Annotated in this window: 48 protein-coding genes, 8 tRNA genes, 3 rRNA genes and 2 pseudogenes (2 of these 61 only partly in view); 48 read left to right on the forward strand and 13 right to left on the reverse strand. The window is 31.9% G+C overall.

Annotated elements, in window-relative coordinates; translation table 11 throughout:
* A protein-coding gene (gene mqnE, locus CPIN18021_RS02420; RefSeq protein ID WP_078424340.1) for an aminofutalosine synthase MqnE crosses the window boundary here: on the reverse strand, positions 1 to 330 show its beginning. It extends 732 nt beyond the left edge of the window; only the first 330 of its 1062 coding nucleotides appear in the window; its start codon is at positions 328 to 330; its stop codon lies beyond the left edge, outside the window.
* Between the two features lie 124 nt (positions 331 to 454).
* Between mqnE and CPIN18021_RS02425 the strand changes: the two genes are divergently transcribed.
* The 19 genes from CPIN18021_RS02425 (at position 455) to CPIN18021_RS02515 (ending at position 23451) form a co-directional block, all read left to right on the forward strand.
* Positions 455 to 2878, forward strand: coding sequence for an HD domain-containing protein (locus tag CPIN18021_RS02425; protein ID WP_226995993.1), 2424 nt, complete (start codon positions 455 to 457; stop codon positions 2876 to 2878).
* A gap of 3 nt (positions 2879 to 2881) precedes the next feature.
* Positions 2882 to 4690, forward strand: a complete 1809-nt coding sequence (gene glmS / locus CPIN18021_RS02430) for a glutamine--fructose-6-phosphate transaminase (isomerizing) (protein ID WP_078424341.1) — start codon at positions 2882 to 2884, stop codon at positions 4688 to 4690.
* Between the two features lie 9 nt (positions 4691 to 4699).
* Positions 4700 to 5644: a peptide-methionine (R)-S-oxide reductase MsrB gene (gene msrB / locus CPIN18021_RS02435; protein ID WP_078423010.1), complete on the forward strand. Its 945-nt coding sequence runs from the start codon at positions 4700 to 4702 to the stop codon at positions 5642 to 5644.
* Between the two features lie 508 nt (positions 5645 to 6152).
* The gene (gene fixA / locus CPIN18021_RS02440) at positions 6153 to 6923 is read left to right on the forward strand and encodes a putative electron transfer flavoprotein FixA (RefSeq protein ID WP_078423011.1); all 771 of its coding nucleotides are present in this window, start codon (positions 6153 to 6155) and stop codon (positions 6921 to 6923) included.
* A gap of 12 nt (positions 6924 to 6935) precedes the next feature.
* Positions 6936 to 7865 (forward strand): FAD-binding protein, encoded by a 930-nt coding sequence (locus tag CPIN18021_RS02445; protein WP_078424342.1) that lies wholly within the window; start codon positions 6936 to 6938, stop codon positions 7863 to 7865.
* Positions 7866 to 7875: 10 nt separating this feature from the next.
* The gene (locus tag CPIN18021_RS02450) at positions 7876 to 8664 is read left to right on the forward strand and encodes an enoyl-CoA hydratase/isomerase family protein (RefSeq protein ID WP_078424343.1); all 789 of its coding nucleotides are present in this window, start codon (positions 7876 to 7878) and stop codon (positions 8662 to 8664) included.
* A 201-nt stretch (positions 8665 to 8865) separates the two neighbouring features.
* Positions 8866 to 10467, forward strand: coding sequence for a sodium:solute symporter family protein (locus tag CPIN18021_RS02455; protein WP_078424344.1), 1602 nt, complete (start codon positions 8866 to 8868; stop codon positions 10465 to 10467).
* Positions 10464 to 11444 carry an acetyl esterase gene (aes, locus tag CPIN18021_RS02460; RefSeq protein ID WP_078423015.1) on the forward strand — a complete coding sequence of 327 codons (981 nt, stop codon included), beginning with the start codon at positions 10464 to 10466 and terminating at the stop codon, positions 11442 to 11444. Before CPIN18021_RS02455 ends, aes begins: the two co-directional genes overlap by 4 nt.
* A 1-nt stretch (position 11445) precedes the next feature.
* Positions 11446 to 12960, forward strand: coding sequence for an L-carnitine/gamma-butyrobetaine antiporter (gene caiT, locus CPIN18021_RS02465; RefSeq protein WP_078423016.1), 1515 nt, complete (start codon positions 11446 to 11448; stop codon positions 12958 to 12960).
* Positions 12961 to 12979: 19 nt separating this feature from the next.
* The gene (gene caiA / locus CPIN18021_RS02470) at positions 12980 to 14116 is read left to right on the forward strand and encodes a crotonobetainyl-CoA dehydrogenase (protein ID WP_069637721.1); all 1137 of its coding nucleotides are present in this window, start codon (positions 12980 to 12982) and stop codon (positions 14114 to 14116) included.
* Between the two features lie 11 nt (positions 14117 to 14127).
* Positions 14128 to 15339, forward strand: coding sequence for an L-carnitine CoA-transferase (gene caiB, locus CPIN18021_RS02475; RefSeq protein ID WP_078423017.1), 1212 nt, complete (start codon positions 14128 to 14130; stop codon positions 15337 to 15339).
* Positions 15340 to 15347: 8 nt separating this feature from the next.
* Positions 15348 to 16913 (forward strand): AMP-binding protein, encoded by a 1566-nt coding sequence (locus tag CPIN18021_RS02480; protein ID WP_226995994.1) that lies wholly within the window; start codon positions 15348 to 15350, stop codon positions 16911 to 16913.
* A gap of 10 nt (positions 16914 to 16923) precedes the next feature.
* Positions 16924 to 18210, forward strand: a complete 1287-nt coding sequence (locus CPIN18021_RS02485) for an FAD-dependent oxidoreductase (RefSeq protein WP_078423019.1) — start codon at positions 16924 to 16926, stop codon at positions 18208 to 18210.
* Positions 18207 to 18491 carry a ferredoxin family protein gene (locus CPIN18021_RS02490; protein ID WP_069636592.1) on the forward strand — a complete coding sequence of 95 codons (285 nt, stop codon included), beginning with the start codon at positions 18207 to 18209 and terminating at the stop codon, positions 18489 to 18491. Before CPIN18021_RS02485 ends, CPIN18021_RS02490 begins: the two co-directional genes overlap by 4 nt.
* 45 nt (positions 18492 to 18536) lie before the next feature.
* A complete protein-coding gene (locus CPIN18021_RS02495) occupies positions 18537 to 19718 on the forward strand; it encodes an Opr family porin (protein WP_078424868.1) in 1182 nt (393 codons plus the stop codon).
* A gap of 136 nt (positions 19719 to 19854) precedes the next feature.
* Positions 19855 to 20562 carry a TetR/AcrR family transcriptional regulator gene (locus tag CPIN18021_RS02500; RefSeq protein WP_078423021.1) on the forward strand — a complete coding sequence of 236 codons (708 nt, stop codon included), beginning with the start codon at positions 19855 to 19857 and terminating at the stop codon, positions 20560 to 20562.
* A gap of 344 nt (positions 20563 to 20906) precedes the next feature.
* Entirely contained in the window at positions 20907 to 22088 is a 1182-nt protein-coding gene (locus CPIN18021_RS02505) for an Opr family porin (RefSeq protein WP_078424869.1), read from the forward strand.
* Between the two features lie 128 nt (positions 22089 to 22216).
* A complete protein-coding gene (locus tag CPIN18021_RS02510; RefSeq protein WP_078423022.1) occupies positions 22217 to 22573 on the forward strand; it encodes an HIT family protein in 357 nt (118 codons plus the stop codon).
* Positions 22570 to 23451: a cache domain-containing protein gene (locus CPIN18021_RS02515; RefSeq protein WP_078423023.1), complete on the forward strand. Its 882-nt coding sequence runs from the start codon at positions 22570 to 22572 to the stop codon at positions 23449 to 23451. The genes CPIN18021_RS02510 and CPIN18021_RS02515 overlap by 4 nt, the downstream gene beginning before the upstream one ends.
* 54 nt (positions 23452 to 23505) lie before the next feature.
* On the opposite strand, the gene CPIN18021_RS02520 is transcribed toward CPIN18021_RS02515, so the two are convergent.
* Entirely contained in the window at positions 23506 to 24339 is an 834-nt protein-coding gene (locus CPIN18021_RS02520) for a peptidylprolyl isomerase (RefSeq protein WP_078423024.1), read from the reverse strand.
* Between the two features lie 71 nt (positions 24340 to 24410).
* Between CPIN18021_RS02520 and gltX the strand changes: the two genes are divergently transcribed.
* The 8 genes from gltX to CPIN18021_RS02560 all read left to right on the forward strand — a co-directional run bounded on the left by gltX (position 24411) and on the right by CPIN18021_RS02560 (position 33221).
* Positions 24411 to 25787, forward strand: a complete 1377-nt coding sequence (gene gltX / locus CPIN18021_RS02525) for a glutamate--tRNA ligase (protein ID WP_078423025.1) — start codon at positions 24411 to 24413, stop codon at positions 25785 to 25787.
* A 14-nt stretch (positions 25788 to 25801) separates the two neighbouring features.
* Positions 25802 to 27067, forward strand: coding sequence for a malic enzyme-like NAD(P)-binding protein (locus tag CPIN18021_RS02530; protein WP_078424346.1), 1266 nt, complete (start codon positions 25802 to 25804; stop codon positions 27065 to 27067).
* A complete protein-coding gene (gene upp / locus CPIN18021_RS02535) occupies positions 27064 to 27690 on the forward strand; it encodes a uracil phosphoribosyltransferase (RefSeq protein ID WP_078423027.1) in 627 nt (208 codons plus the stop codon). Before CPIN18021_RS02530 ends, upp begins: the two co-directional genes overlap by 4 nt.
* A 162-nt stretch (positions 27691 to 27852) precedes the next feature.
* Entirely contained in the window at positions 27853 to 28890 is a 1038-nt protein-coding gene (obgE, locus tag CPIN18021_RS02540; protein WP_078424347.1) for a GTPase ObgE, read from the forward strand.
* A gap of 1401 nt (positions 28891 to 30291) precedes the next feature.
* Positions 30292 to 31804, forward strand: a 16S ribosomal RNA gene (locus CPIN18021_RS02545).
* Positions 31805 to 31940: 136 nt separating this feature from the next.
* Positions 31941 to 32016: transfer RNA gene (locus CPIN18021_RS02550), tRNA-Ala, on the forward strand.
* A 5-nt stretch (positions 32017 to 32021) separates the two neighbouring features.
* A tRNA-Ile gene (locus tag CPIN18021_RS02555) sits at positions 32022 to 32098 on the forward strand.
* Between the two features lie 286 nt (positions 32099 to 32384).
* Positions 32385 to 33221 carry a DNA ligase gene (locus CPIN18021_RS02560; RefSeq protein ID WP_226995991.1) on the forward strand — a complete coding sequence of 279 codons (837 nt, stop codon included), beginning with the start codon at positions 32385 to 32387 and terminating at the stop codon, positions 33219 to 33221.
* 19 nt (positions 33222 to 33240) lie between these two features.
* Here the strand turns inward: CPIN18021_RS02560 and CPIN18021_RS02565 are convergent, their stop codons facing one another.
* The gene (locus CPIN18021_RS02565; protein WP_078422855.1) at positions 33241 to 34167 is read right to left on the reverse strand and encodes a phospholipase A; all 927 of its coding nucleotides are present in this window, start codon (positions 34165 to 34167) and stop codon (positions 33241 to 33243) included.
* Positions 34160 to 34780 (reverse strand): molybdenum cofactor guanylyltransferase, encoded by a 621-nt coding sequence (gene mobA / locus CPIN18021_RS02570; protein WP_078424205.1) that lies wholly within the window; start codon positions 34778 to 34780, stop codon positions 34160 to 34162. Before mobA ends, CPIN18021_RS02565 begins: the two co-directional genes overlap by 8 nt.
* Before the next feature lie 623 nt (positions 34781 to 35403).
* Between mobA and CPIN18021_RS02575 the strand changes: the two genes are divergently transcribed.
* Positions 35404 to 38309, forward strand: a 23S ribosomal RNA gene (locus CPIN18021_RS02575).
* Between the two features lie 147 nt (positions 38310 to 38456).
* Positions 38457 to 38575: ribosomal RNA gene (gene rrf / locus CPIN18021_RS02580) — 5S ribosomal RNA — on the forward strand.
* 926 nt (positions 38576 to 39501) lie between these two features.
* Here rrf and CPIN18021_RS08855 read toward each other — a convergent pair.
* Positions 39502 to 39651, reverse strand: coding sequence for a hypothetical protein (locus tag CPIN18021_RS08855; protein ID WP_157886659.1), 150 nt, complete (start codon positions 39649 to 39651; stop codon positions 39502 to 39504).
* Between the two features lie 119 nt (positions 39652 to 39770).
* On the opposite strand from CPIN18021_RS08855, the gene CPIN18021_RS09110 reads away from it, so the two are divergent.
* From CPIN18021_RS09110 to ybaK, 8 genes are all read left to right on the forward strand, one after another.
* The gene (locus tag CPIN18021_RS09110) at positions 39771 to 39899 is read left to right on the forward strand and encodes a hypothetical protein (protein ID WP_257617004.1); all 129 of its coding nucleotides are present in this window, start codon (positions 39771 to 39773) and stop codon (positions 39897 to 39899) included.
* 91 nt (positions 39900 to 39990) lie between these two features.
* Complete coding sequence (locus CPIN18021_RS02585; protein ID WP_078423029.1) at positions 39991 to 40176, forward strand: hypothetical protein; 186 nt, start codon at positions 39991 to 39993, stop codon at positions 40174 to 40176.
* Positions 40177 to 40215: 39 nt separating this feature from the next.
* Positions 40216 to 40353 carry a hypothetical protein gene (locus CPIN18021_RS08860; RefSeq protein ID WP_157886660.1) on the forward strand — a complete coding sequence of 46 codons (138 nt, stop codon included), beginning with the start codon at positions 40216 to 40218 and terminating at the stop codon, positions 40351 to 40353.
* Between the two features lie 659 nt (positions 40354 to 41012).
* A complete protein-coding gene (locus CPIN18021_RS02590; protein WP_078424348.1) occupies positions 41013 to 41939 on the forward strand; it encodes a ribose-phosphate pyrophosphokinase in 927 nt (308 codons plus the stop codon).
* A gap of 69 nt (positions 41940 to 42008) precedes the next feature.
* Complete coding sequence (locus CPIN18021_RS02595; RefSeq protein WP_226995933.1) at positions 42009 to 42920, forward strand: radical SAM protein; 912 nt, start codon at positions 42009 to 42011, stop codon at positions 42918 to 42920.
* Positions 42917 to 43747, forward strand: a complete 831-nt coding sequence (locus tag CPIN18021_RS02600) for a pyridoxamine kinase (RefSeq protein ID WP_078423031.1) — start codon at positions 42917 to 42919, stop codon at positions 43745 to 43747. Before CPIN18021_RS02595 ends, CPIN18021_RS02600 begins: the two co-directional genes overlap by 4 nt.
* 77 nt (positions 43748 to 43824) lie before the next feature.
* Positions 43825 to 43899, forward strand: a tRNA-Asn gene (locus CPIN18021_RS02605).
* A 710-nt stretch (positions 43900 to 44609) separates the two neighbouring features.
* Positions 44610 to 45086 (forward strand): Cys-tRNA(Pro) deacylase, encoded by a 477-nt coding sequence (ybaK, locus tag CPIN18021_RS02610; protein WP_078424349.1) that lies wholly within the window; start codon positions 44610 to 44612, stop codon positions 45084 to 45086.
* A gap of 29 nt (positions 45087 to 45115) precedes the next feature.
* Here the strand turns inward: ybaK and ureC are convergent, their stop codons facing one another.
* The 7 genes and pseudogenes from ureC to CPIN18021_RS02650 form a co-directional block, all read right to left on the reverse strand.
* Positions 45116 to 46831: an urease subunit alpha gene (gene ureC, locus CPIN18021_RS02615; RefSeq protein ID WP_078424350.1), complete on the reverse strand. Its 1716-nt coding sequence runs from the start codon at positions 46829 to 46831 to the stop codon at positions 45116 to 45118.
* Positions 46828 to 47526 (reverse strand): annotated as a pseudogene (ureA, locus tag CPIN18021_RS09245) (urease subunit gamma). The gene ureC and the pseudogene ureA overlap by 4 nt, the downstream one beginning before the upstream one ends.
* 18 nt (positions 47527 to 47544) lie before the next feature.
* Complete coding sequence (locus CPIN18021_RS02630) at positions 47545 to 48330, reverse strand: urease accessory protein UreD (protein WP_078423035.1); 786 nt, start codon at positions 48328 to 48330, stop codon at positions 47545 to 47547.
* Positions 48331 to 48335: 5 nt separating this feature from the next.
* A complete protein-coding gene (ureG, locus tag CPIN18021_RS02635) occupies positions 48336 to 48947 on the reverse strand; it encodes an urease accessory protein UreG (RefSeq protein WP_078423036.1) in 612 nt (203 codons plus the stop codon).
* 9 nt (positions 48948 to 48956) lie between these two features.
* The gene (locus CPIN18021_RS02640; RefSeq protein WP_078423037.1) at positions 48957 to 49661 is read right to left on the reverse strand and encodes an urease accessory protein UreF; all 705 of its coding nucleotides are present in this window, start codon (positions 49659 to 49661) and stop codon (positions 48957 to 48959) included.
* Between the two features lie 12 nt (positions 49662 to 49673).
* Positions 49674 to 50171: an urease accessory protein UreE gene (locus CPIN18021_RS02645; RefSeq protein WP_078423038.1), complete on the reverse strand. Its 498-nt coding sequence runs from the start codon at positions 50169 to 50171 to the stop codon at positions 49674 to 49676.
* A gap of 259 nt (positions 50172 to 50430) precedes the next feature.
* Positions 50431 to 50805 (reverse strand): winged helix-turn-helix transcriptional regulator, encoded by a 375-nt coding sequence (locus tag CPIN18021_RS02650; protein WP_078424352.1) that lies wholly within the window; start codon positions 50803 to 50805, stop codon positions 50431 to 50433.
* A 131-nt stretch (positions 50806 to 50936) separates the two neighbouring features.
* On the opposite strand from CPIN18021_RS02650, the gene CPIN18021_RS02655 reads away from it, so the two are divergent.
* The 4 genes and pseudogenes from CPIN18021_RS02655 to CPIN18021_RS02670 all read left to right on the forward strand — a co-directional run bounded on the left by CPIN18021_RS02655 (position 50937) and on the right by CPIN18021_RS02670 (position 53651).
* Positions 50937 to 52070: an iron-containing alcohol dehydrogenase gene (locus CPIN18021_RS02655; protein ID WP_078424353.1), complete on the forward strand. Its 1134-nt coding sequence runs from the start codon at positions 50937 to 50939 to the stop codon at positions 52068 to 52070.
* Positions 52070 to 52483: a DoxX family protein gene (locus tag CPIN18021_RS02660; RefSeq protein WP_078405899.1), complete on the forward strand. Its 414-nt coding sequence runs from the start codon at positions 52070 to 52072 to the stop codon at positions 52481 to 52483. The genes CPIN18021_RS02655 and CPIN18021_RS02660 overlap by 1 nt, the downstream gene beginning before the upstream one ends.
* On the forward strand, positions 52483 to 53112 hold the full coding sequence (locus CPIN18021_RS02665) for an NAD(P)H-dependent oxidoreductase (protein ID WP_078423041.1): 630 nt from the start codon (positions 52483 to 52485) through the stop codon (positions 53110 to 53112). The genes CPIN18021_RS02660 and CPIN18021_RS02665 overlap by 1 nt, the downstream gene beginning before the upstream one ends.
* 54 nt (positions 53113 to 53166) lie before the next feature.
* Positions 53167 to 53651: pseudogene (locus CPIN18021_RS02670) on the forward strand (flavodoxin).
* A 56-nt stretch (positions 53652 to 53707) separates the two neighbouring features.
* Here CPIN18021_RS02670 and CPIN18021_RS02675 read toward each other — a convergent pair.
* Entirely contained in the window at positions 53708 to 54550 is an 843-nt protein-coding gene (locus tag CPIN18021_RS02675; RefSeq protein ID WP_226995934.1) for a biotin synthase, read from the reverse strand.
* Between the two features lie 226 nt (positions 54551 to 54776).
* On the opposite strand from CPIN18021_RS02675, the gene CPIN18021_RS02680 reads away from it, so the two are divergent.
* From CPIN18021_RS02680 to CPIN18021_RS02710, 7 genes are all read left to right on the forward strand, one after another.
* Positions 54777 to 54854, forward strand: a tRNA-Pro gene (locus tag CPIN18021_RS02680).
* 12 nt (positions 54855 to 54866) lie between these two features.
* Positions 54867 to 54943, forward strand: a tRNA-His gene (locus tag CPIN18021_RS02685).
* Between the two features lie 6 nt (positions 54944 to 54949).
* Positions 54950 to 55026: transfer RNA gene (locus CPIN18021_RS02690), tRNA-Arg, on the forward strand.
* A 17-nt stretch (positions 55027 to 55043) separates the two neighbouring features.
* Positions 55044 to 55120: transfer RNA gene (locus tag CPIN18021_RS02695), tRNA-Arg, on the forward strand.
* An 11-nt stretch (positions 55121 to 55131) separates the two neighbouring features.
* A tRNA-Leu gene (locus CPIN18021_RS02700) sits at positions 55132 to 55216 on the forward strand.
* A 190-nt stretch (positions 55217 to 55406) separates the two neighbouring features.
* Positions 55407 to 56909 carry a [Fe-Fe] hydrogenase large subunit C-terminal domain-containing protein gene (locus CPIN18021_RS02705; RefSeq protein ID WP_157888040.1) on the forward strand — a complete coding sequence of 501 codons (1503 nt, stop codon included), beginning with the start codon at positions 55407 to 55409 and terminating at the stop codon, positions 56907 to 56909.
* Between the two features lie 222 nt (positions 56910 to 57131).
* A protein-coding gene (locus CPIN18021_RS02710) for a hypothetical protein (RefSeq protein ID WP_078423042.1) crosses the window boundary here: on the forward strand, positions 57132 to 57671 show its 5' portion. 60 nt of this gene lie beyond the right edge of the window; 540 of the gene's 600 nt are visible here — the first part of the coding sequence; its start codon is at positions 57132 to 57134; the stop codon falls past the right edge of the window.

A 57671-nucleotide genomic window follows, 5' to 3' on the forward strand; every position in this document is an offset into this window, starting at 1 on the left:
ACTTTGGACATTGTGAGCTGATACTATATGCACCTCTTTGACACCATTTTTTACACTATTTCCTACTATTTGTAGAATTTCTTCGTGCGACATTTTGTAAGGATTTGGATTTTTTCTATGTGCTGAAAATGCACAAAATTTACATATATCAGCACATATATTTGTAGGATTTATGTGTCTATTTATGTTAAAAAAAACTTTTTTTCCAAATCTTTTAACTCTTTGCTTAAATGCAAACTTTCCTAGCGTGAAAAGGTCAAGCTCATACAAGCTATATGCCTCGTGCTTGTCTATTCTTTCGCCATTTTCAAGTTTTTTAATAATATTCATTTGAGTAAATTTTTGCTTTCTAATTATTTTAATATTTTAGGATTATAATTAAAAAAAGCTTTATTTTTGCAAATTTTTAGTATTATCTTGTTAAAAAATAAAAAAAGTTAGGGTAGTTTATAGTTTGAAAGATGTAAATAAATTTTATAAATTTTTTAGTAAAAATAGTAGAAATTTTATAAATTTTTTAATAAAAGAGCGTGATGATACATTTAAAAATATCTTTTCGGAAACACTAGCTCAATTTTTTGGTGATTTTTGTCCCGATATAGATAAGCTTCCAATAAGTATAATAGCTACCAATAAATATGCTCAAAATCTTATCTCTGTAAATTCAAAACTAGACATTATGATAGTTTATAAGGATATACAAGGCTATAATACAAAGCATTTATTAAGATCCTTGGATGAAAGATTTCAAGAGTTTGATATAAATATTAAGATTGTAGAGTTATTAAGTTTGTATGATAAATTTAAAGATGATATAAAATCAAAAAGTAAACTTTGTTTGATAAGATACATATGTGGGTCAAAAACTCTTTATAAAAGTGCAAGAGATGAGATAACAAGATTAAAAGAGTATAACAAAGATGCTTTTTTATCGTATCATATTAAAAAGCTTTTGCCTTTTGATAGTGTTCCGTTTTTGGAACAAGAGCCGAATTTAAAAACAAGCTTCGGAGGCGTTGATGATATATACTCTTTAAATTGTATATTAAGCACCATAAGTGGAGAAAATAGCGCAAGAGTGCCATCTATGCTTTTGCTTGATGAGAAGCAAACAAGCCAGTTTAATATATGTGTAGATTTTTTACTATCATTAAAATCAACTTTGAATTTAGTAAATAATGAAGATATTTTTAGTGAAAAAAATATAGATGAAATAACAACATTAATGCAGACAAAATCTAAAAAATCACAAGATACAAATATTAGAATCAGTCAAAAAATTCTAAGTTGCATGAAAAATATAGGTTTATTTACCCGTTTTGTTGCCTCATCAATCACAAATTATAATTTTTCAAATTTCTCATTTTTGCAAAAAAAATTATCTAAAACAAAAGGCGGTTTTTATAATCTAAACTCAACACTTTTTGTCCATAGGCATAAAAAAATAGTGAGTTTAAAAGATCTTTTAAATAACTTTATTTTGGTTGATGATGTTTGTTATAAGATTGATATGAGCGTTATTTTTTATATCAAAAAGGTTGTTAGTGCCGATGATGGAATGCAAAATATAAATACACAAATCAAAAAATTACTATCTAAAAATAACTCACATTGTATACTAAAAGCATTTCTTGATGCAGGGGTTCTTAATGTCCTTATAAAGCCTATGGAAAATATAGCACTACTTCCAAAATACGATGGTTATCATAAATTTAGTGTTGATGAGCATAGCATGTTTACCTTGTATTTTTTGGAAAATATAAAAGATAAATTTATAAAATCTCTTTATGATGATGTATGCTTGCAGGGTAAGATCATGCTTAAGATAGTGGCTTTAATGCATGATGTTGGCAAAGGAAGTGAAGGTGAGCATGAGATAGTTGGCGCAAATATATTTAGAGCATATGCCAACAAGCTGGAGCTTAGTCCAGAAGCTGTAAATATGGGTGTTTTGCTTATAAAATATCATACCTTGATGAATGTTGTCGCAAATACCGAGGATATATATTCTCAAAGAGTTGTTTTTAGCTTCATATCAAAACTTTCAGACAAAAAAAGCTTGAAGCTTCTTTATGTTCTTACTTATTGTGTTGTTAATGCAACGGACGATAGCCTTTATACTCCATATCTATCAAAGCTTTTAAGAAAACTTTATGATTTGTCTTTTGAGAGTTTTGATGATGAGAATTTGCTTGATGAGGCTACTAGAAGAGTAAAAAAAGAGCATAGAATAAAAAGACACGATGAGTTTGCTGTATTAGATGAAAATATTCAAAATAAAATTTTTGAAATTTATTCAAATTTATTATTTGCAAAACATAGTGTTTTAGATATCATAAATATAACAAAAAAGGCATTTTTATGTGATGGTATAGAATTTGATTTGCAAAACACTCAAGGCTTAAGAATTAAAATCATATCTAATAGATTTTTAAATTTGTCAGCTTTGCTTGCTGTTTTTGCCGATTTTGATCTTGCTTATATGGAAATTTTTGAGCTTTTTGATGAAAAATTTTTTATAAGACTTGAGTTTAATAAAAATATAAAAAATAGCGATCTTTTAAATTTTAAAGCAAAGGCATTAAAAGCACTAAACAGCAATGAAAAGCTTGTTTTAACAACACCTATTATATATAAAGATGAGATAAGTTTTGATCTTAATCACTCTGACGAGTATGCTAAATTAAATATAAATGCAAAAGACCAAATAGGTCTTATGGCTTATGTGATGAGTGTTTTTTATGATATGAATTTTAAAATAACAAGTGCAAAAGTTCAAACTATCAAAAACAAAACTAGGAATTTATTTTTGATAAGCAAGAACAATGGTTTGCATTTAAATTATGAAAAAATATTAAATTTATTAATAAGTGAGTAAAAAATGTGTGGAATAGTTGGATATATAGGCGAAAGTGAAAAGAAAAATATAATCTTAAGTGGATTAAAAGAACTTGAATATAGGGGTTATGATAGTGCCGGAATGGCTGTAATGAGTGATGATGAGATACAGTATTTTAAGGCTGCTGGAAAGCTTGAAAACCTAGCCGATAAAACAAAAGATTTTAGTTTAAGCGGTATGGGTGTGGCTATAGGCCATACTAGGTGGGCTACTCACGGCAAACCAACAGAAATAAATGCTCACCCTCATTTAGGAGAGCATTCTTTTGTTGTTCATAATGGAATTATTGAAAACTATAAAGAGCTAAAAGATGAGTTAGAAGCAAAAGGTGTTAAGTTTATCAGTCAAACAGATACGGAAGTAATCGTTCATTTGTTTGAAGAAAATGTCAAACATACTGATGATGTATTTAAGGCATATGAGATGAGTATAGCAAGGCTAAAAGGCGCTTATGCTACCTTGCTTATAACAAAACTAGCCCCAAATAAGATATTTTTTGCAAAAGATGCAGCTCCTCTTGCAATAGCCAAAAATGATAAAGAATTATTTTTTGCATCATCTGATGCAGCGGTTATAGGTGTTGCTAGGGAGGTTGCTTATCTTGATGACAAAAGTTATGGATTTATTGGCGATGGAGATATTGAGGTTTATAAAGATTCAAAACCTATAAAACCTATGTTTATACCACTTCCAAAAGATAAAACCTATGCACAAAAAGAGGGGTATAGGTTTTTTATGGAAAAAGAGATATATGAACAAAGTAGTGTTGTGAGTGATTGTCTTATGGGTAGGGTTAAAAAACAAAAAATAGTCTTAGAGGGTGTTGATGATGGGCTTTTAAAAGGCGTAGATGATGTTGTTTTGTGTGCTTGTGGAACAAGTTATCATGCGGCACTTACGGCTAGTTATTTGTTTGAGAGATTAGCTGGTGTTAGAGCTAAGGTTGAGATAGCTAGTGAGTTTAGATATAGACAAGCAAGACTTCATAAAAATACACTTTTTATTGTTATTAGTCAAAGTGGAGAGACCGCTGATACTTTAGAGGCTTTAAAAATTGCAAAAGAACAAGGACTAAAAACGCTGGCTATTTGTAATGTTGATAATTCATCTATAGTCAGACTTGCTGATATTACACTTTTAACTAGAGCTGGCATTGAAAAAGGTGTTGCTAGCACAAAGGCTTTTGCTACTCAGGTTGTTTTGCTTTGGATGTTTGTTTTACAGATGGCTGAGGCTAAAAATAGCATAGAGCCTAAAGAGCTTGAAAAAGAGATTCAAGCCTTGCTTCATATCCCAACTGTTTTAAATATTGATTCAAAATTGCAAGAAAAAATTTATAGACTTTCTAAACATTATTTACATGGACATGGATTTTTCTTTATAGGTAGGGATATATTTTATCCACTTGCATTAGAGGGTGCTTTAAAACTAAAGGAGATATCTTATCTACATGCAGAGGGTTATCCATCTGGCGAGATGAAGCATGGACCAATAGCCTTGGCTGATGAGAGATTATTTACTATAGCCCTTATGCCAAAAAATACGCTTTATGAAAAGACAAAAAGTAATGTTGAAGAGCTTGCGGCAAGGGATTCTTATATACTTGCTATTAGCCCATTTGAATTTGAGCTAAGTGATGATTTTATCAAAATAAAAGAGCATGAGCATGCTATGTCTGAGTTTTTTGAGATGATGGTTGTGCTTCAAATTTTAGCGCTTGAAATTTCTATAAGACTTGGTAATAATGTAGATATGCCAAGAAATTTAGCAAAGAGTGTAACAGTAGAATAGGGGTGTTTTATGAATGAAATAAAAGAAGAGATATATCTGGCAGGTGGTTGTTTTTGGGGCATGCAAGGATATTTTGATCAACTTTTAGGGGTTTTACAAACAGATGTTGGTTATGCAAATGGAGATAGTGATATAACAAGCTATTATGATATAGCAAAAACTCATCATGCTGAAACTTTGCGTGTTGTTTTTGATAGTTCAAAGATATCTTTAGCTGAGTTATTGGCTCATTTTTTAAGGATTGTTGACCCAACATCTTTAAACAAACAAGGAAATGATGTAGGCGAGCAGTATAGAAGCGGTATTTACTATACTAATGAAAAGCAGGCAGATATAATAAATGCAAGTTTAAAACAAGAGCAAAATAACTATGATAAGCCTTTTGTTGTTGAAGTTGAGCCTATAAAAAACTATGTTTTGGCTGAAGAATATCATCAAAAATATCTTGATAAAAACACAAATGGGTATTGTCATGTCGAACTTTCTTTGGCTAAAAAGCCACTTGATGATACTAGATTTAATAAGCCAAGTAAAGATGAATTAAAAAAAATACTATCTGATGTTGCATTTGCTGTTACTCAAGAAAATGCAACAGAAAGACCATTTTCTAGCGAATATGATAAGTTTGGAGAAAAAGGCATTTATGTTGATATTGTTAGTAAAAAGCCACTTTTTAGCTCATCTGATAAATATGATGCTGGTTGTGGTTGGCCTAGTTTTACAAAACCTATAACAACCGATGCTATCTCTTATAAAAATGATGATAGTCATGGTATGAAAAGGGTTGAGGTTCGTTCAAAAGTTGCTGATGGACATCTTGGACATGTTTTTGAAGATGGTATAAAAGAAAAAGGCGGGCTTAGGTATTGTATCAATGGTGCTGCTTTGGAGTTTATTCCACTTGAAAAGATGAAGCAAATGGGGTATGAAAAATTTATTCCTTTTGTTAGATAATATTTTTTTAATGTAAGTTATTTTTTGCATGACTTACATTATCCCCAACTCACCCCCCCCCCTTTTTTTTTACATTTTTTATTAAATATGATTTATATATTAAAATAATAACTTAATTTAATATTATAATAAAATTACTCAAGTGAATATACAAATTCAAACATCATATTGGGTTGTATAATAATTATTTGTATATAAAAAATTAATTTTTATATTAAGATATATATTTTTTAGATTAAATTATATATGCTATATTATTTTAAATATGATATTGAAATCATTTTATTACTTTTAAAACATCTAAAAAAATCACTATTTATTGGCTTCAAAACAATAATTATTATAATTTTTAATATATCTAAATAAAATATTATATAAATATTAAATTATATAATTAATTATATAATTTAATAAAACTATTGACAAATTGATTGTAGTTATTATATAATCACGATAATATAAAAATCATGATTATTATTTAATCATGATTAATATTTAAGGAGCAATTATGAATATAATAGTAGGATGCAAGGTTGTTCTAGAAGAACAAGACATATCTATAAATAGTGATAGGACTCTGGACTTTAGTAAAGCTAATCCAAAAATAAATCCATTTGATTTAAATGCAATACAAACAGCCGTTGATATTAAATCAATGGTTTTGGATGAAGTAAATATCAAAGTTCTTAGTATAGGTGGAAAAAATCTTGAAAATACAAAAGTAAAAAAAGATATTTTATCAAGAGGTGCTGATGAATTAAATATTGTTATTGATGATAAATTTGATAACTTATTAGCTCATGATACCGCTGAGATATTCAAACAAGCATCTGAAAAAATTGGTTTTGATTTGATAGTGTGCGCAGATGGTTCTGCTGATTTGTTTGCTAGCCAAGTTGGTCTTAGGGCTGGTGCTTTGCTTGATATTCCTGTTATAAATAGTGTTAGTAAAATTTTATCTATTGATATAAGCAGTTCAAAGATTATGGTTCAAAGAAAGCTTGAAAATGAAATAGAAGAGCTAGAGCTTTCATTACCAGCATTAATATGTGTTTCTACTGATATTAATGAACCTTCAATTCCTGGAATGAAAGCCATATTAGCTGCCGCAAAAAAACCAGTTAATGTTCTATCTTTTGATTGTTCAATGAGCAATATTGTAGAGCTAGTAAATGTTAATGCTCCTAAGAAAAAAGATAGATTAGGAGTTGTTTTACAAGATGATAGTGAAGAATGTGTGGTTGATTTTATATCTAACTTCAAAAAAGTGTTAAATTAAGAGGATTTTAATATGAGTAAAGTTTCTAATATATGGGTATTAGGTGATACATTAGGCAAAATAGAAGAAATTATGGGTGGCGCTAAAAATCTTGGTGAAAAAGTTACATGCTTTGTTTTTGGAAGCAAAAAAGATGAAGCAAAAAAGATGTTTTCTTTTGGCGCTGATGAAGTTTTTTGTAGTGAAGAAGATGATATTTTTGAAAATTTTAGTTCTACTGTAATAGCTAATATTGAAAACCAAAGTGGCGTTATTCTTATGCCAAATACAAAGCGTTGCAAAGTAATGGCTGGTATTTTAGGTGCAAAACTAAATGCTGGTGTTAGCACAGAAGCTAATGATATAAAAATTGTTGAAAACTCTGTAGAAAGCATGAAGATGATGTATGGAGGTTTGGCTATAGCTACAGAAAAAATTAATTCAAAAATAGCCATAGTTCTTGTTAATTCTGGTACTTTTGAACAAGCTAATGGCAACTGTTCAAACGATGGTGAAGTAAAAGAATTGCAGTTGGTAAAATCAAACACAAGTATCAAATGTATAAATAAGCTTCCTAAAACAGCAAGTAGTGTTGATTTGGGTAAAGCTAAAAAAATTATAGCTGTTGGTAGAGGTATAGCAAAAGAAGAAGATCTGGAAATGATAAAAGAGTTATGCGCTGCAATAGGCGCAGAACTTGGTTGCTCTCGTCCTATAGCAGAAGGAAAAAAATGGATGGAGCATGAGAGATATATAGGTATATCAAGTGTTATGGCGAAACCTGATGTTTATATATCTATAGGAATTTCTGGACAGATTCAACATATGGTTGGAGTTAAAGATGCAGATAAAATTATAGTTATCAATAAAGACAAAAATGCTCCAATATTTGATTATGCTGATTATGGAATAGTTGGTGATTTGTATAAAGTAGTGCCTGCACTTATAAATTCTTTAAAATAGGGGGTGTTGTATGAGAGATTATTTTGGCTCAAATGAAGTTATTAGTGAGCTTAGAGATGATGGTATTTTGGTTTTAACCATAAATAGACCAGAAAAAAGAAATGCCTTAAATGGTGTAACTTCTGCGAAGATGGAAGAGATCATTAATAAGGCCGAAAAAGATAGTGATGTTAGGGTTATCATTATAACAGGTGCTGGTGAAAAAAGCTTTTGCGCAGGAGAAGATTTAAGCGAACTAAGTAGTACTGGTGAGTGTCAAACTGTAATGGAGCATGGTTTTGGAGGTCTTACTAATAGACTTTGCCCTAAGCCTATAATTTGTGCTGTTAATGGAACAGCTGTTGGCGGAGGTATGGAAATAGCTGTATCTTGCGACATAATAGTTGCTGTAAAAGGCGCTAGATTTGGTCTTCCTGAAGTTAAAGTTGGGCTTATAGCATCAACAGGTGGAATAGTAAGAATGGCTAGAGAATTACCTAGAAAAATTGCTATGGAATTATGCTTAACAGGAAAATTAATATATGCCGATGAAGCTAAAGAAATAGGTATTGTTAATTATGTTGTTGAGCCTGAAGAGTTAATGAATAAGGCGATAGAAATTGCTGAGCAAATAGCGGCAAATGCTCCTTTATCTCTAAAAATAACAAAAGAGATTATGCATGTAGCTCCTTCTATGTCTGTAGATGATGCTATGAGATATTCAGATGTAGCTTATCGTTTTATAGAAAAAACGCAAGATGGCATAGAGGGATCTTTGGCATTTATGGAAAAAAGAAAGCCTAATTGGAAAGGAAAATAATTTTTTTTTGAGATTCTTTTTAAAGAATCTCAGTATTGTTCTTATGGGTATTTTTGGAATTTTATAAGAATAATGCTGCAAGGAGTTATACATGGGAGAAGTTATCTTTTCTATTTTTGTTGGCTTATGTCTAGTTTTTACAGGTGGTATTTTAAATAAGAGTTTAAGTTCTGAAGATATAAAAAACGAAAGAGACCAAAGATGAATATTTATATAGCTGGTGTTTTAGTCGGTATTTGTATTTATCTCGTTATAGGTTTTTATGCCGGTAAAAAAGTTAAAAATTTAGAAGACTATTATGTTAATGGTAGAAAATCAACAACTCTTTTTATAACAGGTACTATGTTTGCATCCATGCTTAGCACAAATGGTTTTATGGGCGATACAGCTTATGCTTATAATGGAAATATAACAACTATTTTTTTGATAAATATACTTTGTGCTTGTGGATATGTTTTAGGACCGCTTTATTTTGGTCGCTTTATAAGAAGAGCAAAAGTAAATACCACGCCAAGTTATTTTTCTTTAAGATTCAATAGTGATAGAATACAAAGATTTGCGGGTATTATAACCGTTGTGTCTCTTAGTGCTTATTTGCTTAGCGTTATGTCCGGAACAACTATATTAATGGAAGTTCTAAGTGGTTTTGATAGAACTACTTGTCTTTTTATATCTTGGATTTGTATACTACTTTTTACTGTTTATTCTGGTTCAAAAGGTGTTGTTCTTATAGATACTATCATGTGTTTATGCTTTTTATCTTCAACCATTTTTGTTGGTTATTTTGTCTTTAATGAGTCAGGTGGTATATCAAATTTAATACAAAATTTGATTTCAAACCCAAACTCACCAAAAGATCTTTTTAGTTATCATGGAAATACCGGCAATGGAAGTGCTTTTGATATGGTAATTTATGCTATAACTCTTGGTATAGTTTGGATGATAACTGTTGCTGTTAGTCCTTGGCAAGCTGGACGCAATCTAATGGCTAAAAATGAACATGTTGTTTTTCGTTCAGGTGTGTTATCAGCGCTTCTTACAACATTTTTCTTATTGTATCTTTATATAATAGCAATCAGTGTTATACAGTTAAATCCAAATATGGCAAAACCAGAACAAGTTATTATTTGGACCGCCCATGAGGTAGTTCCTAAATTTTTGGGTGTATTTTTGTTAACTGGAATTTTATCAGCTGGTCTTAGTTCGGCAACTACATTTTTATCAGTAGTTAGTTTTAGTCTTGCAAATGACATTTTTAGGATAAATTTTAAAAATGAAAAATCACAGATAGGCTTTACAAGAAAAGTAGTTTTTGTTGTAAGCTTTATAGCTTTGATATTAGCATATTTTGATTTAGCTAGTATAAGAATCATAGCCTGGTTTGCTAGTACTATTATAGCTTCTTCTTGGGGATTTTTGGCATTTGCAAGTGTTTGGAGCAAAAAAATAACAGAAAGAGGCGCTTATCTGTCAATGTTGGGTGGATTTTTTGGATATTTGATAAGTAAGTGTTTGGTTGAATTTGCTGGATTTGATTTAAAAAATTTATTTGATCCGTTTTTTATAGGTTTATTTTTAAGTGTATGCTTAGCTACTATTGGTTCTTTTGGTCAAAAAAGAACACCAGAAGAGATTGAATTTTTAAATAAACTTCATGAAATTCCCATAAGTGAACAAAATTCTAGTGATTATAAAATAGACAGATTTTATGCATATTTAATGATTGCTTCAGGAATTATATTAACTATATTATTAATAATTTATTGGGCTGTACCATACAATGATTTAAAGGATATTCTATGAATATTATTAACAAAATTAATGTGCTGAATAAAATTTCAGAAGAGATGAAGTTGGTTGTTAAACATCAACAAGATAATGCCTCTAGTGAGCCTGCAGCTGATAACAATCAGATGAGACTTAATTATGAGCTAGAAAGAGAGTTTTGGAATGAAGGTGGAGCTGTTATGTTTGGCACGCATGATGTTTTTATTGATTTTGAACAAGTAAAGATAAAAACTAGGATTTATTATCCACAAGAGCAAGATCAATATAAAACTATATTTTTTATACATGGAGGAGGATGGGTAGTAGGAAGCATAAAAACTCATGATAGAATGATGAGAAATTTAGCGAGTTTAAGTAAATGTGCAGTTATTGGTATAGATTACTCTCTTGCACCAGATAAGAAATTTCCATTTCAAATTCAAGAATGCAATTCAGCTATAGAATATTTCATCAAAAATAGTAAAAAATACAAACTATCTCCTGATGAATTTTCTTATGCTGGCGATAGTGCTGGCGCCAATATGTGTATGGGAACTTTTTTATATCAAAAAGAGAAAAAAACAATCGATACAAATCTTATTAAATCAATGGCATTGTTTTACGGTGTTTATGGGCTTAAGGATTCAGTATCAAGAACTTTATATGGCAATGATATAGATTGGTTAAGAGAAGAGGATATACAATATTACTATAATGAGTATTTAGAAAAAGATATTGATATAAACTCTAAATTTGTAAATATTTTTAATGCTGATTTGACAGATAATATCCCCAATTGTTTTATAGCTTCTTGTGAATTTGACCCATTAAAAGATGATAGTGTTGCTTTATATGAAATACTAAAACAGACAAATCACAGTGAATATAAAGAGTATAAAGGTGTAATGCATGCATTTTTGCACTATACAAGGATGATGAAAATAGCCAATGAAGCTATACAAGATGGTGCGGATTTTATTACTAAAAATTTCAATTTTAATCAAAGGAGTTAAAATGAAGGTTAAAAAAGTTGGGATAGAACCAAAAGTATTCTTTCCCTCGCTAATCGCTGTTGCGATTTTAAGTTGGTTAGTTGTTAGGGATTTGGATGCAGCAAACAAAGTAATAAATGCAACTTTTGCCTATGTAACTAATTCTTGGGGTTGGGCTTTTGAGTGGTATATGGTTATTATGGTGATTGGATGGTTTTGGCTAATTTTTGGTCCTATGAAGGATAAAAAATTAGGTGATCCTGAAGATAAACCAGAGTTTAGTACAGTTAGCTGGATTTTTATGATGTTTGCATCATGCACGTCAGCCGCTGTTTTATATTGGGGTAGTTTGGAAATTTACTATTATGTAACTTATCCACCTTTTGGTCTTGAGCCTATGAGTACACAAGCTAAAGAGTTGGGTCTTGCTTATAGTTTATTTCACTGGGGACCTTTGCCTTGGGCTACATACAGTTTATTGTCTGTTGCTTTTGGTTATTTCTTGTTTGTTAAAAAAATTAACGTTGTCCGTCCTAGTGGAACAATTGAGGCAGCTGTTGGTGAAAAATTAGCAAAAGGTTGGCTTGGTGTAATTATAGACAATGTCTATATAGTTGCTTTAATACTTGCTATGGGAACAAGTTTGGGTCTTGCTACCCCACTTGTTACTGAGTGTATGCAGTGGCTTTTTGGTATTGAAAGAACACTGGAGTTAGATACTATGATTATATCTTGCTGGGTTTTATTTAATGCTATTTGTGTTGCTTTTGGCCTTAATAGAGGTATAAAGATAGCTAGTGATGTTAGAAGTTATCTAATGATAATTATGCTTGGCTGGGTTGTAATAGTTGGAGCTTCAACTTTTACAATTAACTATTTTACGGATAGTGTTGGCGTTATGCTTAGTTATCTTGGTAGGATGTTATTTTACACCGATCCTATTGCTAAAGGCGGATTCCCTCAAGGCTGGACAGTATTTTATTGGGCTTGGTGGGTAGTTTATGGTATACAAATGTGCATATTCTTGGCAAGAATTTCAAGAGGTAGAACAGTTAGAGAGCTTTGTATTGGTATGGTTGCTGGTCTTACCGCTACAACTTGGATTTTATGGACTATACTTGGAAGCAACACAATCCACACTATGATTACTGGTGTTGTTAATATGGCAGAAGTTGTAAAAACAGCTGGTATGGCAAGAGCTATTATTGAAACTTGGGCTGCTTTACCTATGTCCACACTTACCATTTGGGGATTTTTTATATTAGCTTTCATAGCAACTATAACACTTATTAATGCGTGCTCATATACATTAGCAATGAGTACTTGCAAAGAGGCAACAGGATATGATGAGCCACCTTTGTGGGTTAGAATAGGTTGGTCTGTTTTAGTCGGTATTATAGGTGTAACTTTGCTTGCATTGGGTGGATTAAAACCTATTCAGACAGCTATCATAGCAGGCGGTTGTCCATTATTTTTTGTAAATATTCTGATATTGGTATCTTTCTTTAAAGATGCTAAAAAGAATAATTGGTATTAATTATTAAAAGGAGAACAATATGGTTGATTTTAGTTTAACAGATGAGCAACAATTATTTGTTGCTGGAATTAAAGAGCTTATGGAAAGAGAAAATTGGGAAGCGTATTTTGCAAAATGTGATGAAAATCACGAATATCCTATAAAATGGGTCAAAGAGCTTGCTGAACTGGGTGTTGATACTATGCTTTTACCAGAAGAGCATGGTGGTATGAGTGCTGATTGGGTAACACTAACAGCTATTTGGGAAGAACTTGGTAGATGCGGTGCCCCAACATATGTGTTATATCAACTTCCTGGATTTAGTACTATTTTAAAGTATGGAACAAAGGAGCAAATAGATAAAATTTTTGCTTATCGTGGAACCGGTAAACAAATGTGGAACTCAGCTATAACAGAGCCTGGCGCAGGATCTGATGTAGGTAGTCTAAAAACCACTTATACAAGAAAAAATGGAAAAGTGTATTTAAATGGCCAAAAATGCTTTATAACATCAAGTGCCCATACTCCTTATTTGGTTGTTATGGCAAGAGATAGTGAAAGTGAAAAGCCAATTTTTACAGAATGGTTTGTTGATATGAGTAAACCAGGCATTAAATTAACTCAGCTAGATAAACTGGGTCTTAGAATGGACAGTTGTTGCGAGATAGTTTTTGACAATGTCGAACTTGAAGAAAAAGATATGTTTGGTGAAGATGGCAATGGCTTTAATAGAGTAAAAGAAGAATTTGATGCTGAAAGATTTTTGGTAGCTTGCACAAATTACGGTATAGCTTATTGTGCTTTTGAAGATGCTGCTAAGTACGCAAATGAGCGTGTTCAATTTGGTGAAACTATAGGTAGAACTCAACTTATTCAAGAAAAATTTGCTCATATGGCAATGAAGCTAAGTGCTATGAAAAATATGGTTTATGAAACAGCTTGGAAAATGGATCAGGGCTTAAATGTTACTGGTGAAAGTGCTATGTGTAAATATTATTGTGCAAATAAAGCATTTGAAGTTGTTGATGATGCTGTTCAAGTTCTTGGTGGAATCGGTGTTACGGGTCATAGAGTTGGTAGATTTTGGAGAGATTTAAGAGTTGATAGATTGTCTGGTGGTTCTGATGAAATGCAAATTTTAACTCTTGGTAGAGCTATTTTGAAAAAATATAGATAAAAGGATGCAATATGAAATTTAACACTCCAAAATTTGGTCCATTAAGTGGTGTAAAAGTGGTTTTTTCAGCTATGGAAATAGCTGGACCATTTTCGGCTCAATTATTAGCTGAGTGGGGAGCAGAAGTTATTTGGATAGAAAATTCAAAATATCCAGACACTATAAGAGTTCAAGAAAATTATAAAGAGTTGAGTCGCAGAAACTTATATGCGTTATCATTAAATTTATTTAGCGAAGAGGGTAAAGAAGTTTTTTATAAACTTATAAAAGAATGTGATATATTCATAGAAGCTAGTAAAGGCCCTGCATTTGCTAAAAAAGGTATAACAGATGAGGTTTTATGGTCACACAATAAAAAACTAGTTATAGCTCATCTTTCTGGATTTGGACAATACGGCGATCCTGAATATACAAATTTAGCTGCATATAACACAATAGCTCAAGCGTTTAGTGGTTATTTGATACAAAATGGTGATCAAAATCAACCTATGCCAGCTTTTCCTTATACAGCTGATTATCTTTGTGGTCTAACCGTTACTAGTTCTGTTTTGGCAGCATTACATAATGCACAAAAAACAGGTGTTGGTGAGAGTATAGATGTTGCTATGTATGAAACTATGCTTAGAATGGGTCAGTATTATATGATGGATTATCTTAATGGTGGTGAGATGTGTCCTAGGATGATAAAAGGTAAAGATCCATTATATGCTGGTTGCGGTCTTTATTCATGCAAAGATGGCTATATAGTTTTTGAAATTGTTGGTGTTAGTCAAGTTAAGCAGATGTTTGACCTGATAGGTATATCGCAATATTATGGCACAGAAGATGTTCCAGAAGGCACACAATTAATTAGTAGAAAAATGAAAGTTAATGATGAATTTGAGGCTGCTTTGGATAAGTTCTTTAAAGAAAGAAGCATAGAAGAGTCTTTAAAAGTTCTTTCTGATTTAAAAGTTGCTGGAGCAAAAGTTTTGGAAGTTAGTGAGCTTCAAAATAATCCTCAATACATAGCTAGAGATAGTTTTACTACTTGGAAAAACTCAGCTGGTAAAGATTACACTGGTCCAAATATTATGCCTAAGTTTAAAAACAACCCTGGCAAAATTTGGCGTGCTATGCCTGATTATGGAGAAGATACTGCTGATATAATGTCTCATCTTGGCTACAGTGAAGTTGAAATAACAAAACTAAATGATGAGAAGATAATTAAAGTGAGAAAATAATCATGGATATGATAGGTAAAAAAAATCTTGGTGGTTATTTTGAAGAGTTAGCATTAACACATAAAAATAAGACCGCTATCATTTGTGAAGATGTAGAGCGTAGAACTACTAGCCTATCATATGTACAATTAAACGAGCAAATTAACCAAACGGCTAATTTGCTCACACATATGGGATTAAAAAAAGGCGATAAGGTAATAATTCATCTTTGTAATAGTATAGAATATATAGTAAATTTTATGGCTATAGCAAAAATAGGTGCAATAAGTGTTCCTGTCAATGCAAATTATGTTTATGCTGATACTTTATTTATGGTGGAAAAAACAAAACCTACTCTTGTTATAACAAATTCAAAATTTGTGCATATTTATGATGATATGACAGAAAATAATTTTACTTTTAAAAATGGCATTATGCTTGTTGATAATTGTTCTTGTAAACACACTCAATATCAAAAAGAGTTTGTAAAATATAGTGTAAATTTTGAAAATAATGATATAGATAATCTGGATACAGCTGAAATTGTTTTTACATCTGGAACATCTTCTTTTCCAAAAGGTGTTGAAATAACTCATTACAATTTAATATTTGCTGGTTTTTATACTTCTTGGCAAGGTAATTTTAATAATAATGATATATGTTTAACGGCAATGCCACTTTGGCATATAGATGCTCAATGTACAATGATGATGCCGGCATTTTCTCGTGGCGCTACATTTGTTTTGATTGAAAAATATTCAGCTCATAAATTTTGGGATCAGGTTTTGTTTTACAAAGCAACCATAACAGAATGTATACCAAAAATGATATGCACACTCATGGCTCAACCTATAAAAGATAATGAAAAAAAACATAATTTGAAAGAAATGTTTTTTTATTTAAATATAAACAATAAAGATATGAATGAATTTTTAGATCGTTTTAATATTCCGAGTTGTTTGAATTCATATGGTATGACTGAAACTATTGTTGGTTTGATAGGAGATAGACCCGATGAAAAAAGAAGATTTCCTTCTATAGGAAAGCTCGGATTTTGTTATGAGGCTAAAATTTTGGATAGTGAAGGTAATGAGTTGTTATCAAACAAATCAGGTGAAATTTGTATAAAAGGTGAAATAGGAAAAACTATTTTTAAAGGCTATTTTGATAACAAGGATGCTACAAATAAAGTTTTAAGTAAAGATGGGTGGCTTAGAACGGGAGATATTGGATATTTTGATGATGATGAATACTTTTATTTTGTTGATAGAAATATCAATCTTATAAAGGTTGCTGGAGAAAATGTTTCTAGTGTTGAGGTTGAAACATTTATAAGCTCTCATGATAAAATTTTTGAAGTTGCTGTTATAGGTATACCAGATAAGTTTAATAATGAGCTTATAAAAGCTTGTGTTGTTTTAAAAGATAAAGAAGAGATGACTAAGGATGATGTTGTACAGTATTGTTTAAGTGGGTTAGCAAAATTTAAAGTCCCTAGCATTGTTCAGTTTTATTCATATTTACCAAAAACTTGTACTGGAAAAGTAAGAAAAAATATACTTAGAAGTGATCATTTAAAAGAAAATTTAAAATAAGGATGTTTTGATGGCTGAAGAAAAATTTGATGTGATTATAGTTGGTGGAGGAATAGCTGGGTGTATTGCTGGTTATTTATTAGCAAAAGATGGTCTTGAGGTATTGATAATAGAAAGAGGCAATACTATTGGGGCTAAAAATACAAGTGGAGGTAGGATTTATGCACATAGCATAGAACCCATATTTCCAGATTTTGGCAATATAGCTCCTATTGAAAGATTGATTACTCATGAAAAATTGTCTTTTATGAGTGAAGATGAAAATTTAACAATGGATTATACTTTAAAACCAACAGAAAATAAAATGGAACTTTCATATTCTGTATTGAGGGTAAAATTTGATGAATGGTTGGGAGAACAAGCTGAAAATGCAGGAGCAAGTATAATAACTGGTATTAGGGTAGATGATTTAATTCAAAGAGATAATAAAATTTGCGGTGTTATTGCTGGAGGCGAAGAGATGGAGGCCGATGTTGTAATTCTAGCAGATGGCGCAAACTCAACACTATGCTCTAAGTATGGGTTAGGATATGAGTTAAATCCGCATACATGTGCCGTTGGGGTAAAAGAAATTATAGAATTAGGAAAAGATAGAATTGAAGATATTTTTAATGTAAATGAAAATGAGGGCGCTGCTTGGTTATTTGCTGGAAGTCCTTCTGCTGGACATATGGGAGGTGGTTTTTTATATACGAATAAAACTTCTATATCTTTGGGTGTTGTTTTTGGGTTACATAATTCTCATAATTCAAATGTAACCGTTCCTGAAATGCTTGAAAATTTTAAAAATCATCCATCTGTAAAACCTTTGATTAAAAATGGCAAAACGACAGAATATTCAGCTCACATAGTCCCAGAGGGAGGGCTGGGTGCTATCAAAAAAATATCAGATAATGGTGTTTTAGTTGTTGGTGATTGTGCTGGACTTTGTTTGAATGTCGGATACTCAGTGCGTGGTATGGATTTGGCTGTTGAAAGTGCAGTTTGTGCTGTCAAAGCTATTGTTAAAGCAAAACAGAATAATGATTTTAGTGTTATTTCTTTGTCTGAGTATAATAAAAAACTCAATGATAGTTTTGTTATGAAAGATTTGTCATTGTATAAAAATCTGCCAAATGTTTTAAGCAACGATAGAATATTTAATGAATATCCAAAAATGGTTAACGGTATCATGAGAGATTTATTTGTTGTAAACGGGTCTAGTTTGCCTTTGAGGAACAAAATTTTACCTAGATTAAAAGAAGTTGGTTATTTTAATATAATTAAAGATGTATTTAGTGGAGTAAAATCAATATGAAAAATGTAAATGTAGATGTGAAATTAAGTATCAATAAATTTTTTGTAGATGAGTCAAATGCCCATATAGAATTGATAAGAGATATTAGTGAAGAAGAATTTACAAAGCTTGAAGTTGCTTGTCCTGCAGCTTTGTATAAAAGAGATGAGAATGGAGTGTTTCATTTTGATTATGCTGGGTGTTTGGAATGTGGCACATGTAGAGTTTTGTGTGGGTCTACTATTTTGAAAAAATGGGAATATCCTAATGGCACTTTTGGTGTTGAATATAGATTTGGATAAAAATTATTTTTTAAGGAGAAAAAATGAAAAAAAAGTTTGATTGCAATGCTTGCACTTTCATCTTTTGCTGTAGCTGATAGTTCTTCACTTGAAGAGGCTTTTAAAAATGGTAAAACAAGTGGCGATGTTTCTGTTTATTATGAGAGTCGCCATGTTGACAAAGGTGAAAAGAGCACATATTATCAAAATACTGCTTGGGCGGTTGGAAGTATAGGCATAAACTATGAAACAGATTATTATAAAAACTTTAAATTTGTAGCAGGATTTAGGGCTGCTCTCCCGGTTTATGAAAAGGATAAAAATACAAAAACATTTCATGGTATTGGTGATTCTACTGAGAGGGTTTCTGAGAATTATAGGTACAATCTATCAAATTTATATCTTGAATATAATGCAAATGATACTGTTGTTAAAGTAGGTCGCCAAAATATATACTCTGATTGGATTACAAAAATAATGGATGGAGCTACTATAGTAAATAACTCCATAGAAAATCTAACATTAGATGTATTATGGGCTCGTGCAAGAGGTGGTGTTAGGGTAAATGAAATGACTAAGATAAAAAGAGTTAATGGTGGCAGAGGTCTTTTTGGTGTCGGTGCAACATATAGCTTTGAAAATGGTTTAGCATTTAGGGCTTATGAAAATTATATGGATAATGCTCTTTCTGTATTTGGTGGAAAAATTATGTATGATGGCAAGCTAAATGAAAATGTTGGATTTGGTGGTAAACTTCATTATGCTAAGATAGATGAAAGAGGTAGATATCTAGATCAAGACAAAAGAGTTGGTATTTACAAAGATGGTGATGGTGATGTGTTTGAAGGTGTTGCATATGTAAGTTATAATGACACTAAGTTTACTTTAGGATATGTAGCAGCTGATAAACAAAGTGGTTGGGGAACCCTTAAAGGTCAAAATTATGTAGGTGATACTATCGTTCAGTTTGAAGAGGGTGATGTGATGTATACAAATGATGCCAAGACTATTTATGCAATGTTATCAACTAATATACAAAAATTATCTGTCTCTGGTATAATAGGAACAACTAATTATGTTGCTGGTAAAGAAAACAAAAAATATAAGCAAAGTGAATTTAGTGCTTGGTTAAGCTATCCTTTGGCAGAAAGCTTATCTGCTTCTTTGAAATTTGATAAAACATTTGGTGATTATCAAGACACTCCTACTTATACACAAACTAGTGCTGGATTGACTTATAAATTTTAATATATAATTTGTAAAACCAAATCTATTTTAGATTTGGTTTTGCTTTAAAATATATCTTGTTAAAATTTATTAAGAAAAATTTTAATACAATTTCTATTTTTATATAAAAATTTTTAAAGCGGAGGTGTAATTCTTAGTGACTACAAAAAAAAGAAGTGAAATAAAAAGAAATAGAATGATGCATTATTTCATAAATGCTGCCAATCAAATTATACAAAAAGATGGTATAAACGCTGTAAATATAAGAAATACTGCATATTTGGCTGGATACTCTAGCGCAACATTATATAATTATTTTGATAATTTAACACATTTAGTTTTTTTGGCTACATTTAATCAATTAGAAGAATATAATCAAGCTATGTATCATTGTATACTTAATTCTAAAAATTCAATTGAAGTTTATATGAATGTTTGTAAGTGTTTTTGCGAGTACTCTTATGAAAAACCTGAAATTTATGAAATGTTATTTTTTTCACATAACGATGATAAATTTAATAATTACATAAAAGAATACTATACTTTATTTCCAGATAAAAACAAAAATAAAATACCAGATTTTTTAAATAGAATGCTTAATTCAAACAATTTGCATAGTAGAAGCTTATCAATGCTAGAAAATTGCATAAAAGATGGTTTTATAAATAAAGAAGAAGTGAGTGATTTTAATGATATTTGTTTGAGATTTAACAAAACAATACTGCAAGATGTTAAAGAAAAGATATTGTCAAAAAAAGAAGCTACAAATATAACATTAAGATATTATTATAAGTTGTTTCGTTTTTATATAAAACAAGAGCATGCCCACCTTTTGGATGAATGCTATTATAATATAAATTTATAAGTTTGTATGTATAAAAACAAAGCAAATTGGAGCATTGTAAAATAAAATATTGCAATTAAAATGTAATATTAAAAAGTTACTTATGTAAAAATAATTTCATTTATTGAATAATTATTTATAATTTTTTGTATTACTTTTTATTAAAACATAGTTTAATTTGTATATAGATATGTTTTTAAAATTTATAATTTATTAAATTTGCTTGACAAAAAATCGATAATTGTTATACAATGCTTAACAACTAAAATTATATATTTAATTATAGTTTGTTTTTAGTTGTATAAAAATTAAAAATATATCTGATATTTTTTAAGGAGAAAAAATGAAAAAAAAGTTTGATTGCAATGCTTGCACTTTCATCTTTTGCTGTAGCTGATAGTTCTTCACTTGAAGAGGCTTTTAAAAATGGTAAAACAAGTGGCGATGTTTCTGTTTATTATGAGAGTCGCCATGTGAATAAGGGAAAACCTACTCAATATTTTGCTAACACAGCTTGGGCGGTTGGAAGTATAGGTGTAAACTATGAAACAGATTATTATAAAAACTTTAAATTAGTAACAGGATTTAGGGCTTCTCTTCCAGTATATGAAGATGACAAGAATTTTGATACTGGTCATGGACATGGCGATTCTACAGAAAGATTTCATGAAGATTACAAATACAATCTATCAAATTTATATCTTGAATATAATGCAAACGATACAGTTATAAAGATAGGTCGCCAAAACATATACTCTGATTGGGTTACCCAAATAAACGATGGGGTTACAATAGTAAATAACTCTATAAAAAATCTGACACTAGATGCATTATGGACACGCGCAAGAGGTAAAGTTAAAATAAATGAAATGACTAAGATAAAAAGAGTTAATGGTGGCAGAGGTCTTTTTGGTGTCGGTGCAACATATAGCTTTGAAAATGGTTTAGCATTTAGGGCTTATGAAAATTATATGGATAATGCTCTTTCTGTATTTGGTGGAAAAATTATGTATGATGGCAAGCTAAATGAAAATGTTGGATTTGGTGGTAAACTTCATTATGCTAAGATAGATGAAAGAGGTAGATATCTAGATCAAGACAAAAGAGTTGGTATTTACAAAGATGGTGATGGTGATGTGTTTGAAGGTGTTGCATATGTAAGTTATAATGACACTAAGTTTACTTTAGGATATGTAGCAGCTGATAAACAAAGTGGTTGGGGAACCCTTAAAGGTCAAAATTATGTAGGTGATACTATCGTTCAGTTTGAAGAGGGTGATGTGATGTATACAAATGATGCCAAGACTATTTATGCAATGTTATCAACTAATATACAAAAATTATCTGTCTCTGGTATAATAGGAACAACTAATTATGTTGCTGGTAAAGAAAACAAAAAATATAAGCAAAGTGAATTTAGTGCTTGGTTAAGCTATCCTTTGACAGAAAGCTTATCTGCTTCTTTGAAATTTGATAAAACATTTGGTGACTATCAAGACACTCCTACTTATACACAAACTAGTGCTGGATTGACTTATAAATTTTAATATATAAAACACAAGACTGATTTTATTTTTGATAATTTCAGTCTTTTTTATTCTTAAAAAATTGTGATTTTTTTAGATGAATGCTATAATGGCAATGCTTAATTTTTTATATAAATTTGGAGGCATTCATGATATACGAAGATGAATACATAACAATAGAACAAGAGCAAAGTAATCTTCCTTGGATAAAGATTTTTTCTAAAAAGAAATACAAAGAGCTTAGCGATTGTGATGAAGAGACTAGAAAAAGGCTTTTTGATGTTATGCTTATAGCCGAAAAAGCAATGATTGATTTTTATAAACCAGAAAAAATAAATATAGCTAGTTTTGGAAATATCTATCCATTTGTTCATATACATGTTATTGCTAGATTTAAAGATGATGATTATTTTCCTGAGAGTGTTTGGGGTCAAAAACAAAGAGATGGTGAGTTGGAGCTTCCTGGTTTTGATGAATTTTGTAAAAAACTTATAAAACTGCTATGATAAAAAATTCAATTTTTATTAAAATTTTAGTATTGTTTTTTATTGTTATTTTTATGTCTGTTATATTTTTTTATAACTCATATCTTAAAGAAAGAGAACTTAATTCTGCTAAAATTTTCTTTGATTATCAAATCAAACAACTTCATAAAAATGTAGAAGATCAAAAGTTATCATCTCTTGCTCTTTCTGTTATATTAAGCCAAAATAATAAAATTCAAGAGTGTTTTTTAGATTTAAATCGCTCACTTTGTATATCAAATATGAATGATATAATATCTAATTTAAGCTCTGTTTTAATGTATAAAAATATCAAAATTCATCTTCATACTAAAGACCTAAAAAGCTATTTGCGAAGCTGGAGTCCAAATAACTTTGGAGACAATCTATCCTCTTTTAGGAATTTATTACTTGAAGCAAATAAAAATAAAAAATCTGTAGCTGGAGTAGAGATTGGTATTGGTGGTGTTTTTACCAGAGCCGTTTCAAATATCATAAAACAAAAACAAAAACTCGGGACCATAGAAATTATGCTTGATTTTGAACATATTAGTAATTTTTTTAAGGATCAAGGTATAGATCTTTTTGTACTTGTGGATAAAGATAAAATGATTATTGATAGTGATTATCACACAAATGAGCTTTTAAAAGATTATTATATAGCCAATTTAAATAGTGCCAATTTAAATGTTGTAGAGATATTAAAAGATATTGATTTGACTAAAAAAACATTCTTTATATATAAAACTCATTATTTTGCACTATCTCCAATGCTAGATGCAGGTGGAAAAAGAATAGGTTTTTTTGTTCTTCACATTAATAAAAATATAAAAGAACAAAATATATTGCAAGATTATATGCTATTAAATTCTTTGTTTTAAAAATCTAAATTTATTGGCATAATTATATATCTATATAAAAATGCCAATAATACTTTATTTTCTTATTATCTTTACTTTTGTTTTTGCTTTTAGTTTTTCAAAATACTCATAAGCAGCTCTTTCTTGTTCTGAAGAGTAAAGCATTGAAGCAACTTGTTCTTTCATACTTTCGTAGTCCGGCGTTTGAATACCATTTTTTTCTACTACATAAAACATATCAAAAGTTTTTTCACCTTTTAAAATTTGCGTAAAAGAATTGTTGTTTGTGTTAGCAAGCAATGAGGCCAGTCTTGGATTTATATTTTTATAATCAAAGCTTAAAGTTTGGACTGATACACCATCTATAGCTTTTGTTCCAACATTCATTTGTTTTTTTAGTTTATCTTCGCTGTTTGATTTAAAAATCATAACTTTTATATTTTTAAAAACACTAAAATTTTGCTTATTTGCTTCAAAATATGCTTTTGCTGTATCTTCTGTTATATTTTTACCAACATCTGCAAATATGCTTTTATAAAGCTTTTCTTGCAAGATCGTCTTTTGTATATTATTTTTAAAATCATTATAATTTATATTTTGCTTATGCTCTATTTCATTTCTAAATTGAGCCATAGTAAATCCATTTTGTTTTGCGATAGATTCTATCTTTTGATTTATTTCAAATGGCGATGCTACTATTCCTAATGCCTTTATTTGAACTTGTTCTAGTCTATCTCTTATAAGTATATCAAGTGCTTTTTTGTCATCTACTTTTAATTGATTTTTTATTGACTCGACTTCAAATGTTGTAATTGGTTCATCTTCTACTGTAGCTGCTATGCCGTTTATCATTTGTGAAGCTAATCCTAAGCTGCACACCAAAGATGCCAAAAAAATCTTCTTTATCATCATAAAACCTTTATTTAAGTAATTTGTAAATATAATTTGATTTATTATAACATAATTTTTAAGGTTGAAAAATGTTAACTACAAGATTCGCGCCTTCTCCTACTGGATATTTACATATTGGTGGGCTTAGAACGGCACTATATAGCTATTTGTATGCAAGAGCAAATAATGGAAAATTTGTTCTTCGCATAGAAGATACTGATTTAAAGAGAAACTCAGAAGAGGCTACTGTTGCTATAAGAGAAGCTTTTGACTGGTGTGGGCTTGATTATGATGGAGAGGTTACTTATCAGTCAAAAAGGTTTGATGTGTATGCTGAATATGTAAAAAAACTTCTTGATGAAGGTAAAGCATATAAGTGCTATATGACAAAAGAAGAGCTTGATGAGCTTAGGGCTACACAAGAGGCAAATAAGCAAAGACCTAAGTATGATGGAAGGTATCGCGATTTTACAGGCACACCACCTGAAGGGATAGATCCTGTAATCAGAATAAAAGCACCTTTAAGGGGCGAGATAAAATTTAAAGATGGTATAAAAGGTGATGTTAAGTTTAATGTGGAAGATATACTTGATGATTTTATAATAGCAAGAAGTGATGGCACGCCTACTTATAACTTTACTGTTGTTATAGATGATGCTTTGATGGGGATAACTCATGTTATAAGAGGCGATGATCATTTATCAAATACACCAAAACAGATAGTTTTATACGATGCTCTTGGATTTAGTGTGCCTGAGTTTTTTCATGTGGCTATGATAAACGGAGAAGATGGTAAAAAACTTAGCAAAAGACATGGCGCTACAGATGTGATGGAATATAAAAAAATGGGTTATTTGCCAGAAGCACTTTTAAATTTCCTTGTTCGTCTTGGTTGGAGTCATGGAGATGATGAAATTTTTAGCATGGAAGATATGCTTAAGTTTTTTGATCCGCACGATATAAATAAATCATCAAGCACGTATAATGCTCAAAAATTAGATTGGTTAAATGCTCACTATATAAAAACTTTTCCTTATGAAAGACTTGCCAAGGATATGAAATTTTTTGGTGTTGATTTTGATTCTTTGAAAAAAGGTGAGTTGTTACTAGATATTTTAAGGGAGCGTTCAAAAACACTTGTTGATATAGCAAATGGAGCTTTATCTATAATAAACGCCCCAACAGAGTATGACCAAAAGGCCTATGATAAATTTATAACACCAGAAAGCTTAGAAATTTTATCTAAATTTAAAGATATATTAACGCTTAATTTAGATGCCAGTGGATATGAAACTATCACAAAAGAATTTTTAGAACAAAACGGGCTAAAACTAAAAGATTTGGCTCAGGCTTTGCGTGTTAGCTTAACTGGAAATAGCGTAAGCCCTAGTATATTTGAAGTTTTGGAAGTGATAGGAAGTGAAGAGATAAAAAAACGTATAGATGCGATTTTAAATAAAAAATAATAAAAGGCAAAAACATGGGTAAGGTAACAAAAGAAGAAGCTTTAGAATATCATTTGGGCGGTAAAATAAGCACAAATATAAAAGTTGTTTGTGAAACAGCTCATGATCTTTCTTTGGCATATTCTCCTGGTGTGGCTGAGCCGTGCAAAGAGATATCAAGAGATAGTGAACTTGCATTTAAATATACAAACAAATCAAACTTGGTTGCTGTTATTACAGACAGCACTGCTGTTTTGGGACTTGGTGATATAGGTGCGGTTGCTGGCAAGCCTGTAATGGAAGGCAAGGCTGTTTTGTTTAAAAAATTTGCGGATGTTGATGCCTTTGATATAGAACTTGATGAAAAAGACCCTAAAAAAATAGTAGAAATTTGTAAAGCTTTGTCTCCAACATTTGGCGGAATAAACCTTGAAGATATTAAATCTCCAAAGTGTTTTTATATAGAACAAGAGCTTCAAAAAGTGGTTGATATACCTGTTATGCATGATGACCAGCATGGAACGGCTATCATAACTACTGCTGGACTTATAAATGCTTGTGAGATATCAAGTAAAGATATGAAGAACATAAAGATAGTTGTAAGTGGTGCTGGTGCTGCCGGTATAGCTTGTGCTAATATGTATAAAAGTATGGGCGTAAAAAATATCGTTATGGTTGATAGCAGGGGTGTTATTAGCAAGGATAGGAGTGATTTAACACCTGAAAAAATGCCATTTGCTATACAAACAAATGAAAAAACATTATCCGATGCTATGAATGGTGCTGATATGTTTTTAGGGCTTTCAAAACCAGGAGTATTAACAAAAGATATGATAGCTTCTATGAATGATTTTCCTATTATTTTTGCGCTTGCAAATCCTATTCCTGAAATTTCTCCAGAAGAGATTCTTGAGGTAAGACAAGATGCTATTATTGGGACAGGAAGAAGCGACTATCCAAATCAAGTAAATAATGTCTTAGGATTTCCATTTATTTTCCGTGGAGCATTGGACGTTAGAGCTAAAAAAATAACCGAAAATATGAAAAAAGCGGCTTCAAGAGCTATTGCTGATTTGGCAAAAGAGTCTGTTTGTAAAGAAGTTTTAGAAATTTATGGCGTTTCTGAGCTTAAGTTTGGAAAAGATTATATAATACCAAAACCATTTGACCCTCGTGCATATTTATGGGTTAGTATGGCTGTTGCTAAGGCAGCGGTTGAAGATGGCGTTGCAAGAGTTGAAAATTTTGACTCAGAAGCATATAAAGAAGAATTATTGAAAAGGAAAAAAATAACACTATGAAAAATGTAAAACTCATAAATCATCCACTTATAGAGCATAAGCTAGCGATTTTAAGGGATATAAAAACCGAACCATTTCAATTTAGAATGCTTATAGATGAGATAAGTTATTTAATGATGTTTGAAGCCACTAGGGATTTAGCGCTTAGAGAAGTTGATGTAACAACCCCGGTTACAAAAACAAAAGCTAAAAAACTATCCACAAAGCTTATGATTTGTCCTATATTAAGAGCTGCTCTTGGTATGCTAGATAGCGTATTTAAGCTGATTCCAGATGCTAGTGTTGGGTTTTTGGGTTTTCAAAGAAATGAAAAAACAGCAAAGGCTGAGTTTTTTTATGCCAAATTGCCATCTGATCATAAAAACAGAACAGCTATAATAATAGACCCTATGTTTGCAACTGGCGGTACAGCCATAGATGCCGTTAAGTTTTTAAGAGATAATGGCGTAAAAGATATAAAGTTTATATCTATAATAGCAGCACCAGAAGGTCTTAAGCGTTTTAGTGAAATTTATCCAGATGTTGATGTCTATACAGCTAGTATAGATGAAAAATTAAACGAGCAAAACTATATAGTTCCGGGTCTTGGTGATGCTGGAGATAGGGTTTTTAATACTATATGATTTATAGTTAGCTAACTTTATTTTGCAAAGTTAGCTGATTTTTCTTGTTGTATATACTATGTTTTATAATTACTTATTTTTAAATTTCAACTCTATTTTTGTTAGTTTTTAAAATTTGTTTTTAAAATTTGATATAATCTTAAAAAATTCAAAAGGTATTTTATGTTTGTAGATAGTGTTAAATTAACTCTTAGTTCTGGTCACGGTGGTGCAGGGGCTGTGAGTTTTAGGCGTGAAAAGCATGTTTTGCTTGGTGGTCCTGATGGTGGCGATGGTGGCGATGGTGGCGATGTTTATTTTGTGGTAGATAATAACTCTCACACTCTTGCTGCTTATAAAGGCAAAAGGTCATTAAAGGCATCTAATGGAGACCCAGGAATGGGCAGAAGAATGACAGGTAAAAAAGGCGAAAGTCTAGAGCTTATAGTTCCACCAGGAACTGTTGTATATGATGCGCAGACAAATGAAGTTTTGCTTGACCTTACACAGCAGGGCGATAAGCAAATGCTTTTAAAAGGTGGTAAAGGTGGTCTTGGAAATGTGCATTTTAAAAGCTCAACAAATCAAGCGCCAGAATATGCTCAAAAAGGCACCCCTGAAGAAGTTCGCGAAGTTAGGCTTGAACTAAAACTAATAGCAGATGTAGGACTTGTTGGTTTTCCAAACGTTGGCAAATCCACTCTTATATCAACTATATCAAACGCAAAGCCACAAGTGGCAAATTATGAGTTTACAACTTTAACTCCAAAATTAGGACTTGTTGAAGTTGATGAGTATAGCGGTTTTGTTATGGCTGATATACCGGGTATCATAGAAGGTGCAAGTGATGGCAGAGGACTTGGAATACAGTTTTTAAAGCACATAGAAAGAACTAAAATTTTGCTTTATATGATAGATTTGGCTAATTATAGAAGTTTAAAAGAACAGTTTGAAACACTAAAAGAAGAGGTTTTGAAATTTTCAAACGAGCTTTCTAAAAGAAGCTATGCCATAGCACTTACTAGAATGGATGCTTGTGAAGATATCACGATAATATCACAATTTATAAGCGATCTCGGGCTTGGAGATAGCTTGCTTGAGTTTAAACAAGATATTTATGAGTATGATATTGCAAAGCCATTTTTTATACTTCCTATATCATCTGCAAGTGGCGAACATATAAATGAACTTAAATTTAATTTGCTTGAACTTATAAAATAAGATTGATTTTTTAGACTTTTGTGATTTTTTTACAAAAGTCTTTTTGGGATTATTCTTTATTGTAAATCCAAATTGCCCCAATATATCTCTACTGCACTTTTATATTTATACTTCCCAAACCACATTACTATCTAAACAAACAATAACAAACATATATGCTTATATAGTTTATTCAATCTATATGAATAAAACTATAATTTTATTTTTTTATAATTAATTTTCCAAGATTTCTAATCAATAACAAAAAATCATATAATCACTAAAACTAATTATTAGTACTTATAATCATTGCAGGTATATAAAACAAAGTATTATTTATATAAATTTATATTATATATTCTTGTAGTACTGTATATCTACGAATTTTTAAAACCCTATTAAATATCTAAAAACAATATTACAACATAAACTCACCACTAAACTATATTTTTTTGTTTATTTTCTACTTGTGCAGATATATGGATAATAGTATAGAGATATAATATTATCCATAAACACTCACGCCAATAACTTTCATAAAATCTATTTATTCTTAAACCATACTTTTATTAACTTGTTTAAACCATATAAAAAAATTATCTAAAATAAGGATAATTTACTGTTAAATAACCCGTATGATTGCCTTTTTTTATAACATTTAAATAACTTAAATACACTATCTCTCTTGTTCTTTGTTAAAAATCTTAGCAAGCTTTTGCAATAAAAATATCTAAAATCATATGTCATATTACTCGCAAGCTTAATTTTAAGCTACATTATTTGTTTAATTTTATACTTATTGGATATATGTTTTTGTAGTATCGTTGTAGTTATTGTTTGGATTGGCATTTAATAATATATTTAATATGATAGTTGTTATGTTTGTTTTATGGCTATTAAAGCTATAGAGCTATGAATATATGGTTTTATAATGCTATAAATCATACAAATAAATATTAGTTGTAGCCTAACTATGGTTATAAAATATATCTTATAATAGTATAAAAATACTTCTATTTTCAAATAATACTAAATAACTATCTCTTCACACAACAATCATCAACCCATATACACCCATATTAAACATAGCCATAATTTCTATTATTTTCCATACTTTTATATAAAACAAACCCCAATCTCACCCAAATTCAAATTATTTAAAATATTATTTTATATTTAAGTAGCATTTAAGCATTACTCTTATATAATTCCAGCTCACGATTTGAGAAACCACCTTTAACTTTTAGTTAATAAAGCTTTTCTTTTTAAATATCGTTGTTCTGTTAAATTATAAATGTTAAACTATTAGTCAATCTTTGAAATCTAAACAAGTGATCGATTGAGCCAGTCTATATTGTTTATAGACTTAAAACTGATTAACAAAAAAATTAAAGTTTTTTAGATTAAAAACTTCATATAAATTATATGGAGAGTTTGATCCTGGCTCAGAGTGAACGCTGGCGGCGTGCCTAATACATGCAAGTCGAACGGAGATTAATTAAGCTTGCTTTTTTAATCTTAGTGGCGCACGGGTGAGTAATGTATAGCTAATCTGCCCCTTACAAGAGGACAACAGTTAGAAATGACTGCTAATACTCTATACTCCTTCCAAACATAAGTTTGGTCGGGAAAGTTTTTCGGTAAGGGATGAGGCTATATTGTATCAGCTAGTTGGTAAGGTAATGGCTTACCAAGGCTATGACGCATAACTGGTCTGAGAGGATGATCAGTCACACTGGAACTGAGACACGGTCCAGACTCCTACGGGAGGCAGCAGTAGGGAATATTGCTCAATGGGGGAAACCCTGAAGCAGCAACGCCGCGTGGAGGATGACACTTTTCGGAGCGTAAACTCCTTTTGTTAGGGAAGAACCATGACGGTACCTAACGAATAAGCACCGGCTAACTCCGTGCCAGCAGCCGCGGTAATACGGGGGGTGCAAGCGTTACTCGGAATCACTGGGCGTAAAGGACGCGTAGGCGGATTATCAAGTCTTTTGTGAAATCCTATGGCTTAACCATAGAACTGCTTGGGAAACTGATAATCTAGAGTGAGGGAGAGGCAGATGGAATTGGTGGTGTAGGGGTAAAATCCGTAGAGATCACCAGGAATACCCATTGCGAAGGCGATCTGCTGGAACTCAACTGACGCTAAGGCGTGAAAGCGTGGGGAGCAAACAGGATTAGATACCCTGGTAGTCCACGCCCTAAACGATGTATACTAGTTGTTGCTTTGCTAGTCAAGGCAGTAATGCACCTAACGGATTAAGTATACCGCCTGGGGAGTACGGTCGCAAGATTAAAACTCAAAGGAATAGACGGGGACCCGCACAAGCGGTGGAGCATGTGGTTTAATTCGAAGATACGCGAAGAACCTTACCCGGACTTGATATCTAACAAATCATCCAGAGATGGAAGAGTGTCTGCTTGCAGAAATGTTAAGACAGGTGCTGCACGGCTGTCGTCAGCTCGTGTCGTGAGATGTTGGGTTAAGTCCCGCAACGAGCGCAACCCACGTCATTAGTTGCTAACGCTTAGGGCGAGCACTCTAATGAGACTGCCTTCGTAAGGAGGAGGAAGGTGTGGACGACGTCAAGTCATCATGGCCCTTATGTCCGGGGCGACACACGTGCTACAATGGCATATACAATGAGAAGCAATATCGCGAGATGGAGCAAATCTATAAAATATGTCCCAGTTCGGATTGGAGTCTGCAACTCGACTCCATGAAGCCGGAATCGCTAGTAATCGTAGATCAGCCATGCTACGGTGAATACGTTCCCGGGTCTTGTACTCACCGCCCGTCACACCATGGGAGTTGATTTCACTCGAAGTCGGAATGCTAAACTAGCTACCGCCCACAGTGGAATCAGCGACTGGGGTGAAGTCGTAACAAGGTAACCGTAGGAGAACCTGCGGTTGGATCACCTCCTTTCTAGAGTACAATGTATATTCTCTCACAAGATATACATCAAAGGAAAATATCTCAATCAATCCTTGTTTAGTTTTGAAAGATTGACAGCTAATAATTAAATATATTTTATTTCTATTAGTATTTAGAAATTAATATTGGGGAATTAGCTCAGCTGGGAGAGCGCCTGCTTTGCACGCAGGAGGTCAGCGGTTCGATCCCGCTATTCTCCACCATTTAAGGGCCTATAGCTCAGCTGGTTAGAGTGCACCCCTGATAAGGGTGAGGTCACAAGTTCAAGTCTTGTTAGGCCCACCATTAATATAGTTTAACAAAATACTCTTTTTAATTATTCTATATACTTTTTATCATTGTTTCTTGTATTAATATTTTATGTCTATACTTTTGTATGCTATATATGTTTAAAATAAAAAACAATTCTTTTTTATAAAAAATAACTTGATATGTTATGTTTCTTAATTGCCTTTGTAAAAAATAAAATTTTTATCTGAATGGGTTTAATTAAATATATAAATGATTGTATTGTATAAGTCTTGTTAGCTAGTTGTTTAATGAAAAAGATTAAAAATTATAAAGGATATTAGTGAATAAAATTTTAAAGTTAATTGTTGTTGTCTTTATATGTATTCAAAGTATTCAAGCTATTGAGCTAATGAAGCTTGGTGTATACAAAGATCAAAACATAACCGGATGGTATGCTAGCGAAAAGCTTGATGGTATAAGGGCATATTGGGATGGTAAAAATTTACTAAGTAGACAAGGTAAAGTCATAAAAGCACCAAAGTATTTTTTAAAAACTCTTCCGGATTTTGCTTTAGATGGAGAGCTATATACTAAAAGAAATGAATTTGAAAAAATACAAACCATAGTTATGGATCAGATACCAAATGAAAAAGAATGGAAAAATATAACTTATTATATATTTGATGCACCTAATGCAAATGGTGGATTGATTGAGCGTTTGAAAGTAGTTCAAGATTATATAGATAAAAATTCCAACAACAATGATATAAAAAACCACATAAAGCTTATACCCCAAAAACTTATAACAAGCAAGAAAGAATTAGATAGCTTTTTAGATGAAATTGTAAGTAGTGAAGGTGAAGGTGTTGTTATTCGTGAACCAAATTCTGTTTATATAAAATCAAGAAGCAATCTAAATTTAAAATACAAACGCTTTATTGATTCAGAGTGCAAAGTTATATCTATAAATAAAGGTAGTGGCAAATATAAAGACTTAATGGGTTCTATAACATGTGAGTTATCAAATAAAATTAGATTTAAAATAGGATCTGGTTTTAGTGATTATATTCGTAAAAATCCACCAAAGATTGGGAGTATTATTACTTTCAAATATCAAAATTTAACCAAAAACGGCATACCACGCTTTGCTACTTTTTTAAGGGTTAGAAAAGATTGAGTTTCTAAACCCTCTGCTTTTATCTAAGTAACGTAAAACCTATGCCTATTTTATTTGTGCTATGGTTATAATCTATTAAACTTTCACTATATCCGTTAAAGTATTGTAAGTATCCTAAAATTCCACCAAAGAGTGGAAATATCAGACTGGCTTGAACTGCTCCTTTGTTGTCTTTTATGCGAAAGTTATTGCGCAATAGTAGTTCAAATGATATATTTTTTGTAGTATATCTTGCTTGTATATCACCATAACCCAAATAACGATAAATATCTTTATTATCGCTTAAATCTCCTATGTGATACCAAACTCGTGGAGTTATGGATAGATTGCTAAAATTTAATTTAGAGCTAGCATATACCCTGTTCCAGCTTCTGCTTTTATCTTTACCTAGTCCATTTGATTCATGTAAAACACCTATATCAAAGCTATTTATCCGTTCATTGTTTGTATATAGGCGCATAAAAACTTCTGGTCTATAATTTGTTTCTCTAAAAGGCGAACTATGCTTTCCTGTTTGCCACCATGATGTTTGAGAGTATGCCATATAAAGATTAGCCCATTTCGGTAATAGTGAAATTTCTATCGGTTTTTTGATACTTATGTTAAATTTGGTTTCAAATTTTTGTCTATCGTTGTTAGGCACACTAGAAGCATAGGTGCCTAAAAGCAAATAGTTTAATTCATGAAAACTTATACTGCTTCCTGCAAAAAGTTCTCTAAAAAGTGCTTCATCTTTTGCTTTTGAATTGTTTATGGTGTCTGATTTAATGTATTCTTCTGAGCGTGAATCTTTTTTTATATTTTTAGCGGCCAGGCTTTTATAAATACTCATTGCACCCTTTATATCGCCTGCTTTTTCTAGTTCATTCGCAAGTTTAAATTTACTAGAATCATTCGCAAATAAATAAAACGAAAAAACAAATAATATAAATAATGATTTATTCATATCTTAAAGCCTTTTTTAGATCATCAGGATTATTTAGGTTTATCCCTTCATCATCACCAGAAAGCTCGACCCTAACTACATCACAAATTTTTAAAAGCTCTTTTATTTTATGCTTTCCATCTTTAGCTAATTTTTTTGCTTTATCTGCTACGCTAGGAGAAAAATAACCACAAAGTACATGATCTATTTCTGCTTCACAAGCGATTACAATTTCAAAATCATCTTTTAGTTTAGACATATCTTTGATGCTCTCAGGTTTTAAAAAAGGCATGTCAACAGGCTGTATAAAAACCGGTTCATTAAAATGATGAAGTATGCTAGCAAGTGCAATCATAGGCGAGCTTTCATTGCTTTCATCGGCTATAAATTTGATGCTTTGATTAAGTTCGGCATTGTTAAATTTATTGGTTTTAGTGCTTATATAAACTTCTTTAAAAATGTTTGATAACTTATCTGTTACATATGCAGATAGACTTGCTTTGTCTTTAAAAGGCATTAATGCTTTATCTACTCCCATCCTGCTGCTTTTACCACCAGCCAATACTACACAAGATTGCTGTTGTTTCATTAATAAAAATCCATCACAACCATTATCTCCACAACTATGTCCCATTTGAATCCTTCGTTAATTTTTTATTTTTATTTTATCCATTATTGACTTTTTGTCGCCTTATGATATCTTAAAATATAAAAAATTTAAATATACAATAGTAGCTAAAATTAATCAATAACTATATTTATAGATAACGTATTTTTATTTACCACTACACACACCTCTCCAAATTCCAACAAACTAAAATATTTTTATTTTTTTTTACAATATTAAGCTCATATTAAGCATTGCTCTTATATAATTCCAGCTCACGATTTGAGAAACGGAGTTTATCTCCTTGAGAATATAAGTCAATATTTTATTTTTAAACAAATCGTTGTTCTTTTAATTACAATTGTTAAGAGTCACAAGCAAGTTTTAATAAAAACAATTTTACAGGACTTGTTAAAGATTTAAATATCTAATCTCTTGTATATAAATACAGAAGTTTAACATCACAAGATATTATAGAGTTAAAACTTATCTATATTATCTGTTAATGCTTTCCGTCTTGGGGATTATGTGTTTAGATTTAGTAACTACATATATTTATGTATAACAGTTACCTTTAACAAGGAAGTGATGCGAATTAGAATATAACAAAAAATATACTAACAACTTATTATGTATTAATAGGTAAAAAAAGGTAAGCTACTAAGAGTAAATGGTGGATGCCTTGGCTAGTAGAGGCGATGAAGGACGTGCCAGGCTGCGATAAGACTCGGGGAGCCGTCAAGGGGCTTTGATCCGGGTATTTCCGAATGGGGCAACCCAACTGATAGCGATGTCAGTTACCATATAATGGAGCAAACGTTGGGAATTGAAACATCTTAGTACCAACAGGAAGAGAAATCAAAAGAGATTACGCTAGTAGCGGCGAGCGAACGCGTAAGAGGGCAAACCACTAGTTTACTAGTGGGGTTGTAGGACTGCAACATAGACTAAACAAAGCTAATAGAATAACCTGGAAAGGTTAAGCGTAGAGGGTGATACTCCCGTATATGAAAGCAATGTTTTACTTAGCAGTATCCTGAGTAGGGCGGAACACGTGATATTCTGTCTGAAGCTGGGTAGACCACTATCCAACCCTAAATACTACTACTAGACCGATAGCGAACAAGTACCGTGAGGGAAAGGTGAAAAGAACTGAGGTGATCAGAGTGAAATAGAACCTGAAACCATTTACTTACAATCATTCAGAGCCCTATGATTTATCAGGGTGATGGACTGCCTTTTGCATAATGAGCCTGCGAGTTGTGATGTCTGGCGAGGTTAAGGAAACCCGGAGCCGTAGCGAAAGCGAGTCTTAATAGGGCGATTAGTCAGATGTTGCAGACCCGAAACGATGTGATCTATCCATGAGCAGGTTGAAACTGGTGTAAGAGCCAGTGGAGGACCGAACCCGCTAGCGTTGAAAAGCTATGGGATGACTTGTGGATAGGGGTGAAAGGCCAATCAAACATCGTGATAGCTGGTTCTCTCCGAAATATATTTAGGTATAGCGTTGTGTCGTAACACTAGGGGGTAGAGCACTGAATGGGCTAGGGCATACACCAATGTACCAAACCCTATCAAACTCCGAATACCTAGTGTGTAATCACAGCAGTCAGGCGGCGAGTGATAAAATCCGTCGTCGAGAGGGGAACAACCCAGACTAACAGCTAAGGTCCCTAAATCTCATTTAAGTGGAAAACGATGTGAAGTTACTGTAACAACCAGGAGGTTGGCTTAGAAGCAGCCATCCTTTAAAGAAAGCGTAATAGCTCACTGGTCTAGTGATTTTGCGCGGAAAATATAACGGGGCTAAAATGAGTACCGAAGCTTTAGACTTAGTTTTACTAAGTGGTAGGAGAGCGTTCTATTCAGCGTTGAAGGTGTACCGGTAAGGAGCGCTGGAGCGGATAGAAGTGAGCATGCAGGCATGAGTAGCGATAATTGGGGTGAGAATCCCCAACGCCGTAAACCCAAGGTTTCCTACGCGATGCTCGTCATCGTAGGGTTAGCCGGGTCCTAAGCAAAGTCCGAAAGGGGTATGCGATGGAAAATTGGTTAATATTCCAATGCCAACATTATTGTGCGATGGAAGGACGCTTAGAGTTAAAGGAGCCAGCGGATGGAAGTGCTGGTCGAAAGGTGTAGGTTAAGATCTAGGAAAATCCGGATCTTTTTAAGCCGAGACCCCACAGGCAGACAACATTCTTCGGAATCGAGTCTGAATCCTTGATACTGTCGAGCCAAGAAAAGTTTCTAAGTTTAGATAATGTTGCCCGTACCGTAAACCGACACAGGTGGGTGGGATGAGTATTCTAAGGCGCGTGGAAGAACTCTCTTCAAGGAACTCTGCAAAATAGCACCGTATCTTCGGTATAAGGTGTGCCTAACTTTGTTAAGGATTTACTCCGTAAGCATTGAAGGTTACAACAAAGAGTCCCTCCCGACTGTTTACCAAAAACACAGCACTCTGCTAACTCGTAAGAGGATGTATAGGGTGTGACGCCTGCCCGGTGCTCGAAGGTTAATTGATGATGTTAGCTCTGCGAAGCATTTGATCGAAGCCCGAGTAAACGGCGGCCGTAACTATAACGGTCCTAAGGTAGCGAAATTCCTTGTCGGTTAAATACCGACCTGCATGAATGGCGTAACGAGATGGGAGCTGTCTCGAAGAGGGATCCAGTGAAATTGTAGTGGAGGTGAAAATTCCTCCTACCCGCGGCAAGACGGAAAGACCCCGTGGACCTTTACTACAGCTTGACACTGCTATTGGGATAAAGATGTGCAGGATAGGTGGGAGGCTTTGAGTATATGACGCCAGTTGTATATGAGCCATTGTTGAGATACCACTCTTCTTTATTCTGATAGCTAACTGGCATGAGTTATCCTCATGCAGGACAATGTCTGGTGGGTAGTTTGACTGGGGCGGTCGCCTCCCAAAATGTAACGGAGGCTTACAAAGGTTGGCTCAGAACGGTTGGAAATCGTTCGTAGAGTATAAAGGTATAAGCCAGCTTAACTGCAAGACGTACATGTCAAGCAGGGACGAAAGTCGGTCTTAGTGATCCGGTGGTTCTGTGTGGAAGGGCCATCGCTCAAAGGATAAAAGGTACCCCGGGGATAACAGGCTGATCTCCCCCAAGAGCTCACATCGACGGGGAGGTTTGGCACCTCGATGTCGGCTCATCGCATCCTGGGGCTGGAGCAGGTCCCAAGGGTATGGCTGTTCGCCATTTAAAGCGGTACGCGAGCTGGGTTCAGAACGTCGTGAGACAGTTCGGTCCCTATCTGCCGTGGGCGTAAGAAGATTGAGGAGAGTTGACCCTAGTACGAGAGGACCGGGTTGAACGAACCACTGGTGTACGAGTTGTCCTGCCAAGGGCATCGCTCGGTAGCTACGTTCGGATGTGATAAGAGCTGAAAGCATCTAAGCTCGAAGCCAACTCCAAGATGAATCTTCTTTTAAGAGCTCTAGTAGACTACTAGTTTGATAGGCTGGGTGTGTAATTGATGAAAGTCATTTAGCTGACCAGTACTAATAGCTCGTTTGCTTATCTTTTTAAGCATCACTTCCTTGTTAAGGGTAAAACCTTATACAAGAAAAGATTGTTTAATAAAACAAGCTTTACTCTTAACGATATAATTTAACACAAACAGTGTTAAATAAGAGATTACACAAATAATCACTAATCTTTTATTTAACACTGCTCGTGGCTATACAGACGAGGAAACGCCTTGCTCCATCTCGAACCAAGAAGCTAAGCTCGTCCTGGCTGATGATACTCTCTCTTACTGAGATGTTGGGAAAGTAAGTCGCTGCGAGCTTTGTTTATTCTTTCTTTTTATAAATCCAATTAATATTATTTATTATATATCTTTATTTCTTATTCTTTTTTATGTTTTTTTATTTAATAAATTTAAAATATTTTTTATTCTTTTATGTTATTGTGTTTTACTTGGTTGTGATTAATATACAAGTGGTATATTTTATTGATTGTGGATAATTGTTTTTTATTCTTTTTTATTTTAATCATTTAAATTCTTGTTGTTTAATAGCTAGATGGTAGGTTTTTTATAAATTGAGGATATAGTTTATGAGGAATTTTAACAGCTCAATTAGCACAGAATTTAATCTAAAAGGTTATGATTATGATCCATATAAAAATAATTAGGAATAAATTTATTAGAATATAATAATTATAAAAATGTGCTAACAAAATAAAAGAGTGAGCAGATAAATCAAATTTACAAAGATACAAAAAACAAAACTACTTAAATAAACAAACTCTTCCTTGATGGACATATAAACAAAATAGAAATTTTACAATCACTAATCAACTCATCAAACAAATCATATTATAAAGTCACAAGCAAATAATATAAAAGCAACTGTAATTGTGTGATACTCTTACAGTATTTATAATAAGTTTTTTTATTTAAACAATATAAAAAAGATTAATTAGCTGTGAGTATACGAAGTACTTATTTGCTGAAAGGTAAATTAGCGATTACTCTTGTTTCGTTTTTTGTTAAAAATCTTAGTAAGTTTATCAATACTTTACTCATATAATACTGCTATATTTATAGATAAGTACAGTTGAATGCTTTATAAAAGTGTTATTTGATAATGTAGAATCTTTAATAGGCATTATAAAAAATTTATAGTGAATTGATTCATGTTCTTTTTTGTTGATAAATTTATTTATCTATTTATTTGTCTTTTATAAATATGTATATTCACTAAAGATAGTTTATTTAACTTTTATGAAGAAAAAGGATTGGTATGGTGTTTTAAACAAAGAGTTAAAAACATAAATATTTGATGCTTTTAGTAATTCACTAAATTTAGATTTGCTTACACAAAACTCATCCATAACTTCAATATTTGGTAACTCAAGCATCTCACTCTTTAGTAAATTTAAATCCTTTTTGTAGTTTTAAATATATTATCAAATGCTTATCGCGAGTTTAAAAATCATAAATACGAGTATTCAAGTTAATAATAAAAGATAAAGTTAGAATGATTTTAAAAGTACTTGCGGCTAGTTCTATAGCTTTGGAGTATTATAAAAGTGATGTAAAGTTAAAACCTAATTTAAAACAAACATTCAAACATAAAATCAAATATATACTAAAATTTATGCTTTAGATGGAGATACTCATAATTGTTTTATGAAATAGCTCATATATCAAAGCGGGAAGTGGTAAAGATATTATTATAAATTTAAAAATTATAATAGATGAAAATTCTAAAAATGAGATTTATACCGATAATAAAGATGGCTGTAATGACTATCTATGGAAGCGCTGGAGAAGACACCGTTTATGGTGGCAAAAGTGATAAATACTATGTTGGCTATAAAGATATCATAGAAGATAGAGATGGTAAAGAAAGTGAGTTATGCATTAACCAGTTGAACGTATAATAAAGACAAAATTGTATATATAAGTGCGAAGATAGAAATGTGGAGTGTAGTCTAGTAGAAAATATCTTAAATAAAATATTAACTATAAATAACTTTGATAAATACAAAGATGAGATAGATATAAACATAGGAAATAAAACTTCCAAAGAAGCAGATAGCGATGACCAAAATATTTAGTGCAAGTATAGACAAGAACTTAAAACAAGATCAGTATTAGAGATGATAGTAAATGAAAATAGCCAAGATCTAATATGGATACTTCTAATCTTATAACCAACGTAGAGTATACATATAAGTAAGATAGCTCTATGCTGCTGAAAATGAAGATATTAAATTTGAATTTACAGGTGGTGTCAAGGGAATGTCTAAAAATCTAAAGCTAGAGTAACTAAAAATCTAAATCGAGCTATTATAGATAATGATAGTGATGATGATCTAGACCCAGAAGATTATTGCCCTATGATGGTAGTTTTAAACAAAGATGGCATTAATGCTTTAAAAATATTATAAACTTTGATTTTGATTCAAATGGTTTTAAAGAAGCAACTGGATGGATAGATACAAATGATGGTTTTTGTTTGTTCATAATGCCTTATATTATTATGTTTTTATCTGTAATTTTGGAATTTTACTTAATCTTTATAATATTTTTCATACCGAAATTTAAGATGATAAAAAGTTTTTAAACTTAAATAATCTTTGTTAAAGGCATCAGTTAAAATCATATAAAAAATATAGAATTCAAATAAAATATATTATTGTACTTTATTATTTTTATTGATTTAAGCAGCTTTTAGATAAAATTATAAACATAATATCAATATAAGGTTTTTTAAATGAGAGGTTATAAAGTTTTTTCAGGGACTGCGAATTTAGATTTTTCAAAAAAAGTTTCTCAATATCTATCCTTGCCGTTGAGTGAAGCCATTATAAAGCGTTTTAGTGATGGCGAAATAAGCGTTCAAATAGGTGAAAGTGTAAGGGGTAAAGATGTTTTTGTTATTCAGCCAACCTGTGCACCGGCAAACATAAATTTAATGGAGCTTTTAGTGCTTACAGATGCTTTAAAACGTAGCTCTGCTAGTTCTATAACGGCTGTTGTCCCTTATTTTGGATACGCAAGACAAGATAGAAAAGCCGCCCCTCGTGTTCCTATTACAGCAAAACTCGTTGCAAATATGATGCAAGTAGCTGGAATTGATAGAGTTGTTACTATGGATCTTCACGCTGGACAGATACAGGGATTTTTTGATATTCCTGTTGATAATTTATATGGTAGCATTATTTTTACAGATTATGTGCGTTCTAAAAATTTAAAAAACCCTATTGTTGCTAGTCCTGATGTTGGCGGTGTTGCAAGAGCTAGAGCGCTGGCTAAAAATTTAGGGCTTGATATGGTTATAGTTGATAAACGTCGTGAAAAAGCAAACGAAAGTGAAGTTATGAATATCATAGGTGATGTTAATGGCAAAGATGTTATTTTAGTTGACGATATGATAGACACAGCAGGAACGATAGTAAAAGCATCCAAGGTTTTTAAAGATAAAGGCGCTACAAGCGTTATTGCATTTTGCACACATCCAGTTTTGAGCGGAGCTGCTTATGACAATCTATCAAAAGGCTATCTTGATGAGCTTGTGGTAACTGACACGATACCTTTAAAACAAGAACTACCTTGTATAAAAGTTTTAAGCGTTGCACCTCTTTTTGGAGAAACTATAAGAAGAATTTATCACAACGAAAGTGTAAATTCTCTATTTTAATACTCTATAAAGCACCTGTTAAATTTTCAAATAGGTGCTTTGATTTTTAAATCTTTATAAGGAAAGATATTGAGTTTGGTATTTGGACCAATACACTCTCGTAGATTTGGTATGTCTTTAGGGATAGATTTATCTCCTTTTTCAAAATCATGCAATTTTGATTGCGTTTATTGTGAAATAGGTAAAGGTAAGATAACTCAAAGTATAGAAATTCAGCCTGATATTGATGATATTATAGATGAATTAAAACTCGCAATATCAAAACATAAAAATATAGACGTTATAACTGTTAGTGCGAGCGGAGAACCAACTCTTTATAAAAATCTTAAAAAATTAGTCTATAAAATAAAAGATATTAAAAAAGATAAAAAATTACTTATATTAAGTAATGCAACAGGGCTTTTAAATCAAGATACATTTGAGTCTTTGCTTGAGTTTGATATAGCTAAGTTTAGCCTAGATAGTGTTGTTAAATCCAGCTTTAAAAAACTGGCTAGAATTAAAGATATAAATTTAGAAAAACTTATTAGCAATATGAAGTTTTTTAGGGAGAAGTTTAATGGTCAAATGGTTATAGAAATTCTTGTTGTTAAAAATATAAATGATAGTGATGATGAGTTTGTAAAGCTAAATGATGTATTAAATTTCATAAAACCAGATAGAGTTGATATAGGTAGTATAGATAGACCACCTGCGTATAAAGTTACTGGCGTTGGCGAAGAAATTTTGCAAAAATTAGCATCAAATATAAAAAATATTCCGGTAAATATAATCAAATCGAAAACAAACACAGTTAGATATGATTTTACAAAAGATGAAATAATGCAGCTTTTATTAAGGCGACCACAAACTATGTCAAATATAAATGAGAATTTTTCGGATTTATCAAAAAATAATTTAAATGAGCTTATAGGTTTGGGTAAAATATATAAAATTGATGTTGTCGGTGTTGAGTTTTATAAAGTAAAGGAAAAAATATGAAAAGAATTTTAACCATTCAAGATATATCTTGTGTTGGTAAATGTTCGCTTGGTGTGGCGCTTCCAATAATTAGTTCAATAGGGATCGAAGCTTGTATTTTGCCAACGGCATTATTATCAACTCATACAGGATTTGATAACTTTACTTTTTTGGATTTAACAGATGAGATGGATAAGATAGTTGATGTCTGGGAAAAAGAAAATATAAGTTTTGATGGAATTTATACAGGCTTTTTGGGAAATATAAAACAACTTACGAAAATAGAAGGCATTATAAATAAGTTTAAAAACAATGATGAGCTTATCCTTATAGACCCTTGTATGGCAGATAATGGGAAGTTTTATTCTTGCTTTGATGAAAGCTTTGCAAAAGCGATGAAAAACTTTTGTAAAAATGCAGATATAATCACACCAAATATTACAGAAGCTTGTTTTTTAACTAATACACAATATCCAAAAAATGGTTATGATGATAAATTTATAGATGAATTAATGGATAAACTTAAAGAGCTTAAAACTAAATTTATCGTTTTAAAGGGTGTTAGTTATGATGAAAAAAGTTGCGGTGTTTTAAGCTATGATAAAAAAGAAAATGAAACAAAAAGTTATTTTCATGAGCTAATAGACGCTAGGTTCAGTGGAACTGGAGATATATTTGCTTCTATCGTTTTTTCAAAAATTATTTTAGGCGATAGTTTGTATAGTGCAACAAAAATAGCAGCTGATTTCGTTGTGGATTCTATAAATTCGACTCTAAAAGACAAAACACCCAACCACTATGGAGTTGATTTTGAAGAAAATTTACCAAATTTAATAAAAAAATTGTAATTTTGTAAAAATTTAAATTTATTTTTATTGACAAAAAAAGATTTTTTTAATATAATCACAGCTCATTTTTATTATATTCCGGATTAGCTCAGCGGTAGAGTAGGTGACTGTTAATCACTTGGTCGCTGGTTCGAATCCAGCATCCGGAGCCACTTATGTTTAAAAATCCATTCCAAATTTCCATTTTACCAATATTTCAAAAAGATTAAGTTTTTAGTCAATCTTGTTTTTCCATTTTGTTTCAAATAAATTTGAATTTGTTTTGTGGATTATAATATATTATTGTAATGTTTTATGCGTTACAAAATACAACAAATAGATTAAAAAATATATCTATTTTAACAGTTTTAATTGTTTTTTAAGCTGTAATTAGGTTTACTAAAGGTTCAGATACTCTTTTATTGGGTATTTGATAAAATATTTTTCACACGAGTGTTTTCATAACTAAAAACCTTTATTTTTAGAAATTAGGTTTTTGTAGCAGAAATTTAGTTTTTACATACACTTTTTTATATAAACTCCTATTTTAAAAAAAGTTATTTATTTCTGCTACATTTTTTTAAAACATTTTGTACTTTTATACACGGTTTTAAGGGCAGTTGTTTTTATTACCCTGTTGAAAATAACCACTTTTTAATTATTGTTTGAACAGCTACTTATAAAAGTATTTTGTATCTTGACAGAGGAAAGATTTGTATCAAAAGGTCAAAAGCCTTTTGAATTATAAAACTATCAAGTCCTAAACTCGCCATTTTATAAAATAAAAAATAAATTATAGTGATTTGTTTTAAAAATATAAACAACCATTCAATAAAATTTAATTACAATTATACAATCAATTTTAATCAAATTTGGAAAAACAATGGAAAAAAATAAAACGAATGCAATGAGAATTTTAGATAAGCATAAAATAGCTTATGAGTCATTTTTTTATGAGGCAGATGGGGCTATTGATGGTGTTTCTGTGGCAAATAAAATCGGATTCGCAGTTGAAAGTGTATATAAAACACTTGTTCTTATGGGGAATGACAACAACTATTATGTTGCTGTCATTCCAGTGGCTAAAGAACTTGATTTGAAAAAACTAGCCAAAGCTTGTGGTGTTAAAAAGGTTGAGTTAATTCCAGTGGCTAAAATAAACTCAGTTACCGGATATATAAGGGGCGGTTGTTCGCCTATTGGCATGAAAAAAGACTATCCTTTGCAGATAGACCAAAGTGCTCAAATGTTAGATGAAATTATAGTTAGTGGTGGAAAGATAGGTATTCAAATCAAAGTAAAAGTTGAAGATATGGCCAAAATAAGAAAAGCTAATTTTTCAGATTTGTTGAAGGAATAAACAATCTAGCCAAAAAGGCTAGATTAAAATCAAAATAGATTATAAAGTTGAGCCAAAGGCAAGTTGTCAGTTGGTTCGCATTTTGCTATCTTGCCATCTATTTTTACTTCATAGGTTTCTGGGTTAACTTCTAGTTTTGGCATACTATTATTAAATTTCATATCTTTTTTCCCTATATTTCGGCAATTTTTCACAGGCAACACTATCCTGCCAAGTCCTAACTTGTCTTTTACGTTGTCTTTATAAGCTGCATTTGAAACAAAACTTATGCAAGTTTGCTCTATACCTTTTCCTAAAAATGCAAACATATTTCTATGCATAACTGGCTGCGGTGTCGGTATTGAGGCACTTGGATCGCCTATTTGTGCTGTCATTATAAAACCATTTTTAACAACCGTTTTTGGTCTTATGCCAAAAAACTTAGGCTCCCACAAAACCAAATCCGCATACTTACCAACCTCAATACTGCCTATATATTCGCCAATTCCTTGTGCTATGGCTGGATTTATGGTATATTTTGAGACATATCTCTTTGCTCTAAAATTATCATTATTATTGGCTTCATCTTCTTTTAAAGCACCAAATTGGTATTTCATCTTTGAAGCTGTTTGCCAAGTTCTTATAATCACCTCACCAACTCTACCCATAGCTTGAGAATCTGAACTCATGATAGAAAAAACACCCTTATCATGAAGTATATCTTCAGCTGCTATCGTTTCAGGGCGTATTCTAGAATCAGCAAACGCAACATCTTCTTTTATATTTTTATCTAAATGATGACAAACCATAACCATATCCAAATGCTCATCTTCTGTATTTATTGTGTAAGGCATAGTTGGATTAGTTGAAGCTGGTAAGACATTTGGCATACTTGCTGCTACTATTTGATCAGGAGCATGTCCGCCACCAGCACCCTCTGTATGGAAAAAGTGTATAGTTCTGCCTTTTATTGAAGATAGCGTGTCTTCTATATTTCCAGCTTCATTAAGAGTATCTGAGTGTATAGCAACCCCTACATCATACTCATCAGCAACACTTAAACAATTATCTATAACAGCCTGAGTTGAACCCCAATCCTCGTGAATTTTTAGCCCTCCTGCACCTGCTTTTATCTGTTCTATGAGCGGTTCTTTTGTAGAGCAATTACCCTTTGCAAGGATTAAAATATTTACAGGAAAGCCTTCAAAAGATTTAAGCATATTTGATATATTTGATACACCAGGGGTACAAGTTGTCGCATTTGTTCCTTCAGCTGGCCCAGTTCCGCCGCCAACCATGGTTGTAACACCAGAACTAAGCGCGGTATCAACTTGCTGTGGGGTTATAAAATGTATATGAGTATCAATGGCTCCAGCCGTTATTATCTTGCCTTCTCCGGCAATTATCTCTGTTCCAGCACCTATAACTATATCAACTTTATCATTTATATCAGGATTTCCACTTTTGCCTATACCTGAAATTTTGCCATTAGTTATACCTATGTCAGCTTTGTAAATTCCCGTATAATCAAGTATAATTGCATTTGTTATAACAAGGTCAGCAGCTCCTGTTAACTGTGTCGCTGTGGCTGATTGATTCATTCCATCTCTTACAGATTTTCCACCACCAAATTGCGATTCATCTCCATAAACAGCAAAATCTTTTTCGACTTCAATGATTATATTTGTATCCCCGAGTCTTATTTTATCACCTGTTGTTGGTCCATACATAGAACCATATTTTTTTCTTGAAATTTTTAAACTCATTTATCAGACTCCTTGCTTTGCTTATTTACAAATCCCAATTTAATCATATTTTCTAAAATTTCATCTACATTTTTATAGCCAATATCGCCATTTACAAGGGCATTAAAACCCATAACCTTGCGCTTTCCACCAAGCTCAACCAAGCTTATTTTATGACTTTGCCCTGGTTCAAACCTTATAGCGTTTCCAGCTGGTATGTCAAGCTTATATCCAAACGCCTTTTTGCGGTCAAATTCTAAGCACCTATTTACTTCAAAAAAGTGAAAATGACTCCCTACTTGGACAGCTCTATCACCTATATTTGTTACAACTAATTCTATTGTTTTTTTATCTTTATTTAAGATAATATCTTCATCTTTATAAAATATCTCTCCAGGTATCATTTACACTCCTTAAACTATAGGATGAGAAACGGTAACAAGCTTTGTTCCATCTGTAAAAGTAGCTTCTATTTGCACATCTTCTATCATTTCAGCAACACCTTCCATTACATCATCACGAGTTAAAATTTTTCTTCCATCCCTCATAAGCTCAGCCACTGTTTTACCATCTCTTGCCATCTCATAAAGTTCTGCACTTATTAGAGCAACTGATTCCGCGTAGTTTAGCTTAAGCCCTCTTGCTTTTCTTTTTCTGGCCACTTCGCCAGCTGTAAATATCATAAGCCTCTCTATATCTTTTGGTACTAAATGCACTATTTCTCTCCTTAATTTTTATAAAATTTCAATCATTAACTCAATAGCTTGCATTAAATTTTGACCCATTTTTGCAAGTATCCTTACCTGTGTATCGCCTCTATATGTGGTTGAAACTCCAAAGCGAATATCCAAAATATCTTCTTGTTCTTTGAGTGTATCATGTATTTTTTGATTTAAGTTTTCTATATCTTTAAAATTAAACATACAGATACTAGCGAAATGATCAAAACCTTCAAAAAAGCCTATTTCGTTATATGCGATTTGTTTTGGCACAATCTTGCTATTTTCAAAATAAATAAGCTCACTACCTATCTTAGTCTCTATCAAGCTTCTAAATTCTCTAAATAAAAAACTCTCTTTTTTCCCAAGCCTACCAGCTACAAAAGACTCCGCAAATACAAGCTTTGAAGTATTGTCTGTAAGTTCTATTTTTGTCTTGCTTAAAAATCTTGAATCTTTAAACATAATAGTTGGCAAAAAGCTACATATTAAGGTTGAGTTTTTGCCAACACTTATTTTTGTATCTCTTTTTGCACTCTCATTTTCATTCATAGGATGAATTTTTTCATAAGATTGAGATATTATTTTTACATTTGTGTTATCTTTTGCATTAAAATCATACTTTTGAGTATCTCCTTCAAGCAAGCCCGGAGATGAGCTCATTATCATAACCTCTGTAAAGCCATCTTCAAAAAATGGTCGCATAACTCTTAAAGGCGGAGTCATATACATATTTTTTATATCACTTACGCCTTTGATATTTTCAAGCTCCAAGCTTAGTTCACTAAATCTTTTAGCCATAAGTCTTACTTATCATCCTCAAACAAAACATCTTTTTTTATCCAAGTAAAAAGCTCTTCAAGTCCTTGTTTGCTCTTTAAATTTGTCATAACAAAAGGTAGATTTTTTCTTTGTGTTATTGTATCAGTTTTCATTTTTTCCAAATCAACTTCAACATAAGGTGCCAAATCTATCTTGTTTATAACGAGCATATCAGACCTTGTAATGCCAGGTCCGCCCTTTCTTGGTATATCTCCACCTTCCGCTACATCTATAACAAAAATAGTTGCATCAGCAAGGTCTGGTGAAAATGTAGCCGATAGGTTATCCCCACCACTTTCCATAAATACTATTTGCAAATCAGGATAAACACTTGCAAGTTCTTCAACAGCTTCTAAATTCATAGAAACATCATCTCTGATAGCTGTATGAGGACAACCACCCGTCTCAACGCCTCTAATTCTTTCTCCATCAATAACGCCTGAATTTTTTAAAAAGTTTGCATCCTCTTTTGTATAAATATCATTTGTAACAACGCCAACGCTATAATCTTTTGAAAATTCCTTAACTAGTTGTTCTATAAGGTGAGTTTTGCCACAACCAACAGGACCAGCAACACCTATTTTTATATATTTCATTTATCTCCTTTATGACATATAAAGTCTTGAATAAAGATACTCGTGTCTCATTGATGATATCTCAACGCCAGCAAAAGAGAGACCAAATTCATCTTTATCCAGCGTCTTTACATTATCAACTATATCTTTAATCAAATCTTTTATGTCAAATAATATTCTTTGTCCATCCATTTGGCTAATAGGCACAGTTTTTACAGCATTTATAACTATCGTTGATGCTGTATTGAAACAAAAACTATTTAAAGCATAATCTTTATCAACTTCAGCCAAAGCACAGATGGCACCATAAGCAACACTATGGCAAATTGGAATTTGTTTTTTGTTTAAATTTTCATTTAGTTCTTTAAAAAATTTAATATCAAAGTTCAAATCAATTCGCATTAAGGTTTTAACCAGTCTTGAGCCAAGCTTTTCAGAAGCCTCTCTTAGCTCTTTTTGACTTTTTATAGCTCTTAATTTTAAGCATAATTCCTCAATCCCTTGATAATCCGACCTTAAAGAAAATTCAAACGCCAAATAAGCAGAAAAAAGCTCGGTATACAAAAAAGACCCTTTTAGATAATTAACCAAATATCTTTTTGTGTCTTCTTTGTTTTTTATAAAGCCCTCTTGGATATATGTTTCAAGTCCATAAGAGTGAGAGTATCCACCTATTGGAAATTGGCTATCGTTTATTTGCTGTAAAAAAAGCGCACTATCTATGAAATTTTTAATGTCAAATCCTTTTTAGTGGCTATGATGGTGTATATCTTGTGAGTTTGGCAAGATATTCATAAGTGATTTTTCAGGCGCTAGCACTCTGTGTTCTTTGCTAAGTTCTATGTTTGAAACCACGCTAAGCATATCCTCGATAGTCTTTTCATAAGGTGTTAAAAACTCATTTTCACTTTCTCCAAAGTATAATTTTGCGTGTCTATTTCCTATCAAATATCCTATGCTTGCACTATTGGCTGGTGTTTTTGTTTTTATGACTAGACATAAAATTTCTGATATTTTTATAGCATATAAAGTCTGTTTTTCTTCATCTACAAAAAACACATCGCCATCGTTTAATCCACGAACTCTAACGCTTTCATCTAGTCTAAAACGAAATTCCTTGCCATCATCTGCTGCTAATGTTTGAATTTTTTTATGTGTATGGTCGTATGACATAGTTGTATATACAAGCTTGTATTTTGAAAATTTATCTTCAAGCACAGTGCCTAAAATATCAGTAATTATCATAAAACTAACCCTTATATTGTATTTTAATATTTTAGTATTTTATTTATTATTATATCAAAAATCAATCAATCAAGATATATAAAATTCAATATTATATTTTTGTCGGCAAGAAAATAATAGTAAAAATAAATTTTTTATTTTAGAGTCAGTGTATTTTAAATTTTGATTAATCCTTGCGTTAAAATCTTTAACTGTTGCGCTTCCTTAGTTGCGCAAATAAAGAATATTTTTTCAATTTTTCATATCTTCTTCTATCTTTTTACCTCTTTGGTATTTTGCTTGATGTATTTATATCATCAAGTATTGTTCCATTATCTTTTACATACGCCAAACCCCATTTATACATCTCATCTAAGGTTGGTTGTAATCTTTGACCTATAGGAGTTAGGCTGTATTCTACCTTTGGTGGTACTTGTGCATAGACAGTTCTTGTTATTATATTTTTTTCTTCAAGTTCTTTTAGTTTTACTGTTAATGTCTTTTGTGTAATTTCACCAATATTATTGTGTAGCTCTTTAAATCTTTTTTTGCCATCTATCAAATGCCAAATAATGGCTAGCTTCCACCTATCGTTAAACACATCAAGCGTTATAGAAACCGGGCATTTGTACTCTTTTTCATTTACTATATACATATTAAAATCCTTTTAATGTAATGATTATACCATAAAATAATATTTTTCTATTACTTACCTAAAGTATCGTAAGAGATATTTAAGTAATAAATGGATACTATGTAAAAATAATTCATAAAAAAGGCAAAAGATTGAATTTTACTTATAAGAATCCAACTTTGATAGAGTTCGGTAAAGGAAAAATTGCAAATTTAAAAAATCTTATTCCAAAAGATAGGACTATTTTATTTTTGTATGGTGGTGGCAGCATTAAAAGAAATGGCATTTACGAACAAGTTATACAAGCATTGCAGAATCACAGTTTTGTTGAATTTAGTGGAGTTGAGCCAAACCCTACAAAAGAGACTCTTGATAAAGCGGTTTTATTTGCAAGAGAAAATAATGTAGATTTTATCTTAGCAGTTGGTGGCGGTTCTGTGATTGATGGAAGTAAATATATAGCTAGTTCATTTCATTATGATGGTGATGGCTGGGATATATTAGAAAATAAATATATACCAAAAAAAGCTCTTGATATAGGAGTAGTATTAACACTAGCTGCAACTGGAAGTGAGTCTAATAGTGGCGCTGTTATCACAAAAAAACAGACAAAAGAAAAAAGATTTTTTGGTTCACCTTTTACTTATCCTAGCTTTGCTATACTTGACCCAGATGTTTTAAAAAGTCTAGATGACAGACAAATCGTTAATGGTTTAATTGACTCTTTTGTGCATGTTTGCGAGCAGTATCTTACAATAAATCATGGATGTTTGGTTCAAGATAGATATAGCGAGGCACTTTTGCTTTCTATACTTGAATTAATGCAGACATTTGATAAAAAAGATGACTTGTGGTATGCAAATTTAATGTGGAGTGCAAATCAAGCACTAAACGGGCTAATAGGCACTGGCGTGCCTCAAGACTGGGCTACTCATTTTATCGGTCATGAGTTAAGCGGTCTTTATGGTATAGATCACGCTAGGACATTGGCGATTATTCAGCCAAATTTGTTGAGAGAGTTGCTTGATGAGAAAAGCCAAAAGCTTTTACAAATGGGTAAAAATGTTTTTGCTATGCAAACAGATGATGTAAACAAAGTTATAGACAAGATAGAAAGTTTATATCTATCTTTAGGCGTAAATTTAAAACTTTCAAGCTACACAGATGATAAGAATATAGCTCAAAAAGTTATAGAGCTTTTACATAAACATGGTTTTGATAGATTTGGTATAAATAGAACTGTTAGCAAAGATACAGTAGAAAAAATAATAAAAAGATCTTTGTAATGGATAAATTTAAATTTATTTTAGGACAAGGTCTTAGATTTTTACTTGTTGCTTTTATGATTTCTGCGGGTTTTGGACATTTTTTAAATCCTGATTTTTATACTATATTTGTGCCTAACTTTTTGCCTTACAAGGATTTTTTAATACTGCTTTCCGGAGCTTTTGAGGTATTGTTTGGGGTAATGCTTTTATTTAAGGAGTCTATTGCAAAATATTCAGCTTTGGGTATATTTTTTATGATGATAGTATTTTTACCTATTCATATAAATGATTTCTTGGTCGATAATCCAGCTATTGGAAGTCATAAGGCGGCTCTGATTCGCCTACCGTTTCAGTTTTTATTTATGGCGTGGGCATTTTTTGTCTATAAATTTTTAAAAACTAGACAAAACATTAATATAAAGGAAAAATAATGCAAAACACATTTGAACAAGCAATAGATTTTAGGCACGCTTGCAAGGTTTTTGATGAGTCAAAAAAGATAAGCGACACCGATATGCTCTACATACTTGAAGCTGGTAGAAAATCGCCATCTTCTTTTGGTATGGAGTTGTGGAAGTTTTTAGTGATAACAAATGAAGAGCTAAAAGCTAAAATTAGACCATTTTGCTGGGGTCAAGCTCAAATAACCACTTGTTCGCATTTAGTTATCTTGTTATGTGATATACAAAATGCAAGAGTAGAATCAGGTATTCCAGCACAAAGATTTGCAAGAAGCAATAAAGATAAACAAAAACGGGAAATGTATTTTGGTATATATGCAAATCATTTAAAAGATACATTAAGTACAGATGAAAAAACATACGCTTGGACTTCAAAGCAAACTTATCTAGCCGCAGCAAATATGATGACAGCAGCAGCGATAAAGGGCATTGACTCTTGTCCTATTGAAGGCTTTAGCAAAGAAGAAGTTGAGAATGTTTTAGGGCTTGATACCAAAAAGCAACAACTTGCTTTGGTGCTACCTTTTGGCTATAGAATAAATCCTCAATCAGAACAAATAAGAAGAAATTTTGACGATGTGGTTGATTTTGTTAGATAAATTTCATTGAAATTTATTTTTGTTTGATAGAATTTTAAGATACAAAATTTCTTAATAAAAGGAGAATATTGTGATTATGGAACCGGAAAAGGAAGCACTGAAGCTGTAGCTAAACTTATAGCTGAAAAATTAGCTTTGCCAAGCGAAGTACTTAATGTAAAAGATATAGATGCAGATAAGATAAATAGCTACGATAAGCTTATCTTTGGAAGCTCTACAAAAGGAAAAGGTGAATTACATGTAGACTGGGCTAAATAAAGCTTGATGGTAAAACAGTTGCTTGCTTTGGTCTTGGAAATGGCGTAGGACATGCTGAAACTTTTTGTAATGCATTAGCAAAATTATATGATGCAGCAAAAGAAGCTGGCGCAAACATGATAGATGCTACTGTAAGTGTAGATGGATACGAATATAAAGATACTATTTCTGTAAGAGATGGAAAATTTATAGGACTTGCTATTGATTGTGTCAATCAAGCTGATTTGACACCTTCAAGAGTTGATGCTTGGGTAGAAAAAATAAAACCAAGTTTTAAATAATCTTGAAAAATATCTCGTTTTTTTAACGAGATATTTTTATAAACTTTGTAGCTATTTTAATGACACTGTGTTAAAAAGTCAAATCCACGTTTTTTTAACTCTTTAATATCATCTGAAATATCTTCACCTTTAGCTGTAAGATAATCTCCCAAAACAATAGCAGCAACACCATAATCAAATATATCATATTGTCTTTCTTTTAGTATCTTTTCTCTGCCTCCAGCTACCATTATCCTAGTTTCTGGAAGATCAGCCACACTTTGTTTTATTATTTCAAATGCTTCATCCACACTAAGCTCAGGAACATCTATTCCTAAACCATCAGCTTTCATAAAAAAGTTTATAGGGCTAGAAAATGGATTTAACTCTTTTAAACTTTTTCTAAAACTTATTCTATCATCTTCACTTTCGCCAAGCCCATAAATTCCACCACAGCAAAGCTCAAGCCCGACCTCTTTTGCGTTAAGATTTGTTAAAAATCTATCCTCCCATGTATGAGTAGAGCATATATTTTTAAAAAAGTTTTGACTTGTTTCTAAGTTGTGATTGTAGCTAAATACCCCAGCATCTCTTAACTCTTTTAGCTGTTCTTTTGTTGCTATACCATTACATGCTATAAGCATCAAATCAGGAACTTCTTTTTTTACAGCTCTTGCTATACTTGCTACCTTTTCGGTTTTTTCATCATCAAGCGCAGCTCCACTTGTTACTAAACAAAATCCAAGAGCATGATTAGCCTTTGCTATTTTTGCTTCATTAACAACTTGATTTTCATCTTTTATCTTATATCTTTTAATTTGTGTTTTTGATTTTATATTTTGTGTACAATATGCACAATCTTCATCACATATACCACAGCTAAGAGAATTTATAGCGCATAACATGATTTTTTTGTTCATAGCCAAGCCTTTTAAAATTATTTTTTACGAAATTTTAGTATAGCGAGTTAGTTTTAATTTGCTTTAAATTTTTTAAATTTAAATTTAAAAATGATGCTTTGTAACACAAATTGTAAATTTATACAAAATATTTATCTTAATTTTGATTATTCCTTGACAATTAATATTTTTTTTGATACTATAACGCTTTTTATGAGGTAGTGGCAGATAACTCATCACAACAATACGGGGTGTAGCGCAGTCTGGTTAGCGCATCTGGTTTGGGACCAGAGGGCCGAAGGTTCGAATCCTTTCACCCCGACCATGTTTTTGTATGGTGAGTGTAGCTCAGTCGGTTAGAGCATCAGATTGTGGTCCTGAGGGTCGTGGGTTCGATTCCCATCACTCACCCCATTTTGGGCGCTCGTAGCTCAATTGGATAGAGCGACAGACTTCGGATCTGTAGGTTATGGGTTCGACTCCTATCGGGCGCGCCACTTGTTCATATTTATATGCGCTCATAGCTCAGCTGGATAGAGCAACAGCCTTCTAAGCCGTAGGTCTCAGGTTCGAATCCTGATGGGCGTACCATTCTTATTGTTGCGGATGTGGTGAAATTGGCAGACACGCCAGACTTAGGATCTGGTGCTTCACAGCGTGGAGGTTCAAGTCCTCTCATCCGCACCACTTTTTAATATTATATTTCACCTTTTCTTTTTTTGCATAATTTTAAACAAATGTATATATTTTATTATTTATTAATAAAAAAATAATAACTATAAGTGTATTTATTATTTTTTATTAAGTATTATCAAGGTAACATGCTTTAATATAATCTTTAATAAATTTAGTAAAATAATAAAAATAGGGGGTTGATATGGATGTTCGTACTGTTAAAACTTTTCCACCTTTTGAGGGAGCTAGAGGAGGAGATGCTGAATTTGAAGGCACTTATAGAAAAGGTGAGCTTAGAGGCATTATTCAAATAAACCCTGATGGATGTGTGGCCTGTGGTATGTGTCGTAAAGTATGTCCAACCAATGCCATAGAAGGTGCGCCAAAAGTTGTTCATAAAATAGATCAAGATTTGTGTGTAGCCTGTGGTCAGTGTTTGATAAAATGTCCATTTGATGTTATAGAGCAGATGAGTTTTGTTGATGAGGTTATAGCTAAGCTAGATGAAAAAAGAATGTTTATGGTTGCCCATCCAGCACCTTCTGTAAGGGTTGCTTTGGCTGAGGAGTTTGGCGGAGAGCCAGGAGAACTTACTACAAATAAAATGTATAATGCATTAGAGCAAGTTGGCTTTAATCTTTATGATGTAAACTTTGCTGCAGACCATACTATACTTGAAGAGGGAACAGAGCTTGTTAAAAAGATTAAGTATTGGATTTTAGGTGAAAGAGATGAGGATTTAAATCATATGGCTTCTCATCCATTTCCACACTTTACAAGCTGCTGTCCTTCTTGGGTAAGAAATGCTGAAATTTTTCATCCTGAGCTAATTCCTCATATTTCAGGAGCAAAATCTCCAATTCAAATGGGCGGTCCTATGGCAAAGACTTGGGCGGCTAAGTTTATATGGGAACAAGATCCAAGAGATATTTATATGGTTTCTATTACTCCATGCACATCAAAGATATATGAGGCTAGTAGACCTGAGTTTAATTCAGCCTATAGATATCTAAAAGAAACAGGAGAAATTCCAGCAGATAGTGCTAGCTTTTCTGATATAGATGCTGTTTTAACATCAAGGGATTTGGCTGAGCTTTTTAGAAGAAAAGGGATAAATCCACTTGAAATGTCATCCGAATACCCAGAAAAGCCTACAAATGTTTATTCTGGTGGTGGAACAATATTTGGAAATAGTGGTGGTGTTATGGAATCAGCTTTAAGAACTGCTTATTATATCCTATCAGGAGAAAATCTAGAAAATCCAGATATTGCATTGGTTAGAGGTCATAGTAATGACTTGGTTGAAGCTGTTATACCTATACCTTTAAAAGATTATGATGGAAAAATATTTGAGCTAAAAGTTGGGGTTGTAAACGGTGCTTCAAAAAATATAGACACTATACTAAAACATATTTCAGAAGACAATAACAGATATCATTTTATAGAGGTTATGAACTGTCCTGGTGGATGTGTAAATGGCGGTGGTCAACCCGTTCAGCCTAAGAAAAATAAAACATATGTAACTATGAGACAAGAAGGTCTTTATAAAGATGATAAGTTATGCCAAGATAAAAAAATAGCTGGCTCTCATCAAAATCCAAGCTGCGCCAAATCTTATGCTGATTTAAATACTGAACCTATGGGAGAAGTCGCAGAAAAACTACTTCACACAAACGCTTACTTTAATAGAAAAAACTTTAACTAAGATCAAACCCACTATAATTAAAATTCTTATAGTGGGTATTTTTAGTATTTTTAAATTCTTTATGTCTTATCCTTAACTAAGGTATTTTATATATGCAAAAAATACATTTTTTCAAAATGTAACAAAGTTGCATAAAAATAACATTTTATAATACCCTTTAATGCTATATAAAGCCTTATAATATTAGCATTATAATCTAATTATATTATTTAAGGATATTGTATGAAAAAATCTATGGCAAGTATACTTTTGATAGCTTGCTTTGCAAATGCCCAGCAGGGTTATTTAAGCAAACATGTTGAAATTTCAAAAGATGGTAATGTTATAGGTGTTGCTACAACTCTTACTCCTGTTGAGATTATTAGCGATAATAACGGGGTAGCAAATGTAAAAATAACAGGTTTTGTTAATGAAAACTATCAAGAAAAATTAGTTCTTGATCCAGTTAAATACGAAGAATATGCTATTTTTAATACAGATGGAGAAAAAGCAACTTACGAAGGGGATATAAATCCATATATAAAAAATAGTGGAAAGATAGAGGATGATTATGGTGAAATATGGCTAAAAGCTGAAATTTCATTTGATGTTCCAAAAGATTCTGTGGTATATGATCCAAACCCGCTTTATGCAAAAGCTAAAGGCTTGTATGAACAAACTTGTTCTGCATGTCATCATTTGCATGACACTACTGAATTCACCGTTGGTCAGTGGCCAGCAGCTATTGAAAGTATGGAGAGTGCTGGTTATATTGTTTTAGAG

The sequence above is a fragment of the Campylobacter pinnipediorum subsp. caledonicus genome (assembly GCF_002022005.1).
GTDB classification, from domain to species: Bacteria; Campylobacterota; Campylobacteria; order Campylobacterales; family Campylobacteraceae; genus Campylobacter_A; species Campylobacter_A caledonicus.

Bases quoted from the DNA above. Each gene is read 5' to 3' on its own strand.
- CPIN18021_RS02600 (WP_078423031.1), top strand. From the start codon at position 42,917: ATGAAAAGAATTTTAACCATTCAAGATATATCTTGTGTTGGTAAATGT.
- CPIN18021_RS02650 (WP_078424352.1), bottom strand. From the start codon at position 50,805: ATGTATATAGTAAATGAAAAAGAGTACAAATGCCCGGTTTCTATAACG.
- CPIN18021_RS02630 (WP_078423035.1), bottom strand. From the start codon at position 48,330: ATGGCTAAAAGATTTAGTGAACTAAGCTTGGAGCTTGAAAATATCAAA.
- gltX (WP_078423025.1), top strand. From the start codon at position 24,411: ATGTTAACTACAAGATTCGCGCCTTCTCCTACTGGATATTTACATATT.
- mobA (WP_078424205.1), bottom strand. From the start codon at position 34,780: ATGGGACATAGTTGTGGAGATAATGGTTGTGATGGATTTTTATTAATG.
- CPIN18021_RS02675 (WP_226995934.1), bottom strand. From the start codon at position 54,550: ATGAACAAAAAAATCATGTTATGCGCTATAAATTCTCTTAGCTGTGGT.
- CPIN18021_RS02705 (WP_157888040.1), top strand. From the start codon at position 55,407: ATGGATGTTCGTACTGTTAAAACTTTTCCACCTTTTGAGGGAGCTAGA.
- CPIN18021_RS02450 (WP_078424343.1), top strand. From the start codon at position 7,876: ATGAGAGATTATTTTGGCTCAAATGAAGTTATTAGTGAGCTTAGAGAT.
- upp (WP_078423027.1), top strand. From the start codon at position 27,064: ATGAAAAATGTAAAACTCATAAATCATCCACTTATAGAGCATAAGCTA.
- CPIN18021_RS02495 (WP_078424868.1), top strand. From the start codon at position 18,537: ATGCTTGCACTTTCATCTTTTGCTGTAGCTGATAGTTCTTCACTTGAA.
- caiT (WP_078423016.1), top strand. From the start codon at position 11,446: ATGAAGGTTAAAAAAGTTGGGATAGAACCAAAAGTATTCTTTCCCTCG.
- ureG (WP_078423036.1), bottom strand. From the start codon at position 48,947: ATGAAATATATAAAAATAGGTGTTGCTGGTCCTGTTGGTTGTGGCAAA.
- aes (WP_078423015.1), top strand. From the start codon at position 10,464: ATGAATATTATTAACAAAATTAATGTGCTGAATAAAATTTCAGAAGAG.
- CPIN18021_RS02530 (WP_078424346.1), top strand. From the start codon at position 25,802: ATGGGTAAGGTAACAAAAGAAGAAGCTTTAGAATATCATTTGGGCGGT.
- CPIN18021_RS09110 (WP_257617004.1), top strand. From the start codon at position 39,771: ATGATTTTAAAAGTACTTGCGGCTAGTTCTATAGCTTTGGAGTATTAT.
- CPIN18021_RS02590 (WP_078424348.1), top strand. From the start codon at position 41,013: ATGAGAGGTTATAAAGTTTTTTCAGGGACTGCGAATTTAGATTTTTCA.
- caiB (WP_078423017.1), top strand. From the start codon at position 14,128: ATGAAATTTAACACTCCAAAATTTGGTCCATTAAGTGGTGTAAAAGTG.
- glmS (WP_078424341.1), top strand. From the start codon at position 2,882: ATGTGTGGAATAGTTGGATATATAGGCGAAAGTGAAAAGAAAAATATA.
- CPIN18021_RS02665 (WP_078423041.1), top strand. From the start codon at position 52,483: ATGCAAAACACATTTGAACAAGCAATAGATTTTAGGCACGCTTGCAAG.
- CPIN18021_RS02565 (WP_078422855.1), bottom strand. From the start codon at position 34,167: ATGAATAAATCATTATTTATATTATTTGTTTTTTCGTTTTATTTATTT.
- CPIN18021_RS02480 (WP_226995994.1), top strand. From the start codon at position 15,348: ATGATAGGTAAAAAAAATCTTGGTGGTTATTTTGAAGAGTTAGCATTA.
- CPIN18021_RS02505 (WP_078424869.1), top strand. From the start codon at position 20,907: ATGCTTGCACTTTCATCTTTTGCTGTAGCTGATAGTTCTTCACTTGAA.
- ybaK (WP_078424349.1), top strand. From the start codon at position 44,610: ATGGAAAAAAATAAAACGAATGCAATGAGAATTTTAGATAAGCATAAA.
- CPIN18021_RS02455 (WP_078424344.1), top strand. From the start codon at position 8,866: ATGAATATTTATATAGCTGGTGTTTTAGTCGGTATTTGTATTTATCTC.
- CPIN18021_RS02445 (WP_078424342.1), top strand. From the start codon at position 6,936: ATGAGTAAAGTTTCTAATATATGGGTATTAGGTGATACATTAGGCAAA.
- CPIN18021_RS08855 (WP_157886659.1), bottom strand. From the start codon at position 39,651: ATGCTTGAGTTACCAAATATTGAAGTTATGGATGAGTTTTGTGTAAGC.
- CPIN18021_RS02510 (WP_078423022.1), top strand. From the start codon at position 22,217: ATGATATACGAAGATGAATACATAACAATAGAACAAGAGCAAAGTAAT.
- CPIN18021_RS02515 (WP_078423023.1), top strand. From the start codon at position 22,570: ATGATAAAAAATTCAATTTTTATTAAAATTTTAGTATTGTTTTTTATT.
- caiA (WP_069637721.1), top strand. From the start codon at position 12,980: ATGGTTGATTTTAGTTTAACAGATGAGCAACAATTATTTGTTGCTGGA.
- CPIN18021_RS02585 (WP_078423029.1), top strand. From the start codon at position 39,991: ATGAAAATTCTAAAAATGAGATTTATACCGATAATAAAGATGGCTGTA.
- CPIN18021_RS02490 (WP_069636592.1), top strand. From the start codon at position 18,207: ATGAAAAATGTAAATGTAGATGTGAAATTAAGTATCAATAAATTTTTT.
- CPIN18021_RS02485 (WP_078423019.1), top strand. From the start codon at position 16,924: ATGGCTGAAGAAAAATTTGATGTGATTATAGTTGGTGGAGGAATAGCT.
- fixA (WP_078423011.1), top strand. From the start codon at position 6,153: ATGAATATAATAGTAGGATGCAAGGTTGTTCTAGAAGAACAAGACATA.
- obgE (WP_078424347.1), top strand. From the start codon at position 27,853: ATGTTTGTAGATAGTGTTAAATTAACTCTTAGTTCTGGTCACGGTGGT.
- CPIN18021_RS02660 (WP_078405899.1), top strand. From the start codon at position 52,070: ATGGATAAATTTAAATTTATTTTAGGACAAGGTCTTAGATTTTTACTT.
- msrB (WP_078423010.1), top strand. From the start codon at position 4,700: ATGAATGAAATAAAAGAAGAGATATATCTGGCAGGTGGTTGTTTTTGG.
- ureC (WP_078424350.1), bottom strand. From the start codon at position 46,831: ATGAGTTTAAAAATTTCAAGAAAAAAATATGGTTCTATGTATGGACCA.
- CPIN18021_RS02645 (WP_078423038.1), bottom strand. From the start codon at position 50,171: ATGATAATTACTGATATTTTAGGCACTGTGCTTGAAGATAAATTTTCA.
- CPIN18021_RS02520 (WP_078423024.1), bottom strand. From the start codon at position 24,339: ATGATAAAGAAGATTTTTTTGGCATCTTTGGTGTGCAGCTTAGGATTA.